50 protein-coding genes (1 of these 50 cut by a window edge) are annotated in these 46859 nt (G+C 68.1%); 34 read left to right on the top strand and 16 right to left on the bottom strand.

Annotated features, from left to right (window positions below; translation table 11 throughout):
• Positions 1 to 381: the 5' portion of a thioesterase family protein gene (locus JC881_RS27720; RefSeq protein WP_198788911.1), read on the bottom strand. Its footprint begins 42 nt before the window's first position; the window shows 381 of its 423 coding nt (coding positions 1-381); it begins with the start codon at positions 379 to 381; the stop codon falls past the left edge of the window.
• A 204-nt stretch (positions 382 to 585) separates the two neighbouring features.
• On the opposite strand from JC881_RS27720, the gene JC881_RS27725 reads away from it, so the two are divergent.
• Positions 586 to 1509 (top strand): transcriptional regulator GcvA, encoded by a 924-nt coding sequence (locus JC881_RS27725; protein ID WP_198788912.1) that lies wholly within the window; start codon positions 586 to 588, stop codon positions 1507 to 1509.
• Positions 1510 to 1522: 13 nt separating this feature from the next.
• On the opposite strand, the gene JC881_RS27730 is transcribed toward JC881_RS27725, so the two are convergent.
• From JC881_RS27730 to JC881_RS27745, 4 genes are read right to left on the bottom strand one after another with little or no spacing between them, the layout of a single operon-like run.
• Complete coding sequence (locus tag JC881_RS27730) at positions 1523 to 2449, bottom strand: amidohydrolase family protein (RefSeq protein WP_233102082.1); 927 nt, start codon at positions 2447 to 2449, stop codon at positions 1523 to 1525.
• Positions 2450 to 2466: 17 nt separating this feature from the next.
• Positions 2467 to 3480, bottom strand: coding sequence for a Bug family tripartite tricarboxylate transporter substrate binding protein (locus tag JC881_RS27735; protein ID WP_198788913.1), 1014 nt, complete (start codon positions 3478 to 3480; stop codon positions 2467 to 2469).
• A gap of 53 nt (positions 3481 to 3533) precedes the next feature.
• Positions 3534 to 4775 carry a CaiB/BaiF CoA transferase family protein gene (locus JC881_RS27740; RefSeq protein ID WP_332875302.1) on the bottom strand — a complete coding sequence of 414 codons (1242 nt, stop codon included), beginning with the start codon at positions 4773 to 4775 and terminating at the stop codon, positions 3534 to 3536.
• Positions 4776 to 4816: 41 nt separating this feature from the next.
• Positions 4817 to 5596 carry an enoyl-CoA hydratase-related protein gene (locus tag JC881_RS27745; protein WP_198788914.1) on the bottom strand — a complete coding sequence of 260 codons (780 nt, stop codon included), beginning with the start codon at positions 5594 to 5596 and terminating at the stop codon, positions 4817 to 4819.
• A gap of 276 nt (positions 5597 to 5872) precedes the next feature.
• On the opposite strand from JC881_RS27745, the gene JC881_RS27750 reads away from it, so the two are divergent.
• The 6 genes from JC881_RS27750 (at position 5873) to JC881_RS27775 (ending at position 11905) form a co-directional block, all read left to right on the top strand.
• Positions 5873 to 7012, top strand: a complete 1140-nt coding sequence (locus tag JC881_RS27750) for an iron-containing alcohol dehydrogenase (protein WP_198788915.1) — start codon at positions 5873 to 5875, stop codon at positions 7010 to 7012.
• A 61-nt stretch (positions 7013 to 7073) separates the two neighbouring features.
• Entirely contained in the window at positions 7074 to 8048 is a 975-nt protein-coding gene (locus JC881_RS27755) for a Bug family tripartite tricarboxylate transporter substrate binding protein (RefSeq protein ID WP_198788916.1), read from the top strand.
• 58 nt (positions 8049 to 8106) lie between these two features.
• Positions 8107 to 9108, top strand: a complete 1002-nt coding sequence (locus tag JC881_RS27760) for a TRAP transporter substrate-binding protein (protein ID WP_233102083.1) — start codon at positions 8107 to 8109, stop codon at positions 9106 to 9108.
• Positions 9109 to 9126: 18 nt separating this feature from the next.
• Positions 9127 to 10068, top strand: a complete 942-nt coding sequence (locus JC881_RS27765) for an amidohydrolase family protein (RefSeq protein WP_198788917.1) — start codon at positions 9127 to 9129, stop codon at positions 10066 to 10068.
• Positions 10069 to 10101: 33 nt separating this feature from the next.
• Positions 10102 to 10605, top strand: a complete 504-nt coding sequence (locus tag JC881_RS27770) for a TRAP transporter small permease (protein WP_198788918.1) — start codon at positions 10102 to 10104, stop codon at positions 10603 to 10605.
• Positions 10606 to 10627: 22 nt separating this feature from the next.
• On the top strand, positions 10628 to 11905 hold the full coding sequence (locus JC881_RS27775) for a TRAP transporter large permease subunit (protein WP_198788919.1): 1278 nt from the start codon (positions 10628 to 10630) through the stop codon (positions 11903 to 11905).
• Between the two features lie 5 nt (positions 11906 to 11910).
• Here the strand turns inward: JC881_RS27775 and JC881_RS27780 are convergent, their stop codons facing one another.
• The gene (locus JC881_RS27780; RefSeq protein WP_198788920.1) at positions 11911 to 12498 is read right to left on the bottom strand and encodes a GDP-mannose pyrophosphatase; all 588 of its coding nucleotides are present in this window, start codon (positions 12496 to 12498) and stop codon (positions 11911 to 11913) included.
• Positions 12499 to 12578: 80 nt separating this feature from the next.
• Here JC881_RS27780 and JC881_RS27785 point away from each other — a divergent pair, with 80 nt between their 5' ends.
• From JC881_RS27785 to pyrF, 5 genes are read left to right on the top strand one after another with little or no spacing between them, the layout of a single operon-like run.
• Entirely contained in the window at positions 12579 to 13352 is a 774-nt protein-coding gene (locus tag JC881_RS27785) for a DeoR/GlpR family DNA-binding transcription regulator (RefSeq protein WP_198788921.1), read from the top strand.
• A 48-nt stretch (positions 13353 to 13400) separates the two neighbouring features.
• Positions 13401 to 14135, top strand: a complete 735-nt coding sequence (tsaB, locus tag JC881_RS27790; RefSeq protein WP_198788922.1) for a tRNA (adenosine(37)-N6)-threonylcarbamoyltransferase complex dimerization subunit type 1 TsaB — start codon at positions 13401 to 13403, stop codon at positions 14133 to 14135.
• Complete coding sequence (rimI, locus tag JC881_RS27795) at positions 14132 to 14674, top strand: ribosomal protein S18-alanine N-acetyltransferase (protein ID WP_198788923.1); 543 nt, start codon at positions 14132 to 14134, stop codon at positions 14672 to 14674. The genes tsaB and rimI overlap by 4 nt, the downstream gene beginning before the upstream one ends.
• Positions 14674 to 15471 carry a uracil-DNA glycosylase family protein gene (locus tag JC881_RS27800; protein WP_198788924.1) on the top strand — a complete coding sequence of 266 codons (798 nt, stop codon included), beginning with the start codon at positions 14674 to 14676 and terminating at the stop codon, positions 15469 to 15471. Before rimI ends, JC881_RS27800 begins: the two co-directional genes overlap by 1 nt.
• 33 nt (positions 15472 to 15504) lie before the next feature.
• Positions 15505 to 16329 (top strand): orotidine-5'-phosphate decarboxylase, encoded by an 825-nt coding sequence (pyrF, locus tag JC881_RS27805; RefSeq protein ID WP_198788925.1) that lies wholly within the window; start codon positions 15505 to 15507, stop codon positions 16327 to 16329.
• A gap of 4 nt (positions 16330 to 16333) precedes the next feature.
• Here pyrF and JC881_RS27810 read toward each other — a convergent pair whose 3' ends face one another.
• On the bottom strand, positions 16334 to 17068 hold the full coding sequence (locus JC881_RS27810) for a helix-turn-helix domain-containing protein (protein WP_042577449.1): 735 nt from the start codon (positions 17066 to 17068) through the stop codon (positions 16334 to 16336).
• 139 nt (positions 17069 to 17207) lie between these two features.
• Here JC881_RS27810 and JC881_RS27815 point away from each other — a divergent pair, with 139 nt between their 5' ends.
• From JC881_RS27815 to JC881_RS27845, 7 genes are all read left to right on the top strand, one after another.
• The gene (locus tag JC881_RS27815) at positions 17208 to 18065 is read left to right on the top strand and encodes a hypothetical protein (RefSeq protein ID WP_198788926.1); all 858 of its coding nucleotides are present in this window, start codon (positions 17208 to 17210) and stop codon (positions 18063 to 18065) included.
• Between the two features lie 14 nt (positions 18066 to 18079).
• Positions 18080 to 20035, top strand: a complete 1956-nt coding sequence (locus tag JC881_RS27820) for an MFS transporter (RefSeq protein WP_198788927.1) — start codon at positions 18080 to 18082, stop codon at positions 20033 to 20035.
• A gap of 117 nt (positions 20036 to 20152) precedes the next feature.
• The gene (locus JC881_RS27825; RefSeq protein WP_198788928.1) at positions 20153 to 20656 is read left to right on the top strand and encodes a YiaA/YiaB family inner membrane protein; all 504 of its coding nucleotides are present in this window, start codon (positions 20153 to 20155) and stop codon (positions 20654 to 20656) included.
• A 44-nt stretch (positions 20657 to 20700) separates the two neighbouring features.
• Entirely contained in the window at positions 20701 to 21159 is a 459-nt protein-coding gene (locus tag JC881_RS27830; RefSeq protein ID WP_198788929.1) for a hypothetical protein, read from the top strand.
• Positions 21156 to 21941 carry a DUF2145 domain-containing protein gene (locus tag JC881_RS27835; RefSeq protein WP_198788930.1) on the top strand — a complete coding sequence of 262 codons (786 nt, stop codon included), beginning with the start codon at positions 21156 to 21158 and terminating at the stop codon, positions 21939 to 21941. Before JC881_RS27830 ends, JC881_RS27835 begins: the two co-directional genes overlap by 4 nt.
• A gap of 27 nt (positions 21942 to 21968) precedes the next feature.
• Positions 21969 to 23033 (top strand): serine endopeptidase, encoded by a 1065-nt coding sequence (locus JC881_RS27840; RefSeq protein WP_198788931.1) that lies wholly within the window; start codon positions 21969 to 21971, stop codon positions 23031 to 23033.
• A gap of 184 nt (positions 23034 to 23217) precedes the next feature.
• A complete protein-coding gene (locus tag JC881_RS27845; protein WP_198788932.1) occupies positions 23218 to 23595 on the top strand; it encodes a DUF3597 domain-containing protein in 378 nt (125 codons plus the stop codon).
• 102 nt (positions 23596 to 23697) lie between these two features.
• Here the strand turns inward: JC881_RS27845 and JC881_RS27850 are convergent, their stop codons facing one another.
• The 3 genes from JC881_RS27850 to JC881_RS27860 are packed head-to-tail and all read right to left on the bottom strand — an operon-like array spanning position 23698 to position 26599.
• Complete coding sequence (locus tag JC881_RS27850) at positions 23698 to 24636, bottom strand: DMT family transporter (protein ID WP_198788933.1); 939 nt, start codon at positions 24634 to 24636, stop codon at positions 23698 to 23700.
• The gene (locus tag JC881_RS27855; protein ID WP_198788934.1) at positions 24633 to 25388 is read right to left on the bottom strand and encodes a 2OG-Fe dioxygenase family protein; all 756 of its coding nucleotides are present in this window, start codon (positions 25386 to 25388) and stop codon (positions 24633 to 24635) included. The genes JC881_RS27850 and JC881_RS27855 overlap by 4 nt, the downstream gene beginning before the upstream one ends.
• A complete protein-coding gene (locus JC881_RS27860) occupies positions 25385 to 26599 on the bottom strand; it encodes an argininosuccinate synthase-related protein (RefSeq protein ID WP_332875303.1) in 1215 nt (404 codons plus the stop codon). The genes JC881_RS27855 and JC881_RS27860 overlap by 4 nt, the downstream gene beginning before the upstream one ends.
• 97 nt (positions 26600 to 26696) lie before the next feature.
• Between JC881_RS27860 and JC881_RS27865 the strand changes: the two genes are divergently transcribed.
• Positions 26697 to 27608, top strand: coding sequence for a LysR family transcriptional regulator (locus tag JC881_RS27865; protein WP_233102084.1), 912 nt, complete (start codon positions 26697 to 26699; stop codon positions 27606 to 27608).
• 61 nt (positions 27609 to 27669) lie between these two features.
• Here JC881_RS27865 and JC881_RS27870 read toward each other — a convergent pair whose 3' ends face one another.
• Entirely contained in the window at positions 27670 to 28455 is a 786-nt protein-coding gene (locus JC881_RS27870) for an SDR family NAD(P)-dependent oxidoreductase (RefSeq protein WP_198788937.1), read from the bottom strand.
• Between the two features lie 138 nt (positions 28456 to 28593).
• Between JC881_RS27870 and JC881_RS27875 the strand changes: the two genes are divergently transcribed.
• Entirely contained in the window at positions 28594 to 28965 is a 372-nt protein-coding gene (locus JC881_RS27875; protein WP_233102085.1) for a hypothetical protein, read from the top strand.
• A 33-nt stretch (positions 28966 to 28998) separates the two neighbouring features.
• Here the strand turns inward: JC881_RS27875 and tgt are convergent, their stop codons facing one another.
• Entirely contained in the window at positions 28999 to 30171 is a 1173-nt protein-coding gene (gene tgt, locus JC881_RS27880) for a tRNA guanosine(34) transglycosylase Tgt (protein WP_198788939.1), read from the bottom strand.
• An 8-nt stretch (positions 30172 to 30179) separates the two neighbouring features.
• A complete protein-coding gene (queA, locus tag JC881_RS27885; RefSeq protein WP_198788940.1) occupies positions 30180 to 31223 on the bottom strand; it encodes a tRNA preQ1(34) S-adenosylmethionine ribosyltransferase-isomerase QueA in 1044 nt (347 codons plus the stop codon).
• Positions 31224 to 31348: 125 nt separating this feature from the next.
• Here queA and JC881_RS27890 point away from each other — a divergent pair, with 125 nt between their 5' ends.
• The 3 genes from JC881_RS27890 to recG are packed head-to-tail and all read left to right on the top strand — an operon-like array spanning position 31349 to position 35657.
• Complete coding sequence (locus JC881_RS27890) at positions 31349 to 32020, top strand: DUF4166 domain-containing protein (protein ID WP_198788941.1); 672 nt, start codon at positions 31349 to 31351, stop codon at positions 32018 to 32020.
• The gene (locus tag JC881_RS27895; protein WP_198788942.1) at positions 32017 to 33513 is read left to right on the top strand and encodes a TIGR01777 family oxidoreductase; all 1497 of its coding nucleotides are present in this window, start codon (positions 32017 to 32019) and stop codon (positions 33511 to 33513) included. Before JC881_RS27890 ends, JC881_RS27895 begins: the two co-directional genes overlap by 4 nt.
• Before the next feature lie 11 nt (positions 33514 to 33524).
• On the top strand, positions 33525 to 35657 hold the full coding sequence (recG, locus tag JC881_RS27900; protein WP_198788943.1) for an ATP-dependent DNA helicase RecG: 2133 nt from the start codon (positions 33525 to 33527) through the stop codon (positions 35655 to 35657).
• A 15-nt stretch (positions 35658 to 35672) separates the two neighbouring features.
• On the opposite strand, the gene JC881_RS27905 is transcribed toward recG, so the two are convergent.
• Positions 35673 to 36305 (bottom strand): LysE family translocator, encoded by a 633-nt coding sequence (locus JC881_RS27905; RefSeq protein ID WP_198788944.1) that lies wholly within the window; start codon positions 36303 to 36305, stop codon positions 35673 to 35675.
• A 347-nt stretch (positions 36306 to 36652) separates the two neighbouring features.
• On the opposite strand from JC881_RS27905, the gene JC881_RS27910 reads away from it, so the two are divergent.
• From JC881_RS27910 to JC881_RS27930, 5 genes are all read left to right on the top strand, one after another.
• Positions 36653 to 39655 (top strand): autotransporter outer membrane beta-barrel domain-containing protein, encoded by a 3003-nt coding sequence (locus tag JC881_RS27910; protein WP_233102087.1) that lies wholly within the window; start codon positions 36653 to 36655, stop codon positions 39653 to 39655.
• 98 nt (positions 39656 to 39753) lie between these two features.
• Positions 39754 to 40719: a LysR substrate-binding domain-containing protein gene (locus JC881_RS27915; protein ID WP_198788945.1), complete on the top strand. Its 966-nt coding sequence runs from the start codon at positions 39754 to 39756 to the stop codon at positions 40717 to 40719.
• A gap of 143 nt (positions 40720 to 40862) precedes the next feature.
• Positions 40863 to 41444, top strand: a complete 582-nt coding sequence (locus JC881_RS27920) for a Dps family protein (RefSeq protein ID WP_042577470.1) — start codon at positions 40863 to 40865, stop codon at positions 41442 to 41444.
• A gap of 92 nt (positions 41445 to 41536) precedes the next feature.
• Complete coding sequence (gene ubiA / locus JC881_RS27925) at positions 41537 to 42397, top strand: 4-hydroxybenzoate octaprenyltransferase (RefSeq protein WP_198788956.1); 861 nt, start codon at positions 41537 to 41539, stop codon at positions 42395 to 42397.
• 10 nt (positions 42398 to 42407) lie between these two features.
• Entirely contained in the window at positions 42408 to 42875 is a 468-nt protein-coding gene (locus JC881_RS27930) for a MaoC/PaaZ C-terminal domain-containing protein (RefSeq protein WP_198788946.1), read from the top strand.
• 6 nt (positions 42876 to 42881) lie between these two features.
• Here the strand turns inward: JC881_RS27930 and proC are convergent, their stop codons facing one another.
• Together proC and JC881_RS27940 are read right to left on the bottom strand one after the other, a co-directional pair.
• Entirely contained in the window at positions 42882 to 43739 is an 858-nt protein-coding gene (gene proC / locus JC881_RS27935) for a pyrroline-5-carboxylate reductase (RefSeq protein WP_198788947.1), read from the bottom strand.
• Positions 43736 to 44905, bottom strand: coding sequence for an esterase-like activity of phytase family protein (locus JC881_RS27940; protein ID WP_332875304.1), 1170 nt, complete (start codon positions 44903 to 44905; stop codon positions 43736 to 43738). The genes proC and JC881_RS27940 overlap by 4 nt, the downstream gene beginning before the upstream one ends.
• Before the next feature lie 215 nt (positions 44906 to 45120).
• Here JC881_RS27940 and rplN point away from each other — a divergent pair, with 215 nt between their 5' ends.
• The 5 genes from rplN to rpsH all read left to right on the top strand — a co-directional run.
• Entirely contained in the window at positions 45121 to 45489 is a 369-nt protein-coding gene (gene rplN / locus JC881_RS27945; RefSeq protein ID WP_009124801.1) for a 50S ribosomal protein L14, read from the top strand.
• Positions 45490 to 45502: 13 nt separating this feature from the next.
• Positions 45503 to 45835: a 50S ribosomal protein L24 gene (gene rplX / locus JC881_RS27950; RefSeq protein ID WP_198788948.1), complete on the top strand. Its 333-nt coding sequence runs from the start codon at positions 45503 to 45505 to the stop codon at positions 45833 to 45835.
• 11 nt (positions 45836 to 45846) lie between these two features.
• Entirely contained in the window at positions 45847 to 46386 is a 540-nt protein-coding gene (gene rplE, locus JC881_RS27955) for a 50S ribosomal protein L5 (protein ID WP_013544114.1), read from the top strand.
• 8 nt (positions 46387 to 46394) lie between these two features.
• A complete protein-coding gene (gene rpsN, locus JC881_RS27960) occupies positions 46395 to 46700 on the top strand; it encodes a 30S ribosomal protein S14 (RefSeq protein WP_093436359.1) in 306 nt (101 codons plus the stop codon).
• A 20-nt stretch (positions 46701 to 46720) separates the two neighbouring features.
• Positions 46721 to 46859: 30S ribosomal protein S8 (gene rpsH / locus JC881_RS27965; RefSeq protein ID WP_198788949.1), on the top strand; the 139-nt coding region annotated here is incomplete at its 3' end.

Raw genomic sequence — 46859 nt, forward strand, 5'->3', positions numbered from 1 at the left:
CGCATGCACCTTGGCGCGCAGCCGCGCCACGTTCACGACGAAGCGGCTGTGCGTGCCGCTGGCAACTTCCTCGTCGCCTTCGTGCACGCTGAAGTCGAAGTCCACGCTGCGCCCGTCGACCGCGCGCACGCGCGCCTCGATGCGCACCGTCTGCCCGAGCAGGGTCGCGCCGACGTGCTTGAGCGCGATGGCTGTGCCGACCGAAGACTCGCCCTCGTCCGCGTGACCGAGCAGGAAGTCCAGGCACGCCTCTTCCACATCGCGCACCAGCTCGGGCGTTGCGTAGATGCGCAAATCCTCGCCCAGGAAGTCGACCGTGCGCGCGCGGTCCACCGCGAGTTCGCGTTGCAGCGTGGCGCCGGGGTGCAGTTCTTTTTTCATGCGATGTTCCGATGGAGCGGGGGCGTCAATTGACGTTGTCCCGACTGGTTGCGTGTCGTTCCGCGAGGCAGTCTAGGAACGTCGGCGCACCGCGGCAAACGAGTTTTTCTCGAACGATTGCCGAGAAAATATTGAAGCGCCGCCGCCCCTTCCAATTCGCGCTTTTATCCGCGCCTCATCCGCTCCCGAAAGAACCGCCCCACCATGTCGCGCCCCATCCCTCCGCTCAATCCGCTGCGGGCCTTCGAGGTCGCGGCGCGGCATCTGAGCTTCACGCGCGCGGCCGATGAACTCTTCGTGACGCCCTCGGCCGTGAGCCACCAGATCAAGACGCTGGAAGAAAACCTGGGCATCGCGCTGTTCGTGCGCGACACCAAGTCGCTCACGCTCACCGCCGCGGGCAAGGCGTACCTGCCGGGCATCCAGGAGGCCTTCAAGCAGGTCATCTACGCCACGCAGTTGCTGCGCCAGTCGCAGGGCTCGCCCTCGCTCAAGATCAACCTGCCGCCGACCTTCGCGGTGAAGTGGCTGATCCCGCGCATGCGCCGCTTCATGCAGGCGCACCCGGACATCGACCTGGAGATCTCGACCTCCAAGCACATGGTCGACTTCACCCGCGAAGACTTCGACATGACCGTGCGCTACGGCCGCGGCATCTACCCGGGCCTGCATTCGGAGCTGTGCCTGCCGGTGGAGGTGTTCCCGGTGTGCAGCCCCGCGTTGATGGAAGGCGCGCATCCGCTGAAGACGCCGGCCGACCTCAAGCACCACGTGCTGCTGCACGACCACAGCACCTACAGCGACGTGAGCAATCCCGACTGGGGCGTGTGGCTCGAGCACGCGGGCGTGACCGACGTGGACGCGACGCGCGGCCCTTCGTTCTGGCCCAGCCACCTCGTGATCAACGCCGCCGTCGACGGGCTGGGCGTCGCGCTGGTGAAGAAGAACTGGGTGATCAAGGACCTGGCCGACGGGCTGCTCGTGCGGCCCTTCGAGCTCGCGCTGCCGGTGGAGTTTTCCTACTTCATGGTCTACCCGCAGGACCGCCGCACCGACCCGCGCATCATGGCCTTCGTGGCCTGGGTGCACGAGGAAATCGCGCGCGACGCGGGCGTGGCGCCGGCCTGATGCGCCGCGCGCTTCAGGCGAGGCGGTAGAGGCGCACGGCGTTGTCGTGCAGCAGTTGGCGGCGCTGCGCCGCGGGGCGATCGGCGATGGCCGCCAGAAAGCCGCGCAGGATCGTCGCGTAGTCCGCCACCAGGCTGTCGACCGGGAAGTTGCTCGCGAACATGCAGCGATCGGCGCCGAAGATCGCGATCGCATCGCGAATCAGCGGCACGTTCGCCGCTTCGGTGCACGGCAGGCCGGGCCGGCCCAGCCCCGAGATCTTGATCGCGGTGTTCGGCTGCGCGGCCAGGCCTTCGAGCGCGCGGCGCCAGCCGGCGAGCCCTTCGTCGCTGCGGTCCGACGGAAGGCCGGTGTGGTTGAGCACGAGCAGCGTGTGCGGAAAGTCTCGGGCGAGCTGCGCGGCCTGGTCCAGGTTCCACCACGGCGCCTGCAGGTCGAACGACAGCCCGTGCGCGTGCAGCAGCGCATAGCCGCGGCGCCAGCGCGCGTCGTCCATCGAACCCGCGAGGCCCCGCCGGGCCGTTGCCGCCGAGGTGGCCGTCACCGGCTTGTGGCGGATGCCGCGCACCAGCGCGAAGCCGGCCTGCGCGGCGAGGATTTCGGGCGCGTCGTCGCGGTCCAGCGCCGCGTGCGCGACGATCGCCGAGGGGCGGCCTTCGGCCGCGGCCAGGGCCGTGAGCCACCGCGTCTCGGCCACCGGGTCGTTGCGCGCCCACTCGGCCTCGATGTGCACCGTCAGCGCCGGCGCATGGCCGCGCGTATCGCGCGCGAGGTCGGCGGGCAGGTAGTTGCGCCGCAGCGCCGAATAGTCGCCGTAGCGGAAGTTCGGCACCGTCTCGCCCTGCAGCCAGGGGTAGGGGTGCAGGTCGAGGTTCCAGAAGTGCTGGTGCGCATCGACGAAGGGCTCGTCGAACGTGAACACGTTGCCCATCGAATTCATCGCCCGATTTTCGGCGCTCAACTGGACAGGTTGATCTTGCCCGCGAGCGCCTTGAAGAAATCGCTCTCGCGCGCCATCACCGCTTCGAGCGCCACATCGTCGGCGTAGGTGTCGGTGCTGAAGTGCAGCTTGGCGAGCGCGTCGAGCCACACCGGCTCCTTCACCGCCCTGGCCGTCGCCGCCTTCAGCACCGCGACCACGTCGTCGGGCGTGGCGCGCGGTGCCGAGAGCCCGCGCCAGATGCCGATCGACAGGTCGATGCCGCGCTCCTTCAACGTGGGGATCTTCTCGAAGCCGTCGGCCACGCGCCGGTCGGCCATCACGGCCAGCGCCTTGAGCTTGCCGGCCGCCACGTAGCTGGACACCTCGGCCGTGCTCACCGTCACCGCATCGATGTGGCCGCCCAGCAGCGCGAGCACCGCGGGCGCGCCGCCCGCATAGGGAATGTGGTTGAACTTCGCGCCTGTCTTCTCGGCGAGCGCCGCGGCCGCCATGTGCCATGTGGAGCCGTGGCCGGCATTGCCCACGCGGATGTTCGCATCGGCCTCGCGCGCGGCCTCGACGAACTGCTCCAGCGTGGCATAGGGCGCGTCGGCGCGCACCACGACCGCGGCCGGGTCGGCGTTCAGCCGCGCGATGGGGCGCAGGTCCTTGTACGAAAACTTGGCCAGGCCCAGGTGGTTCAGGAAGGTGAGCTCGGTGGAGGACAGCACGATGCGGTAGCCGTCGGGCTTCGCATTCACCACGTCGCCCAGCCCCAGCACGCCGCTCGCCCCGGGCTTGTTGATGACCACGATGGGCTGCGGCAGGTACTTCGCGACGGCCGCGCCGAATGCGCGGCCCACCACGTCGGCGCCGCCGCCGGCCTGCCAGGGCACGACCAGCTCGATCGGCTTGTTCGGATAGGTGCCGCCCTGGGCGCGCGCGGCGCCGGTGAGCGCCGCGAGCGGCAGCCCGAGCGCAAAGGGCAGGGCCGAGGGAATGGCGCGCAGCAGCCGGCGGCGCGCGAGGTTTGTCGATGCGGTATTCATTTGTCTTTGTCTCCGTCGCGTGTTTTCTTGTGCGCTGTCCGGCTTGCGTGTCCTCAGTCCGCCGCCGCGTCGGCTTCGGCGGTGACCGCGGTCACGGCCCCGAAGGCGCCACTCTGGCGCAAGGCTTCGATCGCCGCTGGCGTCATGCCGATTTCCCCCAGCACCTGGTCGGTGTGCTGGCCCAGCAGCGGCGCGGGATGCCGCACCTGCTGCGGCGTGCCCCCGAGCTTGACCGGAAATCCGAGCGCGCGGGTCTCGCCCTCCACTGGGTGCTGGATCTTGAGCACCATCTCGCGCGCCACCGCCTGGTCGCTCGCCAGCGCTTCGGCGTAGTTGAGGATCGGCGCGGCCGGCACGCCAGCGGCCAGCAGCGCATCGACCCATTCATTGGCCGTGCGGCGCGCGAACTCGCGCTCCAGCTCCTCGATCAGCACCGCCCGGTTGCGGATGCGCAGCACGTTGTCGGTGAAGCGCGCGTCCTTGGTGAGGTCGTCGCGGCCGATCACCCTGCACAGCGCGGTCCACAGCTTCGGGTTGGCCGCGCCGATCACGAAGTGGCGGTCCGAGGCGCGCACCGCCTGGTAGGGCGCGCTCATGCGGTTGGCGCTGCCGATGGGCACCGGCACCTCGCCCGTGCCCCAGTACTCGGCCGACTCCCACACCGACAGGCTCATCGCCGTCTCGAAGAGCGAGGCGTCGACGAACTGGCCTTCGCCTGTAAGGCCGCGGCCGATCACCGCGCTCAGGATGCCGTAGGCCGCGAAGAGGCCCGCGCCCAGGTCGGCCAGCGGAATCGCCGACTTCACCGGCGCCTCGCCCGCATGGCCCATCACGCTCATGACGCCGGTCATCGCCTGCGCGATCAGGTCCAGCCCCGGGCGCTTGGCCCAGGGGCCGGTCTGGCCGAAGCCCGAGATGCTCGCGTACACCAGACGCGGGTTGAGCGCGCGCAGCGTGGGGTAGTCGATCTTCAGCCGCGCGGCCACGCCGGGGCGGTTGTTCTCCACCAGCACGTCGGCGTCTTTCACGAGCGCGTAGAAGGCTTCGAGGCCGGCCGGGTTCTTCAGGTCGATTTCCACGCTGCGCTTGTTGCGGTTGAGCGCGAGGAAGCCGCCGCTGTCGGCGCCCTTGAGGCGAAAGCCCATCGAGCGGCGCGTCTGGTCGCCGATGCCGGGCGTCTCGACCTTGATCACGTCCGCGCCCATGTCGCCGAGCAGCATGCAGCAGAAGGGGCCGGCCATGATCTGGCTGACGTCGAGGACCTTGATCCGGGAGAGAGGAAGAGGAAGGGACACGCGGGTGCTCCGTGGGTTGTGTGAGGGCGCGATCGAACGGCTCAGCGGCCGGTGAACACGGGCCTGGCCTTGGCCAGGAAGGCCTGGAAGCCGATCTGGAAGTCCTCGGTGTCGAAGCAGGCGTAAGCCTCGGCGTTCTCGGCGTCGGTCAGCGGCGCGGGCTCGGCCAGGCGGCGCACGAATTCCTTGTGCCAGCGCGCCACCAGCGGCGCGCCCGCGGCGATCCGCTTGGCCGCGGCATAGCCCTGTTCGAGCACCTCGGTGTCGTCCACCACGCGGTTGACCAGCCGTTTCTCGAACGCCTCCCTCGCATCGAAGACGCGGCCTTCGAGCACGATCTCCAGCGCGATCGCGCTGCCGACCAGGTTCACCAGGCCGCCCAGTTCGCCGAAGGACATCACCAGCCCCAGCTTGTTGACCGGCACGCCGAAGCGGCTGGAGTTGCCGCAGATGCGCATGTCGCACACCGAGGCGATCTCCAGCCCGCCGCCCACGCAGGCGCCCTCGATCACCGCGACAGTGGGGTGCTTGCTGTGCGCGATGGCATGCATCGCGCGGTGCGTGATCTCCCCGTAGGCCGCGGCCTGCGCCGCGTTGGCGCGGCTGGTGCGGAACTCCTCGATGTCGGCGCCCGCCGAGAAGGCCTTGCCGCCGGCGCCGCGCAGCACCACGCAGCGCAGGTCGTCGTCGGCCGAGAGCTCGGCGAACGCGTCCGCCAGGCCCTGCCACATGGACTTGTCCATGGCGTTCATCTTGTCGGGCTTGTTGAGGACGACGGTGGCGATGCGGTCGTCGCGCTCGACCTGGATCAGGGAAGTCATGCGGCTGTGTCTCTTTCGTTGGGGGCCTGCGGCAAGGAGGCCGGGTTGCGAATGCGGCGAAGTCTAGGGAGCGCGCGGAGCGCAGCCAAACGAAAAAAACTGGGGCAGCGTTCAAGAAAAACTCGCGCCATGACGGGCCTCTGGCCTTGTGAATTTTTCTCGGCCGCACTTCAAGTAATTCCACGTTGCCGCGCCACCGGGCCGTTCCTAGACTCGCGCCCCACAACGAACCCTCGAGCACATCGAGCACCTCGAACACAGCGAACCGGAGACCGCATGGCCCTCATCAACTACATCACCCAGATCCAGATCGACTTCGGCGCGGTGCAGCTGCTCGCGCAGGAGTGCGACCGCATCGGCATCCGCCGCCCGCTGGTCGTGACCGACGCCGGCGTGCGCGCCGCGGGCGTGCTCGACCGCGTCACCGCGCAGCTCGGCGCGGGCCGCGCGTTCGTGGTGTTCGACGGCACGCCGTCCAATCCCACCGAGGCCGCGATGCGCGCCGCCGTGGCGATGTATGCGGCACACGATTGCGACGGCATCGTCGCGGTCGGCGGCGGCTCGGCCATCGATCTGGCCAAGGGCGTGGCGGTGTGCGCCACGCACGAAGGGCCGCTCAAGTCATTCGCCGCGATCGAGGGCGGCGCCGCGCGCATCACCGCCGCCACCGCGCCGGTCATCGCGGTGCCCACCACCGCCGGCACGGGCAGCGAGGTCGGCCGCGGCGCGGTGCTGATCCTGGACGACGGCCGCAAGGTCGGCGTGCTGTCGCCGTACCTCGTGCCGCGCGTGGCGCTGTGCGACCCCGAGCTCACGCTCGGCCTGCCGCCGATGCTAACCGCGGCCACCGGCATGGATGCCATCGCGCACTGCATGGAGACCTTCATGGCGCCCGCCTTCAACCCGCCGGCCGACGGCATCGCGCTCGATGGCCTGCGCCGCGCGTGGCGCCACATCGAGCGCGCGACCGCCACGCCCGGCGACCGCGAGGCGCGGCTGAACATGATGAGCGCCTCGATGCAGGGCGCGCTCGCGTTCCAGAAGGGCCTGGGCTGCGTGCACAGCCTGAGCCATGCGATGGGCGGGCTGGTGCCGCGCCTGCACCACGGCACGCTCAACGCGATCCTGCTGCCCGCGGTGATCCGCTTCAACGCAGAAGCGCCTTCGATGCAGAAGGACGAACGCCTCGCGCGCATGGCGCAGGCCATGGACCTGGGCGGCGCCGACGAGGTGGCGCCCGCGGTCCACGCCATGAGCCAGCGGCTCGGCCTGCCGACCGGGCTCGCGGCGCTGGACGTTTCGCCCGGGATCTTTCCGCGCGTGATCGAAGGCGCGCTCAAGGACCACTGCCACAAGACCAACCCGCGCGAGGCGAGCCCCGCCGACTACGAGGCGATGCTGGCCGCGTCGATGTAGGGCGCGGGACCGGCACGCGGCCAACGGATTCATTTCTAAAAAAGACGGAGACAAACGCACCATGCAAAGACGCCACTTCATCGCTTCGGGCCTCGCGGCAACCGCCGCGGCGGCCGTTCCCTCTTTCGCCGCGGCATCGCCGCTGCCCACCGCGCCGGTGCGCATCGTCGTGGGCTTTCCGCCCGGCGGCGGCACCGACGTGATGGCGCGCGTGATGGCGCAGAAGCTCGCGACCGCCTGGGGCGTGCCGGTCACGGTCGAGAACAAGGCCGGCGCGGGCGGGGTGATCGCCGCGGAGTACGTCGCCAAGCAGCCGGCGAACGGCACCGTGCTGCTGATGACCAACATCAGCAACCACGCGATCGCGCCCGCGCTCTACCCCACGCTGGGCTACGTGGTGGAGCGCGACTTCACGCCGCTGGTGCTGGTGGGCGTCACGCCCAACCTGCTCATCTGCAACCCGAGCCAGCCGGCGCGCACGGTGAAGGACCTCGTGGCGCTGTGCCGCGCCAAGCCCGGTACGGTGACCTTCGGCTCCTCGGGCACGGGCGCCTCGCAGCACATGGCGATCGAGCTCTTCAAGCTGCGCGCGGGGGTCGATGCGCTGCATGTGCCGTACCGCGGCTCGGGGCCGATGCTCACCGACCTCATCGGCGGGCAGATCGACTACAGCTTCGAGACCATGACCTCGGCCACGCCGCATGTGGCCAGCGGCAAGCTCGTGGCGCTCGCGCAGACGCGCCTGCAGCGCTCGCCCGCGCACCCGCAGGTGCCCACGGTGGCCGAGCTGGGCTACCCCGGCTTCGATGCGAGCACCTGGTACGGCCTCGTCGGCCCGGCGCAGATGCCGCCCGAGATGGTGCAGCGCATGAACGAGGACTTCAACCGCGTGCTCGCGATGCCCGACGTGGCCGCCAAGCTCGCGAGCTATGGCGCGGAAGACGGCGGCGGCACGGCCGCGAAGTTCACGGCGTTCATCGCGACCGAGAAAGACAAGTGGGCGCAGGTGGTGAAGGAAGCCAAGGTCACGGTCTGACGTGCCCTGACGCGCCGTGATGCGCGCCCGCAGATTTCAACGACAGGAGACAAGAGACATGAACAAGAAATTCAAGGCGCTTTCATCGGTGCTGATGGCGGCGGCGATGGCCTTTGCTGCAGGTGCCGCAAGCACTGCAACCGCGCAGTCGCCCGTGAAGCTGCGCTTCAGCCACACGGTTCCCGAGACCGATTCGCAGCACAAGGCCGCGCTCGAATTCGCGAAGCGTGTGAAAGAGCGCACGCAGGGCGGCGTGGAGATCCAGGTCTTCGCCAACAGCCAGCTGGGCAACGACGTGACGCTGGTGACCGGCGTGCGCAGCGGCACCATCGACATCGGCGCGACCGGCAATCCGTTCGTCACGGGCCTGGCGCCGCGGCTCAACGCGCTCGACCTGCCCTATCAGTTCGCCGATGCGCAGCAGGCCTACCGCACGCTCGACGGGCCGGTGGGCCGGTCGCTGCTCGACGAACTCGCGGCGCACCAGATCAAGGGGCTGGCGTTCTGGGAGATCGGTTTTCGCAGCCTCGGCAATAACAAGCGGCCGATCAACAACGCGGCCGACATCAAGGGCCTGAAGATCCGCACCACGCCGAATCCGTCGCACCTCAAGGCCTTCCAGCTGCTGGGCGCCAACCCGCAGCCGATGCCGTTCGCCGAAGTGTTCGGCGCGCTCGAGTCGGGCGCGGTCGATGGGCAGGAGAACCCGCCCACGCTGATGCTCTCCTCCAAGATGTACGAGGTGCAGAAGTACCTCTCGCTCACGCGCCATGCCTACACGCCGCTGGTGGTGATCATGAACAAGGCGCGCTTCGACGGGCTCAAGCCCGAGTTCCAGAAGATCGTGCTGGAGGAGGCCGCGAGCGCCGCGAACTTCCAGCGCAAGCTCAACAACGACGGCGAGAAGGAGGCCATCGCCCAGCTGCGCGCCAAGGGCATGCAGATCAACGAGACCCCCGACGTCGCGAGCATCCGCCAGGTGGTGCGCGACGAGACGCGCAAGCTCTACATCGAGAAGAACGGCGATGCGGTGCTCAAGGCCATGGATGCGCAACCCTGACGCGAGGCGCAACACGTCATGAGCACGCTGCCCCGCGCCGTCGTCGACGCGCACCACCATCTCTGGCACCTGTCCGAAGGCCACTTCCCGTGGCTGCAGGAGGGCTACGACGCCGATGCGTTCTTCCTCGGCGACTACGCCGTGCTGCGGCGCGACTTCGGCGTGGACGACTACCGCGCGGCCGTCGAAGACCTGCCGATCGTGGCGACCGTGCACGTCGAGGCCGAGCGCTCGCGCGCCGAATCGCTGGCCGAGACGCGCTGGCTGCACGCCGTGCATGCGTCGCACGGCTTTCCGAATGCGGTGATCGCGAACGTCGAGTTCCTCGCGCCCGATGCCGATGCGCAGATGCGCCAGCACAAGGACTGGCCGCTGGTGCGCGGCGTGCGCTGCAAGCCGCGCATCTCGCGCGCACCCGACCACAGCGTGCGCGGCGAGCCGGGCACGCTGCAGGACGAACGCTGGCTCGCCGGCCTCGGCCTCCTGCGCGATCACGACCTGCTGTGGGATGTGCGCGTGCCGTACTGGCATCTCGAAGAAGCGGCCGAGGCCATCGCGCGTTTTCCCGGCTTGCGCGTGGCGGTCGAGCACGCCGGCCTGCCGTGGGACCGCAGCGATGCGGGCCTGGCGATCTGGCGGCGCGGCATGACCGCGCTGGCGGCGCTGCCCGAGGTCTACGTGAAGCTCTCGGAGTTCGGCCTGCCCGATGCGCCGTGGGACGCTGCGAGCACGGTGCGCGTGGTGCGCGAGACCGTCGAAATCTTCGGCGCGGGGCGCTGCATGTTCGCGAGCAACCTGCCGGTGTCGGGGCTGCGCGCGCCGATGGCCGAGGTGGTGCGCACCGTGGCCGAAGGTCTCGAAGCCCTCGATGAGGACGCGCGCGATGCGGTCTGGCGCGGCAATGCGATGCGCTTCTACCGCATCGATCCGGCCGAGGCCATCGGCCTTCGCGGCCGCTGACAGAACAACGACAACAACCGGAGATACCCCACCATGCTTTCCCGCCTCTTCGAGCGCGGCGCCAACTTCCTGATGATCGCGATGATGGCCGTCATGGTCGCCCTCGTGTTCGGCAACGTCGTGCTGCGCTACGCCTTCAACTCGGGCATCGTCTTTTCCGAGGAAGCCTCGCGATTCGTCTTCATGTGGCTCACGCTGATCGGCGCGCTGCTGGTGATGAAGGACAACGCGCACCTGGGCATGTCCACCATCGTCGCGCGGCTGGGAGAGCGCGGCCAGCGCGTGTGCCGCGGCGTGGCCGACCTCGGCGCGCTTGGCTGCTGCCTGCTGCTGGTGCACGGCAGCTGGAAGCTGGTGGTCATCGGCATGGACGACCGCGCGCCGGTCACCGGCGTGCCGATCGGCCTCGTATATGCGTGCCTCCTGGTGAGCAGCGCAGGCATGGCGCTGATCCTGGCGGGATCGCTCTGGCGGCTCTTCACCGGGCGCATGACGCGCGCAGAGCTGGTGAACGACACCGCCAGCGCGGGCGAATGAACGAGGCCGCGAGACACCCGCCATGACCATCTTCGTCTTCATCACCTCGCTGCTGGGGGCCATGGCCTTCGGCATGCCCATCGCGTTCGCGCTGCTCGTGTGCGGCGTGGCGCTCATGGTGCACCTGGGCAGCTTCGACACGCAGATCCTCGCGCAGAACATGCTCGAGGGCGTCAACAACTACCCGCTGATGGCGGTGCCCTTCTTCATGCTTGCGGGCGAACTCATGAATGCGGGCGGCCTGTCGTCGCGCATCGTGAAGGTGGCCGACGCGATGGTGGGCCATGTGCGCGGGGGCCTGGGGTACGTGGCCATCATCGCGGCCACGGTGGTCGCGAGCATCTCGGGCTCGGCGGTGGCCGACACCGCGGCGGTCGCGGCGCTCCTGATCCCGATGATGCGCAACGCGGGCTACAACGTGCCGCGCGCGGCCGGGCTCATTGCCGCGGGCGGCATCATCGCGCCGGTGATTCCGCCCTCGATCGCCATCGTGGTGTTCGGCGTGGTCGCGCAGGTGTCGATCACCAAGCTGTTCCTGGCGGGCCTGTTCCCCGGGATCATGATGGCGCTGACGCTCACGGCCACCTGGTGGCTCTGCGCGAAGAAGGAAAAGAACGTGGCGGTGCGCCGCTTCGATGCGCGGGAGCTGGGGCGCTGCCTGCTCGACGGCATCTGGGCGCTGGTGCTGCCCATCGTGATCATCGGCGGCATGAAGTTCGGCGTGTTCACGCCGACCGAGGCCGCGGTGGTGGCGGTGGTCTACGCCTTCGTGGTGGGCCGCTTCGTCTACGGCGAGCTGGAATTCAAGCGCATGCCCGAGCTGGTGTTGAGCGCCGCCAAGACGTCGAGCACGGTGCTGTTCCTGGTGGCCTGCGCGCTGGTGTCGGCCTGGCTCATCACCATCGCCAACATCCCGGCGCAGGTGACCGAGCTGCTGGAACCCTTCGTGGACAACAAGATCCTCTTGATGTTCGTGATCATGGTGCTGGTGATCGTCGTGGGCACCGCGCTCGACCTGATGCCCACGGTGCTGATCATGACGCCCATCCTGATGCCGGTGATCACCAAGGCGGGCATCGATCCGGTGTACTTCGGCGTGATGTTCATCATGAACAACGCCATCGGCCTGCTGACGCCGCCGGTGGGCACCGTGCTCAATGTCGTGGCCGGCACGGCGCGCGTGAGCCTCGACAGCGTGATCCAGGGCGTGTGGCCCTTCCTGCTGTCGCTCACGGCGCTGATGTTTCTCTTCGTGCTGTTTCCGCAGCTGATCCTGGTGCCCGCGGGCTGGCTGCGCTGAGGCCGTTACGCTGGCGCGAAGACGTGCAGCTTCGCGTGGTACAGCAGCATCACCGTCTTGGCATCGGCGATGCGGCCGTCGGCCACCATCGCGAGCGCCTCGTCGATGCCCACTTCGAGCACCTCGATGTCCTCGCCCTCCTCGGCCAGCCCGCCGCCGCTGCCGATGCGCATCGAGGGCTCGTAGGGCGCGACGAAGAAGTGCAGCTTCTCGGTCACCGAGCCGGGGCTCATGAAGGCCTCGAAGATCTTCTGCACGGTGCCGAGCCGGTAGCCCAACTCTTCTTCGACCTCGGCGCGGATGCGCTCCTCGGGCGCCGCGTTGTCCAGCAGGCCCGCCGCCGCTTCGATCAGCAGATCGTCGTGGCCGTTGACGAAGGCCGGGTAGCGGAACTGGCGCGTGAGCAGCACCGTGCGCTGCGCGAGGTTGTAGGGCAGGAGCGTCGCGCCGTTGCCGCGGTCGTAGGTCTCGCGGTCCATGCGCTGCCACTGGCCGTCGTTGCGCCGCCACTCGAAGCGGGTGGTCTTGAGCACGTACCAGTTGTCGGAAAGGAGGGTGGTTTCGTGCACCCGGACGCGGTCTTGGAGGGTCATGGGCGGCGAGCATAGGCGCGAATTCGTGCAATAACAAGAAAATTCGTGCAGAAAACGTGCAACCCCGCTACCATCGGCCGATGCTCACCCGCCAGCGCAAGCAACACATCCTCTCGGTCCTGCAGCGCGACGGCAACGTCGTGGCCAAGTCGCTCAGCGAGGAGCTCGCGCTCTCCGAAGACACCATCCGCCGCGACCTGCGCGAGCTGGCGGCCGAAGGCCTGTTGCAGCGCGTGCACGGCGGCGCGCTGCCCATGGCGCCGGCCGACACCGATTTCGCGAGCCGCCAGCAGCTCGCGCCCGAGGAAAAAGTGGCCATCGGCCGCGCCGCCGCGCGCCTCGTGAAGCCGGGGCAGGTGGTGTTCATCGACGGCGGCACCACGGCCGTGCAGCTCGCGCGCCACCTGCCGAAGAACCTGAAAGCCACGGTGGTGACGCACAGCCCCTCGGTGGCGATCGAGCTGGTGGCGCACACGCAGCTGGAGGTGGTGTTGATCGGCGGGCGCCTCTTCAAGCATTCGCTGGTGGCGGTGGGCGCCGCGGCCATGGGCGCCATCGCGCGGGTCCATGCGGACACTTTTTTCATGGGTGTCGCGGGCGTGCACGCCGAGGCGGGGCTGACCACCGGCGACATCGAGGAGGCCGAGATCAAGCGCGCGCTGATGGCCGCGTCGGCCGAAACGGTGGTGCTGGCCTCGTCCGAGAAGCTGGGCGTGGCGTCGGCCTGGGTGATCAACCCGGTCGGCGCGGCGACGAGCCTGCTGGTATCGCCGGACGCGCCGCCCAAGGCGCTGGCGCCGCTGCGCCACGCGGGGCTCGCCATCCTGCGCAGCGACGACCCCGGCGCCGGCTGATTTACCCCAACCTGGGCGCGCCCACGGGGTGCCCTCGATAATCGGGGGATGCCCATCGCGCCCCGCTTCCTCGCCTTCGACACCAGCACCGAGCACCTGTCGGTGGCGGTGCAGAACGGCGAGCAGCTGTTTGCGCACAGCGGCGCGGGCGGCGCGCAGGCCTCCACCACGCTGCTGCCGCTGATCCAGCAGCTGCTGGCCGACGCGGGATTGAAGCTGGCCGAGCTCGACGCGATCGTCTTCGGCCGCGGGCCTGGATCTTTCACGGGCCTGCGCACGGCCTGCTCGGTGGCCCAGGGCCTGGCCTTCGGGGCCAACGTGCCGCTGCTGCCGGTCGACACCCTGCTGGCCGTGGCCGAGGAGGCGCGCCATGCCTTCGGCGCCCGGCAGGTCGTCGCCGTGCTCGACGCGCGCATGGACCAGCTCTATGCCGCCCGCTACGACTTCGATGCCGCCGGCCCGCTCGGCGGCAGCGGCGGTGACAGTGAACCGCTGCTGCTCTCGCCCGAAGCGCTCGAGGTGCCCGCCGGCTGGTCGCTCGCCGGCAACGCCTTCGCTGCCTACGGCCCCCGTCTCGCGCCCGCCACTGCCCGCCACGAGGTGCTGCCCACCGCCACCGCGATGCTGCGGCTGGCACCCGCGCTGCTCGCGGCAGGGCGGAGTGTTCCGGCAGACCATGCCTGGCCGCTCTACGTTCGCGATAAAGTGGCGCAAACCACCGAGGAGCGCGCCGCCATCAAGGCGGCCGCTGCCGCAGCAGTCACGCCACCCACCACCGCATGAGCGCCGTCCTCCAGCCCGTCGAAGCCCGCCTCGAGCCGCTCACCGTCGAGCGGATCGACGCTGTCTGCGCGGTCGAGTTGACGGCCTACACGCACCCCTGGACGCGCGCGAACTTCACCGATTCGATGGCTGTCGGCTACCACTGCCAGTGCCTGCTGGCGCCCGGGCTGGCGAAGGGCGTGAGCTCGCCGGTCACGGGCCTGGGCGAAACGCTCATCGGCTATTTCGTCGCCATGAAGGGGGTGGACGAGGTGCACCTCCTCAACATCACCGTGGCGCCGGCTTTCCAGCGCCAGGGCTGGGCGCCGCTGATGCTGGAGGCGCTTTCCGGCTGGTCGCGCGCCGAGGGTGCGCAGTGGCTCTGGCTGGAGGTGCGCGAGAGCAACCGGCGCGCACTGGAGATCTATGCGCGCCAGGGCTTTCGCAGCGTCGGCGTGCGCAAGGGCTACTACCCGGCGTTCGAAGGCAAGCGCGAAGACGCGGTCGTGATGAGTTTGCGTTTGAACGAAACAGGCTCCGCCTGGGGAGCCCTGAAGTGATGAGTGCGGTGCAGACATTGAAGCTCGATGCGCGCCAGCGCGCGATGCTCGACGAGATGGGCGTGAAGGTCTGGTGGCCGGTGCCCGAGGCGGCCGAAGTGGTCGAGGCCGCGCCCGGGGTGGATGACGCGGTCGAGGTGGCGCCGGAACCGGTCGCCGAGCGTCATGTGCCGCAAGCGCCGGTCGCCGCGCCGGCGCCTGTGGCGAGGCCCGCGGCGGCACCCGCACCGGTCGCGCGCCCGGCCGCGACGCCGACGCCCGCCACGCACGGCGCCGAAGTGCTCGTCGAAGCGCCCTGCCGCCTTTATGCCGATGCCGCCGAAGCCCCCACCTCCCCGCAAGGCGGCTGGCTCGTCGTCGCCGACATGCCCCCCGAGGCCGATGGCCGCCATGGCGAGCCTTTCTCGGGCGATGCCGGCCGCCTGCTCGACAACATGCTGCGGGCCCTCAAGCTGCACGACGGCAAGACGCCGGTTCACCTGATGCGCACGCACCGCGGCGTGGCCGCCGGCCAGCCCGGTAGTCCGCGCCAGATGGCCGAAGCCTTCGGGGAATACGCCGCCGCGCTCGCGCCCGGCGTCGTGCTGGCGATGGGCCCGCTGGCCGCGCAAAGCCTGATGCAGAGCGGCGATCCGCTGGGCAAGCTGCGCGGCCGCGCGGTGCCGCTGGCCTCGGCCGACGGCGTGCCGGTGGTGGCGACCTACCACCCGGCCTACCTGCTGCGAAACCCCGCCGACAAGGCGCGCGCCTGGGCCGATCTGTGCCTCGCGGCGGAGCAACAAACGCCGTCGGCGTAGGACTGCCGAATGGGATCCTTAAAATCGGCCCCCATGACTTTTCTCGACAAGCTGGCCGCCGCACAGCAAAAAAACGGTTCGTTGCTCTGCGTGGGGCTCGATCCCGAGCCGGCCAGGTTTCCCGGGGGATACAAGGGCGACGCCGCCAGCATCTACGACTTCTGCGCGCGCATCGTCGATGCGACGGCCGACCTGGTCATCGCGTTCAAGCCGCAGATCGCCTACTTCGCCGCGCACCGCGCCGAAGCCCAGCTCGAAAAGCTGATGGAGCACATGCGCCGCAACGCCCCCCACGTGCCCGTGATCCTGGACGCCAAGCGCGGCGACATCGGCTCGACCGCCGAGCAGTACGCCATCGAAGCCTTCGAGCGCTACGGCGCCGACGCGGTGACGCTCTCGCCCTTCATGGGCTTCGACTCGGTGGCCCCGTACCTCAAGCACGAAGGCAAGGGCGCCTTCCTGCTGTGCCGCACCAGCAACCCCGGCGGCGCCGACCTGCAGGGCCAGCGGCTGGCGGACATCGAGGGCCAGCCTTTCCTCTACGAGCACGTCGCCAAGCTGGCGCAGGGCCCGTGGAACCTCAACGGCCAGCTCGGCCTCGTGGTGGGCGCGACCTATCCGGCGGAAATCGAGCGGGTGCGCGCACTCGCGCCGACGGTGCCGCTGCTGATTCCGGGCGTCGGCGCCCAGGGCGGCGATGCGGTCGCCACCGTGCGCGCCGGCTGGCGGGCCGATGCGCCGATCATCGTGAACTCGTCGCGGGCGATCATCTACGCCTCGTCGGGCGAAGACTTCGCCGATGCGGCCAAGAATGCGGCCCGCACCACGCGAGACGCCCTGGAAGCCGCCAAGGCCTGAGCCGTCAGGCTCTGCGGAGCCGGGTGAAGAGCTCGAACTCCCAGTTGCGCATCCCCAGCAGCAGCGTGTAGCCCTCGCGGTCCTTGGCCGACAGCTTCTGGTCGGTCTGGTGCTGCTGCGCGAAGTCTTGCGCCACGCGCTGCAGGCGTTCCAGAAAGGCGGGCGCCAGCGAGCGGCTGATCGAGCCGTGCACCAGCAGCAGGCCCTCGGCCGGGCCGTCGAAGCCGCCGCGGTAGTAGTCCAGCACCACGTTCTCGCGGAAGAACTCCATCACCGGGCCGTGCGGCCGCCAGCGGAAGGTCTTGGCGAGCTTCAGGCGATACCGGTTGAGCGGGCGCAGCTCGATGATGCCGATGCGGTCCAGCTGCGCGAGGCAGCCGATGCACTCGGCCTCGCTGATGCGGTAGGCGGTCACGATCTGCTCCAGCGTCCACTGGCTCAGCACGCTGATGGCCACCAGGAGCAGCTTCTTGTCCTTGACCACCGCCTTTTCCTGCTCGTGCGTGAGCTCCTTGAGCAGCGGCTGGGCGTCGGCCACGCGGCGGGCGAGCTCGGCGAAATCGATCTTCAGGGCCCGGCAGATGGCGTCCACGCGCGACAGCGGCATGTCGCTCTTGGCCAGCATCCGCTTGACGCTGGATTCGGCCATGTCGAGCGACCGGGCCAGGTCGGCGTAGGTCATGCGGGCGCTTTTGAGTTCGTTCTTGAGGGCGAGTACGAGGTCGACGGTGGTGCTCATGAAGGGTGTGTGGCGCTGGGCGGGTATTAGAAAAAGATACCGTTGGGTGTGAAATAGTGCCTCGTATCGATTCTCGATGCCTGCAGAGCGACTGGCAACTAAATTCCGCGGCTCGTTACCCACCCAACCGAGGTCCGCCATGCTCCTGCCCACTTTCAGCCGCCGTGAACGCGCACTGTTCTTCACCTTCGCGCTGCTCACGCTCGTCGCCTTCTTCGGCCCGGCGCTGCCGGCCGCCGACGTGGCGTTCGCCGCGGTCTTTGCCGACGACCGGGGCTGGCATGGCCTGCCGAACGCGATGGACGTGCTGAGCAACCTGCCGTTCGTGGTGATCGGCTTCCTCGGGCTGTACCGCCTGAACCGCATCGACCGCTCGCACCAGGAAGCGCTGTCCGAATTTCCGCTCGCCCCGCCCGCCAGCGACCCGCCGGACAACACGCTGGACTGCGCCTGGCTCTTCTTCGCCGGCCTCATCGCCACCGCCGCCGGCTCGGCGTTCTATCACCTGATGCCCGACGCCCCCCGGCTCGCCGCGGACCGCGCCGGCATGGCGGTGGCCTTCGCGGGGCTGATCGGCATCGCGGTGTGCGAGCGGGTGAGCCAGCGCGCCGGCTGGCCGGCGGCGTGGTTCATCCTGACGGCGGGGCTGCTGGCGGCCGAGGTGGCGCAGGAAAGCGGCAACGTCATGCCCTGGGCGCTGGTGCAGTTCGGCGGCATGGCGCTGGTGCTCACCCTGGCGCTGGCCGTGCCGATGCGCGGCGCGGTCGGGCTCAAGCTGGGCTGGGTGATCTTTTTCTACGCGCTGGCCAAGGCCTTCGAGCTGGGCGACCGGCAGATCTACGAGGCGACGCATCACCTGGTCTCCGGCCACACGCTCAAGCACCTGACGGCGGCGCTGGCGGGCCTGCCGGTGCTGCTGGCGCTGCGCACGCTGGAGAAGGGCTGGGAAGCCAGGCTGCTGCGGCACAATCCCGACGCAGCCGCACTGACGGCCTGAGGAGAATTCTTCGAATGACAACCCCCGCCGCTGCCGCCACCCCCGTGGCGCCTCACGAAGCGAACGCCCACGCCAACCAGTTCGCCTTGCTCAAGCAGCGGCGCTTCGCGCCTTTCTTCTGGACGCAGTTCGCGGGCGCGGCGAACGACAACCTCTTCAAGTTCGCCTTCACCGTCATGGTGACCTACCAGCTGCAACTGAGCTGGATGCCGCCGGCCATGGCGGGCCTGGCGATCGGCGCGCTCTTCATCCTGCCCTTTTTGCTGTTCTCGGCCACGGCCGGCCAGCTCACCGACAAGTTCGACAAGACGAAGATGATCCGCTTCGTCAAGAACCTGGAGATCGCGATCATGCTGATCGCGGCTTGGGGCTTCATCACCGCCAATGCGGTGGTGTTGCTGGGCTGCGTGTTCTTGATGGGGCTGCACTCCACGCTGTTCGGGCCGGTCAAGTTCGCCTACCTGCCGCAGGTGCTCGATTCGCGCGAGCTCACCGGCGGCAACGGCATGGTCGAGATGGGCACCTTCGTCGCGATTCTTCTGGGCCAGGTGGCGGGCGGTCTCCTGGTGGCGGTGCCGCAGATCGGCCACACGAGCGTGGCCGTGGCCTGCGTGCTGCTCGCGCTGGTCGGGCGCGGCGTGGCGCAGGCGATTCCGCAGGCGCCGGCCACCGACCCGGGGCTGGTCATCAACTGGAACCCCTTCAGCGAAACCTGGCGCAACCTGAAGCTCGCGCACGGCAACGTGGTGGTGTTCCGGTCGCTGCTGGGCATTTCGTGGATGTGGTTCTTCGGCGCGGTGTTCCTGAGCCAGTTCCCCAGCTTCGCCAAGGAAGTGCTGCACGGCGACGAGCAGGTGGCCTCGCTGCTGCTGGTGGTGTTCTCGATCGGCATCGGCGTCGGCTCGCTCCTGTGCGAGACGCTCAGCCGCCGGCAGGTGGAAATCGGCCTCGTGCCGCTGGGCGCGATCGGCATGAGCGTGTTCGCGATCGACCTGTACTTCGCCTCGCGCGCGTTGCCGCCGGTGGCCGAGATGGGCCTGGGCGCCTTCGTGCACCAGGCGGCGCACTGGCGCGTGATGGCCGACCTGGGGCTGCTCTCGCTCTTCGCGGGGCTCTACAGCGTGCCGATGTACGCGCTCATCCAGCTGCGCAGCCAGCCCACGCACCGGGCGCGGATCATCGCGGCGAACAACATCCTCAATGCGCTCTTCATGATCGGCAGCTCGGTCATCGCGGGCGCGCTGCTGGGCGCGGGCTTCACGATTCCGCAGATCTTTCTTTTCACCGGCATCGCCAACGCGGTGGTGGCGTTCTACATCTTCATGCTCGTGCCCGAGTACCTGCTGCGCTTCGTGGCCTGGGTGCTGTCGCGCTTCGTCTACCGCTTCGAGATCAAGGGCGACGAGCACATTCCCACCGAGGGCGCGGCCGTGCTGGTGTGCAACCACGTGAGCTTCATCGACGCGGTGCTGCTGATGGCGGCGAGCCCGCGGCCCATCCGCTTCATCATGGACCATCGCATCTTCAAGGTGCCGGTGCTCGGCTGGCTGTTCAAGCTGGCCAAGGCGATTCCGATCGCGCCGCAGAAGGAAGACCCCGCGGCCTACGAAGCGGCCTTCGCCAAGGCGCTGGCCGTGCTGCGCGAGGGCGATCTGCTCGCGATCTTCCCCGAGGGCGCGATCACCCGCGACGGCACGCTGCAGCCCTTCAAGGGCGGCGTGATGAAGATCGTGGAGAGCGCGCGCGCCGAGGGCATCGAGCCGCCGGTGATCCCGATGGCGCTGACCAACCTCTGGGGCTCGTACTTCAGCCGCATCGAGCTGCGCGGCGGCCAGCAGGTCGCGATGGCCAAGCCCTTCCGCCGCGGCTTCTACAGCCGTGTGGGCCTGAACGTCGGCCAGGTCGTGCCGCCATCCGAAGTGCAGCCCGAGGCGCTGCAGCGGCGCGTGAACGGGTTGCTGGCGGCCTGAAAAGTATCCCTCGGAGATACCAGTAGCGGCTCAAACCGGAACTGGTCGAAGCATTCGAGTCCCGCGGTGCGGTGGCGAACCATCATTCGCCCACCTTCACAACGCCGCGAGGCACTCATGCAACCCTTCTCATCCACCACCGTTTCGATCCAGCGCGACACGCGGGCCTGGCAGTTCCAGGTCTGGGCTTCTTTCGCAGTCGCCGTCTTCCTCTGCGCCACCGGCTTGAGCTGGCTGCCGGGCGAGGCGCTGGACCGGGCGTTCATGGTGATGGGCTACGTGTTCTGCCTGAGCACCGCCTTCATGCTGGCCAAGTTCATCCGCGACAGCCAGCAGGCCGAAGCCAGCAGCAGCGCCGGCCGCGACGTGCCGATGTGGCGCCTCGTGGTCTGGGGCAGCTTCTTCACCGCCATGGGCCTCACGGGCTGGGGCCTCGTGCGCATGGAGATCAACGACGCCTACAAGGCCTTCCTGGGCGTGAGCTGGCTGTTCCTCATCAGCTCGGCCTTCACGCTGGCCAAGACGCTGCGCGACCGCCACGAAGCCGACCTGATCGACGCCCGCCTGCAAGGCCGCCGCGCCGCTCGCCAGGAAGCCGCGGCTTCCGCCTCGGCCGAATGAGCGCCGCTGTTTTTCAACCCATCGTCAACCAACGAAAGAACGTCATGAAAAAGTCGATTGCCACGCTTGCTCTCGCTGTCTGCACCGCGTTCGCGGGTATCGCGGCGCCACTTCATGCACAGGCCCAGAGCGAGGCTTCGGCCGCGCTTTCGCTGATGCCCGTCGCTTCGGTGATCGGCGCGGCGTCCGTTGTCGGCGCATCGGCCACGGCGGTGGTCGCGGTGCCCGCGGCCCTGTCGGTGGGCGGCTCGACGCTCGCGGTGGTCGCCGTCGAGGCGTCGGCCGATGGCACGGTCTATGTGCTGGAGCGCGCGTCGGACGGCGCACGCGCCAGCGTCAAGGTGATGGGGCGCGCGGCCAACGGCGCGGCCGCCTCGGTGGGCACAGCCGTCTTGGTCAGCGTGATCGGCAGCGGCATCGTGCTCTCTGCCGCGGGCGAGGTGCTGGCCTTCGTGCCGAACGCCATCGGGCGCGCGCTGTTGCACAACGAGAGGCTGTCGTGAAGCGCGCGCTCGCGGTGTGCCTGCTCGCGCTCGTGGCGCTGCAGGCGCAGGCCGGGCGCTCTTGCGAGCAGGTCAAGCCGAGCCCGGCGCTCATCGTCAAAGGCATGCAGCTGGCCGAGCGCACCTCGCAGCAGCTCGATGCGAGCGGCGCCCGCGTCGTGCTGCTGGCACGCGCCGGGCAGGACCTGAGCAAGTACGGCCTGCGCTACTCGCACCTGGGCATCGCCTACAAGACCGACGAAGGCCCGTGGCGCGTTGTGCACAAGCTCAACCAGTGCGGCACCGCGGTGGCCGCGGTCTACCGGCAGGGGCTGGGCGAATTTTTCCTCGACGACCTGTGGCGCTACGAGGCCGCCTGGGTCGTGCCCACGCCGCAAGTGCAGGCGCAACTGCTGGCCGCGCTCGCCGAGTCGCCCTCGCGCATCGTGCGGCTGAACGTGGCGCCCTACAGCATCGTGAGCTACGCGTGGGGGCAGAAGTACCAGCAGTCGAACCAGTGGGCCATCGAGACGCTGGCCGCGGCCATGGAGCCCGCCACCATCCACAGCCGCGCGCAGGCGCAGGCGTGGATGCAGTTCAAGGGCTACGAGCCGACCACGCTCAAGCTCGGCCCGCTCACGCGGCTGGGCGGGCGTGTGGGCTCGGCCAACATCGCCTTCGACGACCATCCGAACGAGAAGCGGTTTTCGGACCGCATCGAGACTGTGACGGTCGATTCGGTCTTCGCGTGGATGCCGCGCGCGGGGCTGGGCGGGGCGCCGGTAGCGTTCAAGCTGCAATAAGAAAAGAAACTCTGGAGAAGAAACGAAATGAGCAAGTCATTGCGCCTGTCCGAAAAATGGTTCCGCCGCGGCCTCTGGCTCGTGGCGCTGGTGTTCGCGAGCTTCCTGATCGGCCTGGGCAGCACGGTCGTGGGCGACCTGCCGCAGGTCGAGCGCGTGCGCGGCATCGACGACTTCATCGACCTGCGCGCGGCCGAGCCGCTGCGGAACACCATCAAGGCCTCCGAAGCCACGGAGTTGCAGGCCGCGCGCGACCTCGACCAGATCCGCCTGCAGCTGGCCGCCGCGCAGCAGGGCAGCGCCAATGCGCGCGAGACCTTCGGCAACTGGATCGCCACCCGCCGCGCCACCGCGCAGCCCGACCAGGACACCGAGCTCATTGCGCGCACCAAGGCGCTCGATGCGTTCAAGCAGAAGGAGGACGCCGTCCAGCGCCAGGTCAACGCGCAGCAGAAGATCACGCTCGATGCGCGCCAGGCCGAGCAGCGCGCCCGCACGGCGCTCGCCGAGCTGGAGCGCGATGCGCAGGTGAAGCTCGATGCCGAATACCGCCGCATCGAGCTGCGCGTGTTCGCGTACCGCCTGGCGCTCACGCTGCCGCTGCTGGTGGTGGCCGGCTGGCTCTTCGCCAGGAAGCGCAAGAGCACCTACTGGCCGTTCGTCTGGGGCTTCATCTTCTTCGCGCTGTTCGCGTTCTTCGTGGAGCTGGTGCCGTACCTGCCGAGCTACGGCGGCTATGTGCGCTACGTGGTGGGCATCGTGCTCACGGTGCTGGTGGGGCGCTATGCCATCGTCGCGCTCAACGCGTACCTGGTGCGCCAGAAGCTCGCCGAGCAGCAGCCCGACCAGGTGCGCCGCGAAGAGCTGAGCTACGACGTCGCGCTCGCACGGCTGGGCAAGGGCGTGTGCCCCGGCTGCGAGCGGCCGGTGGACCTGAAGAACGGCGAGATCGATTTCTGCCCGCACTGCGGCATCGGCCTGTTCGACCACTGCGGTGTGTGCGAGGCGCGCAAGAGCGCGTTCTCCAAGTTCTGCCACGCGTGCGGCACCTCGGCCCATGCGGGGCCCGGTGGCGACACAGCGCCGGCCTGAGGGCCGCGCGGAGGCGCTGCATCTTTCCATTGCAAGCGGGTATTCCGCACGCTGCGTGGCCGATTTTGGCGAAGCTGTCGCCGCAAGGTGTTAGAACCTTGGCCTGCGCTGCATTTCGCACGCAGCCGGCGTTCACTTTCATGCGTCGCCCGGCCTCTACCACGCACGACGAGGACCTCCTACCATGAGCTTTTTCGGCAAGATTTTTTCCAAGATTTTTCCGTCGGCCAACGCCGCTGAAGTCGTCGCCGCACCGCCGGCGGCTGCATCGGGCGCACCGGCCGCTGCGGCACCACCGCCCTCGATCCCGCTGGGCGACGTGCCCGCCATCCTGGACGCGATGCCTGGTGCCGCCGGCCTGAACTGGCGCACCTCGATCGTCGACCTGCTCAAGTTGCTGGGCCTGGACAGCAGCCTTGCCGCGCGCAAGGAACTGGCCAGCGAAATTCTCTACAGCGACGGCGAGCCGGGTTCGGCCGAATGGAACATCGGCCTGCACAAGCAGGTGATGAGCCGCATCGCAGCCAATGGCGGCACGCTGCCGGCCGAACTGCGCGACTGATCTTCGCGATCGGTCAACAAAAGCCCGGCAATGCCGGGCTTTTTCTATGGGGGGAGCGCTGGATTGGCATGGCTGGCGCGAACGTCGTCGCTCGGAGGCGACTCAAGAGCCAGGTGCGCGCCGTGTGACCCACCAAGCCGACAGCACGATCAACCCTCCACCCACCCAGCCTTGAACCGTCACCGTCTCCTGCATCCAGAGGACCGCGGCCAAGGCGCCCCACAGGGGCTCGCTTCCCATCAACAATGCCACGCGGCTGGGGCTGGTTCGCGATGCCGCATAGTTCTGGACGAAGAACGCGAGCACGGTGCACATCAGAACCAGGAATGCCATCGCGCTCCAGAAAGAAGCGCTGACCGGCAACGAATGGAAAGCGCGGCCTCGCACCAGCAACAACGCGAGAAGAATTCCCAAGGTCATCACCCCCATCTGGATGGCCGTCAGGGTCAGTGCAGGCAGCCGATGCGATTGCCCGTATTTCCGGGTCATGCACACCATCACGCCGCGAAGAAATGCGGCAAACACCATGAGGCCATCGCCCCAAGCCAGCATGGGGCCGCCACCATGCTGAAAGGCCAGCAGTCCAGCACCGATCATGGACAGGGCGGCGGCGCCAAACACGGTCGCTGTGGGTTTCTGCTTGAGCAGCCACCACTCGCAAAAAGGCGTCATGGCGACGCACAGGCTGATCAGGAAAGCCGCATTGGACGCCGTGGTGAGGGAGACCCCGAAGGTTTCGCAGACAAAGATGGCCAGGAGGTTCACGCCCAGCATCAAGGCGCCACCCAAGGCGCCGCGCCAGGGCATGCGTACCAGTGGCCACAAGGCGGGCGACAGGATCACGAACGTCAGCCCGAAGCGCAGAAGCAGGAACTCGAGCACGGGCAGTTGCTGGGTCGCCAGCTTGGCCGCGGCGTAGCTTCCGCCCCAGACGGCCGCCACCAGCAACAGCAGCAGTTCGATGTGTCCGAACTTGAGGACACGCCAAAGCCGCTTGCCGACAGATGCTGGGGCACCGAGCCCGACGGCAGAGTTGCTCATGTCGGCATCTGGGTGAACGCGACGACAAGCACATCGCGGTATGCCACGTTGCTCCCGGGAACGGCCGTGAGTGCAGACACCGCATGCATGGTTTCGTGATCGTTTCCGACGATGACATCGAATGGGTACATCAGGGTCTTCTGCCAGAGCACCTGTCCAAGATGATTGGTCACGGTGGTTTCGGCTCCCCGCACGTTTCGGCGGGACATCAACAAGCTCGCGACGTAGTCCACGCCGTCGCGATGCAGGCCCTCCGGCGTCGGCTGTCCATGCTGGCTTTCGCTGGCGAAGATGCGGTAGGGATGCAGCCGGATGTTCCAGCGGCATGCCCTCCCTTCGCAGTGATTGAACATTGCCGTCAGCGCATCGAGCAAAGCGGCGAGCACCACATGGCCGACGAAGCAGGGTTCAAGCGGATCGAACAACCGCGCGATGCCGCCATTGAGTGCGTTGATGTACTTCGGCTGTTCGTACGGCCCGTGGGGCAACTGAGTTCGAAGGCCCTCTGCGGACGATTCGAATTCGCCATATCGGCGATACCGGTAGTTGCCGCCATCGCCCATGTGTCGGTCCAGCGTCAAGCTGTCCCAATGCGCGCCGAAGCTTTCCGTCTGACCGGCCGAGAGGTCCAACAGGTACGACACCGCGTTTCCCGGAATGAAGACGAAGTTGTCGCTTTCAAGCTTTCGAGCGAAGGGCTCGACATGGATGCTCCCTTGCGCAGGGATCTGCGCCTTGGACGGGCCCGTCATGTGCATGCCCCTTCCCGGGTGGTCCGCTCGCCCGACGTGATCGGGCTGAACGTGCGCTGCGCGGAATTCCTCTCCCACGCGTCACGATCGGTGAGGTACAGGGGGTTCTCCGCACGTATCGCGCGCACATCCATCGCGCCTTGGCGCAGCGCGTAGCCCACGGAGCCCGAGACCTTGCTCGCCGATGTGCGAATGAAGGCATCCGCGCTCTCGCGCAGCATCCCGTACCAGCGCCCTTCCACGGCTTCGCGTGTCCAGATCTGCTCGACGGACCGCTTCTCGCGCAGCAGTTCCGCATCGAGAACGGCCGTTTCCAGATGGCGGTAGGCATCCATCAAGATGGTGGCGGCCGGCGCTTCGCGCAGTTCCAGCACCTTCTGGCCACCCTCCAGATGCTCCAGCCCGCTGTATCTGCCGATGGCGAAAGCGCCCACACGCCGATTGAGCTGTGCGATCAGGTCCACCAGCGATAACGATTGCCCGTCGACTGCGACCGGCACGCCGCTCTCGAAGCGAAGGAAAATGTCCTCGGGAACAGGGGCTCGTTCAGGTTCGCGCGTCCATTCAAACAGGCTGGGCGGGACCCAGAAGCTTTCGGGATTGTCGATCGAGCCGGACTCGAATTCCCTGCACCACAAATTGGCATCGCCACTGATGCCTCTGGCCTGAAAGCGAGTGAGCCCCACTTGCTGCAATGCGGCGATCTTTTCCTCGCGGCTCAGAATCGAGCGCTCGTAAGGTGTGCCATAACAGCCGGTGTAGCCCAACTGGTCGATCGCGCCATTCAACCGTCTCAGGCTGTTCTGCGAGGTGTTGGCGGTGTGCACGATGGCGCCGCAGCCAAGGCGTGCGGCTGCCTGAACGGCCGAGCGCGCCAGGATGGGGCTAGACAACGATGAGCTGACGGGATACATGCCCAGGTACAACGCCTGCGCGCGAATGGCCGGAGCCACGGCCTCGTTGGCAAATTCCTCCCTGGCATCCACGATCACCAGGTCGACGCCAAAGAACTGTGTGATTTCTTTCAGGTCGTGAAGGTCGCACCCCTCGCCAACGTCGATCGAGAGAGCCGTTGTTCGCAACCCTCGATCTGCCAGTTCCTTGAGTATGTAGCTGCTGTCCAGCCCCCCGCTGAAAAGCGTGAGCACATGATCGACCTGTCCCACCATCGCATCGAGGTCATCGAAGCTCCCAATCCTTCTTTTTTTCACGCCGCTTCCTCCTGAATTTTTTTGACGTGGCGCATTGTTCAGGGGGCACTTGCGCAAGACTAGACCCACCACAGAACAGGATATGTGCCCAGTGAGAATGAATGACTTCATCGGTTTCATGCACGAGATGGTGGCCTTCGTGCTGGTTGCGGAATCCGGCAGTTTTTCGAAGGCGGCACAGCAGCTCGCGATGACGCCATCGGCCGTGAGCCGACAGATATCCCGTCTGGAGAAGGCCATGGGCGTGAAGCTCATGCACCGAACCACGCGACAACTGCGTCTGACGGAAGCGGGGCTGGATGTGCTGGAGCGCGGACGTGAAATGGTGGACGCTGCCAAAGCCACCATGCAGGCGGCGGAGGAGCACATGCGCGCACCCAAGGGGCTGGTGCGGTTGAGCGCACCCAAGGCGTTTGCGCGCCATATGCTTCAGCGCTGCCTGCTGTCGTTTCTCGCGCGCTACCCGGACGTCGATGTCCACGTGATGGTGGTCGATCGTCCCGTCGACGGCCTGCGGGAGAACGTGGATCTCGTGATCCGGCTGACAGACGATCCGCCGCAGGGCATGGTGGCGCGCAGCCTGATGCCGGTGCAGCAATGGGTGGTTGCCAGTCCGGGCTACCTGTCGGCGCACGATGCCATCGGGCGGCCGGAGGACCTCGTCAATCACAGTTGCCTGTCGTTGGGCGAGCAGGACCGGGACAACCGATGGTGTTTCTCTCGGGATGACGAAACCCGCGAGGTGCTGGTTCGAGGGCGCTTCACCATCAACCACAGCGAGATGCGGCTGGATGCCGTCTCGGCAGGTTTCGGCGTTGGCTGCGTGCCCGACTTCGTGGCCCGGGATGCGGTTGAGCAGGGCCGTGTTGTCCGTGTGCTGCCGGATTGGACCTTCCAGGCCAGCTACCAGGGCACCGCGTATCTACTCTATGCCGCGGCGCGCTACACCACCCCGAAGGTGCGCGTTCTCATCGAACATCTGATGGACGCGCTGTCGACGTCTCGTTGAGCCGGATCCCGGAGGGTTCCTTCGGGGAATCAATAGCGCACGCAGATCGAGAACGAAGGCTTCAGGTCCAACCCGCATCCACCACATAGTCCTGCGCGGTGCACATCTTCGAATCGTCAGCGGCCAGGAACAGCGCCATCGCCGCAATGTCCTCGGCCATCACGCGCCCCGGCAGGCATTGCGCGGCATCGATCTCTGCAGCGGACTCGGGCTTGACCCACAGCTTGATCTGCCGCTCGGTCATCACCCACCCCGGCACGATCGAGTTGACGCGGATGTTCTGCTTGCCCAGGTCGCGCGCCAGCGAGCGCGTGAGGCCGCGCGCCGCCGCCTTGCAGGCCTGGTAGACCGGGTAGCCCTTGCCCTTGATCATCCAGCTGATCGAGCCGAAGTTGATGATCGAGCCGCCGCCCAGCGCGCGCATGTCGTCGGCCACCGCCTGCGCGGCGAAGAACTGGTGCTTGAAGTTGACGGCCACGAGGCGATCGAAGTCGTCGCTGGTGACATCGGCCATCTCGTGGCGCCTGTCGTTGGCGGCGTTGTTCAGCAGCACGCCGATCGGGCCGAAGCGCTCTCGCACAGCAGCGATGGTGGCAGTGAGCGCGGCGGTATCGGTCACGTCGCAGGCGCTGAACAGCACGGGCGACTCGCCCTGCAGCTGGGCCGCGAGCGCCGTGCCGGCGGCCGTGTCGAGGTCGCAGAAGCCGACCTTCGCGCCCTGCGCATGGAAGGCCCGCACCAGCGCCTCGCCGATGCCGCTGGCACCGCCCGAGATGAAGACGGTGCGCCCGGCGAGCGACGGATAGCGGGCGGTGTAGGGGGAGGTTGGAGAGGAGGCTGTGGTCATGGGGGATGAAGACGACGGCGGTGGAAACAGGCCACGAGCGTACCGGATGCGGCCGCCATGGTGGAAACGCGGGCTTCCGCCCGGCGTATGGCTTCCGGCCTGTGGGCAGGATGGTCTCGCGTGGATAGGCTTGCGGACATGAACTCGTTCCATCGCCGCGCCCTCGTGAGCTTCGCGCTTCTCCCGGCCCTCATCGTGGCGCGGCAGGTGCGCGCCCAGGCGGCGGCGCCCATCCTGCTCTTCAAGGTGGTCTCGCCGCGCGACGACGTCGTCGTGGGCATCGAGGCCGCGCAACTCGGCGCCGGCGCGGCGCCGCCCGTGCAGCGCCTGGCCGCGATGCTGGCCGACAAGGGCCAGCTCACGCTCTGGCAATACGCCTCGCAGCATGGCGAGGGCGGCGCGCTGGTGCAGGCGCCGCTGCGGCAGATCGTCGTCTTCAAGAACGACCTGCTGCGCATCGAGCCGTACAGCACACCGCTCGCGATCAAGGCGCCGGGCGCCTCGAAGTAAATAAAGCGCGAAGTTGGACGTGCAGGCCGCCGGCTAGACGCCGCGCGCCCGTTCGGCCTTGAACCGTGCGCGGAATTCCGTGAACGTGCCCGCGTCGAGCGCCGCGCGAATCTCGGTCATCAGGTTCAGGTAGTAGTGCAGGTTGTGGATGGTGCACAGCATCGGCCCGAGCATTTCGCCGCAGCGGTCCAGGTGGTGCAGGTAGGCGCGGCTGAAGCCTTCGCGGCCACCGTCGTTCCACGACACGCCCGACGTGCCCGCGCAGGCATGGCAGGTGCAGCTCGGGTCCACCGGCTGCGGGTCGCTCTTGTGGCGGGCGTTGCGCATCTTCAGGTCGCCGAAGCGCGTGAACATCGTGCCGTTGCGCGCATTGCGGGTCGGCATCACGCAGTCGAACATGTCCACGCCGTCGGCCACGCCCTGCACCAGGTCCTCGGGCGTGCCCACGCCCATCAGGTAGCGCGGCTTGTCGGCCGGCAGCCGGTGCGGCGTGTGGCCCATGATGTGCAGCATCTCCTCCTTGGGCTCGCCCACGCTCACGCCGCCGATGGCGTAGCCGGGAAAGTCCATGTCCACGAGCGCCGCGAGCGATTCCTCCCGCAGGTTCTCGAACATGCCGCCCTGCACGATGCCGAAGAGCGCGTTGGGGTTCTCCAGCCGCGTGAATTCGCCCTGGCAGCGCTTGGCCCAGCGCAGGCTCAGTTCCATCGAGATGCGCGCCTCGGCCTCGGTCGTGATGTGGCCCTTGGTGTCGTAGGGCGTGCACTCGTCGAACTGCATCACGATGTCGCTGTTCAGGATGGTCTGGATCTGCATCGAGACCTCGGGCGTGAGGAACAGCTTGTCGCCGTTGACGGGCGATGCGAACTTCACGCCCTCCTCGCTGATCTTGCGCATCGCGCCCAGCGACCACACCTGAAAGCCCCCCGAGTCGGTGAGGATGGGCTTGTTCCATTTCTCGAACTGGTGCAGCCCGCCGAAGCTGGCCATCACGTCCAGGCCCGGACGCATCCACAAGTGGAAGGTGTTGCCCAGGATGATCTGCGCGCCCATCTCTTCCAGACTGCGCGGCATCACGCCCTTGACGGTGCCGTAGGTGCCCACGGGCATGAAGATCGGCGTCTGCACCTTGCCGTGGTTGAGGGTGAGCGTGGCGCGGCGCGCGTGGCTCGCGGGGTCGGTCTTGAGGAGTTCGAAGTTCAGCATGGTCGTCTTCAATCTTTTTGTCGTGCCAGCAGCATGGCGTCGCCATAGCTGAAGAAGCGGTAGCGGTTGGCGATGGCGTGGGCGTACAGCGCCATCACCCGCTCGTACCCCGCAAGGGCCGAGACCAGCATCATCAGCGTGCTCTTGGGCAGATGGAAGTTGGTGACCAGCACATCGACGTGCGCGAACGCGAATCCCGGCGTGATGAAGATGCGCGTGTCGCCCGTCGCCTCGCCGCTTTGGGCCCACGACTCGAGCGTGCGCACGGTGGTCGTGCCCACCGCGACGACGCGGCCGCCGCGCGCCTTGCATTCGGCGATCGCGCGCTGCGTGGCCTCGGGCACTTCGTAGCGCTCGGCATGCATCGTGTGCTCGGCGATGTTCTCGGTCTTCACCGGCTGGAAGGTGCCGGCACCCACATGCAGCGTGACGTTGGCGCGCTGCACGCCGCGGGCTTCGAGCGCGGCCAGCAGGCCTTCGTCGAAGTGCAGAGCGGCCGTGGGCGCGGCCACCGCGCCGGGCACGCGCGCGAACACGGTCTGGTAGCGGCTCTCGTCATCGGCCGAATCGGTGTGCGTGATGTAGGGCGGCAGCGGCACATGGCCGCAGCGGGCCATCAGCGCATACGGGTCTTCGCCCGCATCGCTCTCGAAGCCGAAGCGGAACAGCGCGCCGTCTTCCTCGGGCCAGCGGCCCAGGAGCGTCGCGCGAAAGCCGCCGACCATCTCCAGCGTGGTGCCCACGGGCGGCTTCTTGCTGACCTTCATGTGCGCGACCACCTCGTGGCCCTGCAGCACGCGCTCAACGAGCAGCTCCAGCTTGCCCCCGGTCGGCTTCTCGCCGAAGAGGCGCGCCTTGACCACGCGCGTGTCGTTGAAGACCAGCAGGTCGCCCGCGCGCAGCAGCGAGGGCAGGTCCTTGAAGATGCGGTCGGCCGGCGCGTCCCCCGTGCCGTCGAGGAGACGGGAGGAGGTGCGTTCGGAGGCCGGGTGTTGCGCCACCAGTTCGGGCGGCAGGTCGAAATCGAAATCGGAGAGCGTGAAGGCGCGCATGGTGCTTGAGGGCCGGACGGGCCCGTGCCAAGGAGGCATGGAAGAAAGAAAACCGGGGGAAGGGGCGATTGTCCCATGCCCGCAATCGGGGGCCCGGCGCGGGGTTGCCGAGGCAGAATCGACGGATGGTCGATTCATCCGTCGCGCGCGTCCCGCTGGCGCCTCCTCCCTCCGAAGGCGAGCTCTTCAAGAAGATCCTTGCAAACGCCTGGCAGGGCCTGCACCCGGACATCCGCCGGCGCTTCGACAAGAACCCCTCGCCGGGCAAGGCGCTGCATTACCTGGGCGCGTTGAGCGAGCTGCGCTGCTCGCGCTTCGGCAAGCTGCTGGGGCACCTGACGCAGCCGCTGATCCAGGGCGCGCTGATCCCCTACAGCGACACGAATTTCCCGGTCGAGATCCAGGTCTACGCCAAGCCCGACGATCCGGCCATCTACAAGCAGCGCATCTACCGCCTGCACGGCCGTAAGCCCATCCAGTTCACCAGCTTCATGCGCGAGAGCGCGCGCGGCGAGGTGCTGGAGTACGTGGGCATGGGCCTCGGAATGAAGCTGGTGCTGAGCGTGGAGAACGGCAGCCTGCATTTCCAGAGCGACGGCTATTTCTGGGACGTGTTCGGCTGGCGCATTCCGCTGCCCGGCGTCTTCACGCCCGGCAAGACCTTTCTCTGGCACCACAACGAAACGCCCGAGCGCTTCAACATCCGCATCGAGATCCGGCACTGGCTCATGGGCACGACCTTCACGCAGGTCGGCGTGTTCGAGGAAGTGGCCGACCCGGGGGCAGCCGCCGCATGATCGACACGCACCTGCTGGCGCTGCAGCTCATGGCCGCGCAGGGGCTGATGGGCGCGTTCGACACGCTCTATCACCACGAGGGCACCGAGGCGCTCGCCCAGCGCAACACGGCGCGGCGCGAGCTGGCGATCCATGCTGTGCGTTCGTCGATCTACTGCGCGATGTTCATCGGGCTGTCGTCGTGGGCCTGGCATGGCGCGTGGGCGTGGGTGCTGCTGGCGGTGTTCGGCGTGGAGATCGTGCTCACGCTGTGGGACTTCGTGGTCGAAGACGGCAGCCGCCTCTTGCCGCCGACCGAGCGCGTCACGCACACGGTGCTGGCCATCAACGCGGGCGCGTTCATCGCGCTCCTGGCGATGAATGCGGGGGACTGGGCCGCGCGGCCGACGGCGTTGGCGTGGCAACCGCAAGGCTGGCTGGGCGCCTTCCTGGCGCTGTGCGGCGTGGGCGTCGGCCTCTCGGGGCTGCGCGACGGGCTCGCGGCGCGTGCGTTGTTTCGCCGCACGGCGCAAGAAGCGGCGCGGGCCGTGCAGGCGCCGGTGCACTTCGGCACGAAGCCCCAGCGCGTGCTGGTGACCGGCGGCACCGGCTTCATCGGCCAGACGCTGGTGCGCCACCTGCTGGCCGACGGCCATGCCGTGACCGTGTGGACGCGCGACGCGCGCTCGGCCGCATGGAACTTCGGCGGCGCGGTGCGCTGCGTGCAGCGGCTCGACCAGATTCCCGAGACCGATCCATGCGACGTGGTGATCAACCTGGCGGGCGCACGCATCCTCGGCCAACGCTGGAGCGAGCGGCGCCAGCGGCAGTTGCTGCAAAGCCGCGAGGGGCTCACCACCGCGCTGGTCGCATGGATTGCCACGCGTCCGCGCAAGCCCTGGCTGCTGCTGTCGGGCTCGGCCATCGGCTGCTACGGCGTGCAGCCGCAAGGCGATGCCACCGAACTGGCCGAAGACGCGCCGCCGCAGGACATCTTCATGTCGACGCTGTGCCAGCGGTGGGAGAAAGCGGCAGAGGCCGCGACGGCGCATGGCGTGCACGTGGCCTGCATGCGTTTCGGTTTCGTGCTCGGCCACCAGGGTTCGCTGCCGCAACTGCTGCTGCCCGTCGCGCTGGGCATGGGCGGCCGGCTGGGGAGCGGGCGGCAGTGGCTGTCGTGGGTGCATGTGCACGACGTCATCCGTGCCATGGCCCATGTGTGGAGCGCCGCCGAGCAGGCGGGAAGCGACAGCGCTGCGACCGCGCAGGCCTTCAACTTCACTGCACCCGGCGCGCTCAGCCAGGAAGAATTCACCCGCGTGGCCGCAAGCGTGATGCATCGGCCGTTCTGGATGCCGACGCCCGCCGCGCCCGTCAAGCTCTTGCTGGGCGAACAGGCCGACCTCCTGCTCGAAGGCCAGCGCGTAGTGCCCGCCCGGTTGCTGCAGACGGGATTCCGCTTCGCGTTTCCCGAGGCCCGCGATGCCTTGACGGACCTTTGCCGGCCGCGATAGAAGCCTTGCCCGTGCCCGCCAAGAAAGCCCCCTCCACGCCCGCAGACGCCGCCACCGCGCCGTCGCCATCACCGCCGCAGCCGCCCGGCACCGGCCTGAGCCTCGTGCAGCGCGCCCTGCGCAAGCTCGGCCTCGTGCGCGACATCGACTTCGCGCTCTACCTGCCGATGCGCTACGAAGACGAAACGCGCATCGTCAAGCTTGCCGACACGCGCGACGGCGACATGGCGCAGGTCGAGGGCGTGGTCACCGAATGCGAGGTGGTGTTCCGCCCGCGCCGCCAGCTGATCGCCACCCTCGACGACGGCAGCGACACCTGCCAGCTGCGCTTCTTCAACTTCTATCCCTCGCAGCAAAAACAGCTCGCGGTCGGTGCGCGGGTGCGCGTGCGCGGCGAGATGCGCGGCGGCTTCGTGGGGCGGCAGATCATGCATCCCACGGTCAAGGCCGCGGGCACCTCGCTGCCGGAGGCGCTCACGCCGGTCTACTCGACCGTCGCGGGCCTGGCGCAACCGGTGCTGCGGCGCGAAGTGCGCTCGGGCCTGGCGCGCGCCGTGCTCGACGAGACGATTCCCGTGCAGATCGGCCTGCGCGGCGCGTGGGATCTGCGCAGCGCGCTCACCTTCCTGCACTACCCCACGCCTGACGTGGCGATGGCGACGCTCGAAGACCACAGCCACCCGGCGTGGCAGCGCATCAAGGCCGAGGAGTTGCTCGCGCAGCAACTCTCGCAACTGCAGGCCCGACTGGAGCGCGCGGCGCAGCGTGCGCCTCTGCTGCCTTCGTCGCCGGAACCTGTGGCGACGTCGCTGCATGCGCAACTGCTCGCGGTGCTGCCCTTCGGCCTGACCGGCGCGCAGCAGCGCGTGGGCGAGGAGATCACGCGCGACCTCGGCCGCGAGATTCCGATGCACCGGCTGCTGCAGGGCGACGTGGGTTCGGGCAAGACGGTGGTAGCGGCGCTCGCGGCGGCGCGCGCCATCGACGCGGGCTTCCAGTGCGCGCTGATGGCGCCGACCGAGATCCTCGCGGCCCAGCACTTCGGCAAGCTCGTGGGCTGGCTCGATCCGCTCCTGGCCGCGCGCGGCCTGCGCGTGGCCTGGCTCACCGGCAGCCAGAAGAAAAAGGAGCGCGACGCGATGTCGGCCGCCGTCGAGAGCGGCGAGGCCGCGCTGGTCATCGGCACGCACGCCGTCATCTCGGAGAAGGTGCGCTTCAAGAACCTCGCGCTCGCGATCATCGACGAGCAGCACCGCTTCGGCGTGGCACAGCGGCTCGCGCTGCGCGGCAAGGCCGTGGGCCACCTCGAGCCGCACCTCTTGATGATGAGTGCCACGCCGATCCCGCGCACGCTCGCGATGAGCTACTACGCCGACCTGGACGTCTCCACGCTCGACGAGCTGCCGCCCGGCCGCACGCCCATCGTGACCAAGCTGGTGGCCGACCACCGGCGCGACGAGGTGATCGACCGCATCCAGGCGCAGATCGCGCAGGGCCGGCAGGTCTACTGGGTGTGCCCGCTGATCGAGGAGAGCGAGGCGGTCGACCTGCGCAACGCCACCGAGACGCGCGACGAACTGGCCGAGACGCTCGGCGAGGCCATCCACGTCGGCCTGCTGCATTCGCGCATGCCGACGGCCGAAAAGCAGGCGGTGATGGCGGCCTTCACCGCCAACGAGATCCAGGTGCTGGTGAGCACGACGGTGATCGAAGTGGGTGTCGATGTGCCGAACGCCTCGTTGATGGTGATCGAGCACGCGGAGCGCTTCGGGCTCTCGCAGCTTCATCAATTGCGTGGCCGCGTGGGTCGCGGCGCGGCGGCCTCGGCCTGCGTGCTGCTCTACGCGCCAGGCGACAGCGGGCGCGTGGGCGAGGCGGCGCGCGCGCGTTTGAAGGCGATGGCCGAGACGGGCGACGGCTTCGAGATCGCGCGGCGCGACCTGGAGATCCGCGGCCCCGGCGAATTCCTGGGCGCGCGCCAGTCGGGCGCGCCGCTGCTGCGCTTCGCCGACTTGACCACCGACACGCTGTTGCTCGATTGGGCGCGCGAGCTCGCACCGGTGATGCTCGAGAAGCACGCCGAGCTGGCCCAGCGCCACATCGACCGCTGGCTCGGCACCAAGGCCGAATACCTGAAAGCCTGAGCGGCCTCGCGCTGTTTACGCCGAGGGCCGGCGCGTGAAGGCGAGGATCAACCCGAAGCCGACCATCATGCTGCCGCTCACCTTGTTGAACCAGCGCATCGCGCGGCTGCCGTTCGCGAGCCGGCGCATGCGCGCGCCCAGCAGCGCATAGAGCGCGATCGCGACCAGCTCGAACACCAGGAAGGTCGCCCCCAGCAGCAGGTAGCTGGAGGCGTAGGCGCCGGGCACCACGAACTGCGGGAAGAACGCGGTGAACACCAGGATGGCCTTCGGATTGCCGGCCGCCACGGTGAACTCCTGCCGCGCCAGCGCGCGCAGCGAAGGCGGTGCGGCGGTGCCCTGCGATTGCACATCGGCCGTGGGCGCCGGTGCGCGCAAGAGGCGGATGCCGATCCACACCAGGTACGCCGCGCCGATGTACTTGATGACATCGAAGGCCAGCTCCGAGGCCACCAGCACCGCGCCCATGCCCAGGCCCGCGACGGCAATCATGAGCGCGAAGGCCACGAGGCGGCCGCTGGCCGCGATCACCGCGGGCGACACGCCGTGCCGCGCACCGTTGGTGACCGACAGCAGGTTGTTGGGGCCGAAGGCCATGTTGATGGCAAAGCAGGCCGGAAGAAACAACAGATAGGTGGAGAGGCTCATGGTTGCATCCTGCTACGCAGATAACTGCGATGACGAAGGTTCGCCATTATCCGCAGCCTCCGCGATGTGTACGACGAAAGCCTGCAGATGCAACAACGCTGCATTAGCGCCATGGTGTTTACGCGGGGTTCTTGCCGCGCGACTTGTTTTCTAGACTGCGCCGCGATGCGTTTTTGCACGGTGTTCGAGGGCTGTGCGATGCCGCGTTTTTCTTCGGACTTTTTCGCTACTGGTCCGCGTCTTGCACGCGTTTCGAAAGGCGGATCGCACGCCGAATATTCGAACAACACACTGCACGGAGGAAAGTCGCAATGACTTCGAAGAGGATGAACAGACTCGCGATCGCCATGGCCCTCGCTGGCCTCGCATCGCACCAGGCATGGGCTCTCCAGACCTATGCCGGAGACCCGGGAATGATCGGTGCGCCGGCCAGCTGGCGCACGGCCGAGTTCATGCGCGACTGGGGCCTGATTGCGATGGGCACCGAATACGCCTACGCGGCGGGCGTGAGCGGCGCGGGCATCAAGATCGGCGAGGTCGATTCGGGCTACGACGCATCGCACCCCGAGTTCCCGGCCTCGCGCTATCACGGCGTGCCGGTGGGCGCGATTCCCGGCGCCTACGACGGTGCGTACAACGACCGCCATGGCACGCACGTGGGCGGCACCATCGCCGCGAACCGCGACGGCGGCGCGGCCACGGCGAACATGCACGGCGTGGCCTTCAACGCGGACCTCTTCGTGGCCAACACGGCCAAGACCGACGGCGCCAATTTCGGGCGGCCGCTGCCCGGCGATTCGCCGGTCATCACGGTGGACAACCAGCACATTGCCGATGCCTACCGCGCGGCCAACGCGCAGGGCGTGCGCATCATCAGCACGAGCTGGGGCAGTCCGCCGACCGGCGAGCAGTACAACACCCTCGCGCAGCTGCACACGGCCAACGGCTACTACGTGGCCAACAACACCTGGATCCAGGGCGCGTTCGACGCGGCGAAGACGGGCACGCTGATGGTGTTCAGCGCGGGCAACGGCGGCTGGCTCAACCCCAGCCCGCGCGCGGCCGCGCCGTACTTCAACCCCGAGCTCGAAACGAACTGGCTCGCGGTCTCCGCGCTGAGCACGATCGGGCAGACCTTCAATGCCGACGGCTCCGTCAACGTGCCGGGCACGCAGCGCTACAACAAGTGCGGCGTGGCGAAGTGGACCTGCGTCACGGCGCCGGGCTTCCAGATCAACGGCACCGTGCTGGCTGGCGGCTACGCGTCGCTGTCGGGCACGTCGATGGCCGCGCCGCACGCCTCGGGCGCGCTCGCGCTGATCATGGAGCGCTTCGGCTACATGACCAACGAGCAGGTGCTCACCGTGCTGAAGACCACCGCGACGCAGAACGCGACGATCGTGGATGCGGCCGGCACCGGCACGATGGCCAACCCCGAGGCGGGCCAGCAGGTGAAGGTGCCCGATGTGGTGAACGGATGGGGCACGCCGAGCCTGCGGCGCGCGATGAACGGGCCGGGGCAGTTCATCGGGCCGTTCGCGGTCGATACGCGAGGACAGAACGACACGTGGTCGAACGACATCTCCGACGTCGCGATCCGCGCACGCCGCGCGGAAGATGCCGCCGAAGCCACCGCCTGGGAAACGACCCGGCAGACGCGCGGCTGGACCGCGGGCCTGCCCGGCGGCGCGAGCGATGCGGACCGCAGCGAATACGCCACCGGCGTGGCCCGCGAGGCCGCGCGCGCCACGCGGGTCTACGAAGGCAGCCTCGAGAAGCTCGGCGCCGGCACGCTGACCCTGAGCGGCCAGAACAGCTACACGGGCAGTACCGCGGTGAACGGCGGCACGCTCAAGGCGGGGGCGGTCAACGCCTTCAGCGGCGCATCGGCGCACAGCGTGGGCGCGGGCGGCATGCTCGATCTCGCGGGCTTCAGCCAGAGGCTGCCGTCGTTGGCGAACGGCGGCGTGGTCTCGCTGGTCGGCGCCGCGCCGGGCACGACCCTCACCATCACCGGCGCCTATGTGGGCAACAACGGCACGCTGCGGCTGGGCACCGCGCTGGGCGACAGCAGCAGCGCGAGTGACCGGCTGGTGCTCGACGGCGCGGGTGCCAGCGCCAGCGGCCGCACCACGGTGCAGGTCACGAACCTCGGCGGCCTCGGCGCGCTGACGAGCGGCAACGGCATCGAACTGGTCAGCGCGCTCAACGGCGCGAAGACCACCGCGCAAAGCACCAAGGACGCGTTCTCGCTCGCGAACGGCCACGTCGACGCGGGCGCCTACGAATACCGGCTGCATGCGGCCGATGCCGGCGGCGCCGGCGAGAACTGGTACCTGCGGTCCACGGTCCCCGCGACGCAGGTCCCGACTTACCGCACGGAGGTGCCGATGCTCGCCGCGCTGCCCGAGCAACTGCGCCAGGGCAACCTCGCCATGCTGGGCAGTTCGCGCGTGCGCATGGGCGACGACGACGCCCGGGCCGGCCGCAACGATGCGGGCGACGAGACTGGCACGCCGCTGCGCAGCGCCTGGGGCCGCGTCATCAGCACGAACCTGAACATCAGCCAGCAGGGCACCGTGAGCCCGCGGAGCGAGGGGCGACTGACGGGCCTGCAGGCCGGCACCGACCTGTGGGCCGGCCGCAACTGGCGCGCCGGCGTGTACGTCGGCCGGCTCGAAGGCGATGCCCGCACCCGCGGCTTCGCGCGCGGCGTGTTCGACCTTGCCGTCGGCAGCAACGACCTGCGCAGCGACTACCTGGGCCTGTACGGCAACTTCACGAGCGACGCGGGCTTCTACGCCGATGCGGTGCTGCAGGGCGGCCGCCACCGCTACACGACGGGCCCCTTCGACAGTTCGCCGTCGGCTTCCGGCAAGGGCAGGAGCACGCTGCTGTCGCTGGAGGTGGGCCAGAGCTTCGCGCTCGGCAGCAACTGGAACATCGAGCCGCAATTGCAGCTCGTGCACCAGCGCGTGAACATCGACGACGTGAGTCTCTTCGGCGCCCGCGTCTCGCAGGACACCGACAGCGGCTGGACGGTTCGCGCGGGCGTGCGGCTCAAGGGCCAGATCGCCACCGGCGCCGGCGTGCTGCAGCCGTATGCGCGGCTGAACGTCTACCGCACCTCCAGCGGCTCGGACGTGGCGCGCTTCATAGGCCCCGCCGGCTGGACCGACATCGGCACCCGCACCGGTGGCACCAGCACCGAACTCGCGGCCGGCGCCGCCCTGGCCGTCGGCGAGCGCACCAGCCTGTACGCGGAAGCGGGCAAGCTGTTCGCCTCGGGCGGCGCCGCGCGGGTGAAGAGCGGCATCAATGCGAGCCTGGGCATGCGCGTGAAGTGGTGAGGGGGCGGTCCAGGGCGATCGGTCGTGGGCAGGAGGACGGCCGCATCGACCCCTGACAACGCCGGGTCACGGAGGCTTGCGCATAATTGACGCAAGCTATGACTCTCACCGAACTCAAATACATCGTCGCAGTAGCCCGCGAACGGCACTTCGGCAAGGCGGCCGAGGCCTGCTACGTCTCCCAACCGACCCTCTCGGTGGCCATCAAGAAGCTCGAAGACGAGCTCGAGGTCAAGCTCTTCGAGCGCAGCGCCGGCGAAGTGACCGTCACGCCGCTGGGCGAGCAGATCGTGCAGCAGGCCCAGAGCGTGCTCGACCAGGCTGCCAGCATCAAGGAAATCGCCAAGCGCGGCAAAGACCCGCTGGCCGGCCCGCTGAACCTGGGCGTGATCTACACCATCGGCCCCTACCTCCTGCCCGACCTGGTGCGCCAGGTGATCGCGCGCACGCCGCAGATGCCGCTGGTGCTGCAGGAGAACTTCACCGCCAAGCTGCTGGAGATGCTGCGCGCCGGCGAGATCGACTGCGCCGTGATGGCCGAGCCTTTCCCGGACACGGGCCTGGCGATGGCGCCGCTGTACGACGAGCCCTTCATGGCCGCGCTGCCGGTCAATCACAAGTTCGCCAGCCGCGAATCGATCACCTCGGAAGAACTGCAGAACGAGACCATGCTGCTGCTGGGCACCGGCCATTGCTTTCGCGACCACGTGCTCGAGGTGTGCCCCGAGTTCGCGCGCTTCTCCAGCAATGCCGAAGGCATCCGCAAGAGCTTCGAGGGCTCGTCTCTCGAGACCATCAAGCACATGGTGGCCTCGGGCATGGGCGTGACGCTGGTGCCGCGCCTGTCGGTGCCGGCCGAGGCGCTCAAGCCCAAGGCCAAGGGCAGGAAGGACTCCGAGCAGATGGTGCGCTACCTGCCGGTGCGCGACGCGCACGACCGCGACCCGCCCACGCGCCGCGTGGTGCTCGCATGGCGCCGCACCTTCACGCGCTACGAGGCGATCGCGGCGCTGCGCAATGCGATCTATGCGTGCGAGCTGCCGGGCGTCAAGCGCCTCTCCTGAAAGGGCGCGCGATTGGCGGCCTTGGCCTACGCGGGGGCTGTTTTGAATCCTTCATCGCTGGGATAGAGTGACGCTGTTGCGAAGCCGCGCGCCGGCTTCGAGAATCGACATGTTCCTCTCAACTTGAAGAAAGACCACTCGCCATGGCCAAAGCTCCAAAGAAAACCAAGCCAGCGTCCACCCCCTCCTCGGGCAAGGTGCCCAAGAAGGGCGGCGCCATCGTCGCGCAGGAGTCCGGCAGCCGCAACGCGCCGATCATCAACATCGGCATCGAGCGCCAGGACCGCGCTGCCATCGCCGAGGGTCTCAGCCGCGTGCTGGCCGACACCTACACGCTCTACCTCACGACGCACAACTTCCACTGGAACGTGACCGGTCCGCACTTCAACTCGCTGCACGCGATGTTCATGGGCCAGTACACCGAGCTGTGGGGCGCGACCGACGTGCTCGCCGAACGCATCCGGGCCCTCGGCCACTACGCGCCGGGCTCGTACGCCGAGTTCAGCAAGATCGCCACCGTGCCCGACGTGCCCCAGAACCCGCCCAAGGCGATGGAGATGGTGCGCATCCTGGTCAAGGGCCACGAAACCGTTTCGCGCATCGCGCGTGAATTCATCCCCGTGGCGGAAGAGGCCGGCGACGATCCGACCGCCGACATGCTGACCGCGCGCTGCACGGTGCACGACCAGACCGCCTGGATGCTGCGCTCGCTGCTGGAAGACTGAGTTCGCGGGCAGCCCGGAATCCGGGCAGCGAAACCGAGAGCGGCACAATGGCCGCTCTTTTTTCGTCCGCCTTTCTCTCCGATCTTTTCTGCATGCTCGCACGCCGTCTCGCGCTCTACCTCGACCTGATCCGCTGGAACCGCCCTGCCGGCTGGCTGTTGCTGCTCTGGCCCACGCTGGGCGCGCTCTGGTTCGCGGCCGACGGCTGGCCGGGCTGGCAGCTGGTCGTGGTGTTCACGCTCGGCACCTTCCTCATGCGCAGCGCGGGCTGCTGCGTCAACGACGTGGCCGATCGCGACTTCGACCGCCACGTCAAGCGCACCGCCCAGCGGCCCGTGACCAGCGGCGCCATCTCGGTCAAGGAAGCGCTCGCGCTCGGCGCCGTGCTGGCGCTCGCGGCCTTCGGGCTGGTGCTCACCACCAACCGGGTGACGGTGCTGTGGTCGTTCGCCGCGCTGGCCATCACGCTGGTCTATCCGTTCGCCAAGCGCTTCGTGTCGATCCCGCAGGCGGTGCTGGGCATCGCCTTCAGCTTCGGCATTCCGATGGCCTTTGCGGCGGTGCAGTCCACCGTGCCCGTGTTCGCCGCGTGGCTGCTGGTCGGCAACCTGTTCTGGGTGCTGGCCTACGACACCGAGTACGCGATGGTCGACCGCGACGACGACCTGAAGATCGGCATGAAGACATCGGCGATCACCTTCGGCCGCTTCGACGTTGCGGCCGTGATGCTGAGTTACGCGATCTTCCTGGCGGTCTGGGCGTGGGCGGGTGCCAGCCGGTCGCTGGGCGTGCTGTTCTTCGCGGGGATCGCCATTGCCGCGGGGCAGGCGCTCTGGCACTGGCGGTTGATCCGCGAGCGCACGCGCGACGGCTGCTTCAAGGCCTTCCGGCTGAACCACTGGCTGGGCTTCACGGTGTTTGCCGGCGTCGTGGCCGGCTATTTCGTTCGCTGAAGGAGAGCTCATGCTCGACCGCCTGACGCAGAAGATCGGCCACGAAGGGCTGTCCGAATGGCACGTCATCACTCAGGAGATGGTCGACCGGTACGCGGTGCTGTCGGGCGATGGCGAAGGCGAGTGGATTCACCTCGACCCGGAGCGCGCGGCCCGCGAGGCGGACTATGGCGGCACGATCGTGCCGGGCTTCTTCCAGGTCTCGCACCTGATCCGGCTGACCGGCGAGGCGATGCGCACGCTGCTGCCCTTCGATGCGAACCACGCGCTGAACTATGGCTTCGACCGCCTGCGCTTCGTGAGGCCGATGCCGGTGGGCGCGCGCTTCAGGGCGCGGGTGCGCATCCTCGGCGCGACGCCCAAGGGCGACGATGGTTTCCTGCTGAAAGAAGAAGTGCTGCTCGAACTGGAGGACGGCACCGTCACGCTGGCGGCCGAGTGGCTGTTCTTCCTCGGGCCGCGCGCGCTGGCGGGCTGACCAGCTTCAACCGCGCCCGAATTCCTCGCCCAGTTCGGCCGCGCGCTTCTGCGCGGCGCGGATGGCGATCTTGAACTGCGCCTTGATGTCCGCGCCTTCCAGCGACGTGATCGCCGCGTAGGTCGTGCCGCCCTTGGAGGTCACGCGCTCGCGCAGCACCGAGGGTGGCTCGGTCGCGCTGTGCGCCAGCGCCGAGGCGCCGGTGAAGGTGCCGATGGCCAGGCGCTGGGCCTGGTCGGGCGTGAGGCCCATCTCGACGCCGGCCTCGGTCATCGCCTCGATGAAATAGAACACATAGGCCGGGCCCGAGCCGGACATGGCGGTGACTGCATCGAGCGCCGGTTCGGCATCGACCCAGAGCAGTTCGCCCGTGGGCGTCAGCAGCTGGCTGACGAGTGCGCGGTCGGCGCTGGTGACGTCCGGCCGCGCGAACAGGCCGGTCATGCCCTGGCCGACCAGCGCGGGCGTGTTGGGCATGGCGCGCACCACGCGCTCGGTGCCGACCCAGCGGGCGATGCTGTCGGACGGAATGCCCGCGGCCACGCTCAGGTGCAGTGCGTCCCCGGCGAATGCGCGCACCGGCTTGGCGGCCTCGGCGAAGGCCTGCGGCTTGACCGCCCACACCACGACGCCGCAGCGCGAAAGCGCTTCGCTCGCCTCGGCCTGCGCCGTGATGCCGAAGGACTGCGCAAGCTTCGTGCGCGCCGCCTCGAAGGGCTCGACCACCTCGAACGCGGCGGCCGGGGTGCCTTGCTGGATCAGTCCGCCGATGATGGCGCTGGCCATGTTGCCCCCGCCGATGAAGGCGATGGGCGGCAGCGGCGCGGGGGCGGTGCGGGGCAGGAAGGTCACGGCGATGGTCATGGTCGGTCGATGTATTCGAAGGCGGCGAACTGGGTCACTTGCAGCGGATTGAAATTGTCGTCGCTCACAACCACCAGCAGGCGGTTGCCGTTGGCCAGCGACGGTCCCCAGCACATGCCCTCGGTGTTGTCCAGGCGCGAGAGGCCGAGCGCGGCGAAGTCGGCCACCAGGGTTTTGGCGACGGGCTGGTGATTGCCCGGCGCCAGCGCATCGATGGCGAGCACGTCGCCGGCGGCGCGGGTGTCGATCTCGTAGAGGCGCAGCGAATTGCCCCTGCCCGCGGCATACGCGCGCTCCAGCACCAGCATGCGGTGCGCATCGAGCATCAGCACCTCGCTCACGCCGTTGTCGGCGTAGCTGCCGGGGATGAGGGGCCGCAGGGGGATGGCGTCGGGGACGTAGGCGATCTGGCGGGTGGCATGGCCGGTCTCCAGGTCGACCTGGGTGAAGCGGCAGGGGCCGCCGGGCGCGCGCGTGGTGGGGATGGGGCCGTCCTGGATCAGGGCGTTTTCCATCGAAACCCAGGCGAAACGGCCGTCGGGCGTGAGGGCGATGCCCTCGAACGTCAGGTTGTCGCGCGGGCCGCGGCGCTGGGCCGGATCGGGCGTGAACATCGCGGGCAGGGCGAATTCGCGCAGAAAGCGGCCGTCACGCGCCGATTCATACAGCGCGGGGCCGAACCCGCGGGCGATGTCGCCTTCGCTGGTCCAGAGCAGGGTGCCGGTGGATGGGCGCAGGCGGAGGGCTTCGGGGTCGGGAACCGGGAGCCCGTCGACCGCGTGGCGACGGTCGGGCCAAGGGCCGCCACCGGGGCGTTGCAGTCGAACAACGCCCGTCGGCTCCGGCGGGGCGGCCTGCGGTTGGGGCCAGCGCGCCGTGTAAAAGCGAACAGGCGCCAGATCTGATCGGTCGTCACTGATAAGCAGGTACTCACCTCGTGCGGCGTCGTAGTCGATGCCGGAGAGGCCGCCGGCCGTGGTGTCTTCTATATGCAGCCTGTGCGCCCAGCGCGCCTCGGCGATGCGACGCAGCCGCCCGGTGCCCGGAGTCGGCGTTGCGCTCCCGCAGCCGGCGAGACCCAGCGCCAGCGCGGCAGCCGCGCCTCCCAGCAGGCTGCGGCGGGTGGGGAGCGGGGGCGAAAGATGGGTTCTGGCAGTGGCGCGCACGCCTCGGAGTCTAGTGCCAGCACGTGATGGTGTAATGAGTCGGTTGACATCGGCACAAGTGCCTGCAATAATCGCGGGCTTCGCTTCCAAAAGGCGAAGCTTTCAGCCCAAAGCGGAAGTGCCTCGAGTGGTTCGAGGCATGGACGACGGGCCCAAGACTGACCGCGGTGTCTCCCTCCTGGAGGCTCATCGGTACAAGTTGGGAATATCAAGAAATGATCCAAACTGAATCCCGGCTCGAAGTGGCCGACAACACGGGCGCGAAATCCGTCCTGTGTATCAAGGTGCTCGGTGGCTCCAAGCGGCGTTATGCCAGCGTGGGCGACGTCATCAAGGTCAGCATCAAGGAAGCCGCTCCGCGTGGTCGCGTCAAGAAGGGCGAGATCTACAGCGCAGTGGTGGTCCGCACCGCCAAGGGCATCCGTCGCGCCGACGGTTCGCTCGTCAAGTTCGACGGCAACGCAGCAGTGTTGCTCAACGCCAAGCTGGAGCCTATCGGCACCCGCATCTTCGGACCGGTGACGCGCGAGCTGCGCACCGAGAAGTTCATGAAGATCGTGTCGCTGGCACCCGAAGTTCTCTAAGGACAACAACGCCATGAACAAGATTCGCAAAGGCGACCAGGTCATCGTGTTGGCCGGTCGTGACAAGGGCAAGCGCGGTACCGTGTCGCTCCGCAAGGACGACTCGCACATCGTCATCGAAGGCCTGAACCTCGTGAAGAAGCACACCAAGCCGAACCCGCTCAAGGGTACGACCGGTGGCATCGTCGAGAAGTCCATGCCCATTCACCAATCCAACGTGGCGATCTTCAATGCCGCGACCGGCAAGGCCGATCGCGTGGGCATCAAGATCTCCCAGGGTGCTGACGGCAAGCGCGTGGCTGTTCGCGTCTTCAAGTCCAGCGGCGACGAAATCAAGTTCGCCTAAGAGGTACTCACATGGCACGTCTCCAACAACACTATCGCGAAAAGATCGCGAAAGACCTGACGGAAAAGTTCGGCTACAAGTCGCCGATGCAGGTCCCCCGCCTCACCAAGATCACCCTGAACATGGGTGTGGGTGAAGCAGTCGCCGACAAGAAGGTTCTCGACAACGCTGTCGCCGACCTCACCAAGATCGCCGGCCAGAAGCCCGTGGTCACCAAGTCGAAGAAGGCTATCGCCGGTTTCAAGATCCGCGAAAACCAGCCCATCGGCTGCATGGTCACGCTGCGCGGCGTGCAGATGTATGAGTTCCTGGACCGTTTCGTGACCATCGCGCTGCCGCGTGTTCGCGACTTCCGCGGCATCTCCGGCCGTGCGTTCGACGGCCGTGGCAACTACAACATCGGCGTCAAGGAACAGATCATTTTCCCTGAGATCGAGTACGACAAGGTCGATGCCCTGCGCGGTCTCAATATCAGCATCACGACGACGGCCAAGACCGATGAAGAAGCCAAGGCGCTTCTTGCTGGTTTCCGTTTCCCGTTCAAGAACTGAGGCGAACCATGGCTAAACAATCTTTGATCCAGCGCGAACTCAAGCGCGACAAGCTGGTTGCCAAGTTCGCTGCGAAGCACGCAGAACTGAAGGCGGCTTCCAACGACCTGAAGAAGAGCGACGAAGAACGCGCAGCTGCCCGCCTGGGCCTGCAAAAGCTTCCGCGCAACGCGAACCCGACCCGTCAGCGCAACCGTTGCGCCATCACCGGTCGTCCGCGTGGCACCTTCCGTCAATTCGGTCTGGCCCGCGCCAAGATCCGTGAACTGGCTTTCGCTGGCGACATCCCCGGTGTCACCAAGGCCAGCTGGTAAGCCAGGCAGGAGCAAACAACATGAGCATGAGTGATCCCATTGCCGACCTGCTGACGCGTATCCGTAACGCGCAGATGGTGGCGAAGCCCACTGTGTCGATCCCGTCTTCCAAGGTGAAGGCCGCGATTGCACAGGTCCTGAAGGACGAAGGCTACATCG

The organism is Variovorax sp. IB41 (genome assembly GCF_016405905.1).
In the GTDB taxonomy this organism is placed as follows: domain Bacteria; phylum Pseudomonadota; class Gammaproteobacteria; order Burkholderiales; family Burkholderiaceae_C; genus Variovorax.

Bases quoted from the DNA above. Each gene is read 5' to 3' on its own strand.
- JC881_RS27910 (WP_233102087.1), top strand. From the start codon at position 36,653: ATGGCCCTCGCTGGCCTCGCATCGCACCAGGCATGGGCTCTCCAGACC.
- tsaB (WP_198788922.1), top strand. From the start codon at position 13,401: ATGCCCATCGCGCCCCGCTTCCTCGCCTTCGACACCAGCACCGAGCAC.
- ubiA (WP_198788956.1), top strand. From the start codon at position 41,537: ATGCTCGCACGCCGTCTCGCGCTCTACCTCGACCTGATCCGCTGGAAC.
- JC881_RS27820 (WP_198788927.1), top strand. From the start codon at position 18,080: ATGACAACCCCCGCCGCTGCCGCCACCCCCGTGGCGCCTCACGAAGCG.
- JC881_RS27865 (WP_233102084.1), top strand. From the start codon at position 26,697: ATGAATGACTTCATCGGTTTCATGCACGAGATGGTGGCCTTCGTGCTG.
- rimI (WP_198788923.1), top strand. From the start codon at position 14,132: ATGAGCGCCGTCCTCCAGCCCGTCGAAGCCCGCCTCGAGCCGCTCACC.
- rplE (WP_013544114.1), top strand. From the start codon at position 45,847: ATGGCACGTCTCCAACAACACTATCGCGAAAAGATCGCGAAAGACCTG.
- proC (WP_198788947.1), bottom strand. From the start codon at position 43,739: ATGACCATCGCCGTGACCTTCCTGCCCCGCACCGCCCCCGCGCCGCTG.
- JC881_RS27810 (WP_042577449.1), bottom strand. From the start codon at position 17,068: ATGAGCACCACCGTCGACCTCGTACTCGCCCTCAAGAACGAACTCAAA.
- JC881_RS27890 (WP_198788941.1), top strand. From the start codon at position 31,349: ATGGTCGATTCATCCGTCGCGCGCGTCCCGCTGGCGCCTCCTCCCTCC.
- tgt (WP_198788939.1), bottom strand. From the start codon at position 30,171: ATGCTGAACTTCGAACTCCTCAAGACCGACCCCGCGAGCCACGCGCGC.
- JC881_RS27870 (WP_198788937.1), bottom strand. From the start codon at position 28,455: ATGACCACAGCCTCCTCTCCAACCTCCCCCTACACCGCCCGCTATCCG.
- rplN (WP_009124801.1), top strand. From the start codon at position 45,121: ATGATCCAAACTGAATCCCGGCTCGAAGTGGCCGACAACACGGGCGCG.
- JC881_RS27915 (WP_198788945.1), top strand. From the start codon at position 39,754: ATGACTCTCACCGAACTCAAATACATCGTCGCAGTAGCCCGCGAACGG.
- JC881_RS27775 (WP_198788919.1), top strand. From the start codon at position 10,628: ATGACCATCTTCGTCTTCATCACCTCGCTGCTGGGGGCCATGGCCTTC.
- JC881_RS27815 (WP_198788926.1), top strand. From the start codon at position 17,208: ATGCTCCTGCCCACTTTCAGCCGCCGTGAACGCGCACTGTTCTTCACC.
- JC881_RS27735 (WP_198788913.1), bottom strand. From the start codon at position 3,480: ATGAATACCGCATCGACAAACCTCGCGCGCCGCCGGCTGCTGCGCGCC.
- JC881_RS27830 (WP_198788929.1), top strand. From the start codon at position 20,701: ATGAAAAAGTCGATTGCCACGCTTGCTCTCGCTGTCTGCACCGCGTTC.
- JC881_RS27840 (WP_198788931.1), top strand. From the start codon at position 21,969: ATGAGCAAGTCATTGCGCCTGTCCGAAAAATGGTTCCGCCGCGGCCTC.
- rpsN (WP_093436359.1), top strand. From the start codon at position 46,395: ATGGCTAAACAATCTTTGATCCAGCGCGAACTCAAGCGCGACAAGCTG.
- JC881_RS27905 (WP_198788944.1), bottom strand. From the start codon at position 36,305: ATGAGCCTCTCCACCTATCTGTTGTTTCTTCCGGCCTGCTTTGCCATC.
- JC881_RS27750 (WP_198788915.1), top strand. From the start codon at position 5,873: ATGGCCCTCATCAACTACATCACCCAGATCCAGATCGACTTCGGCGCG.
- JC881_RS27895 (WP_198788942.1), top strand. From the start codon at position 32,017: ATGATCGACACGCACCTGCTGGCGCTGCAGCTCATGGCCGCGCAGGGG.
- JC881_RS27765 (WP_198788917.1), top strand. From the start codon at position 9,127: ATGAGCACGCTGCCCCGCGCCGTCGTCGACGCGCACCACCATCTCTGG.
- JC881_RS27755 (WP_198788916.1), top strand. From the start codon at position 7,074: ATGCAAAGACGCCACTTCATCGCTTCGGGCCTCGCGGCAACCGCCGCG.
- JC881_RS27920 (WP_042577470.1), top strand. From the start codon at position 40,863: ATGGCCAAAGCTCCAAAGAAAACCAAGCCAGCGTCCACCCCCTCCTCG.
- JC881_RS27770 (WP_198788918.1), top strand. From the start codon at position 10,102: ATGCTTTCCCGCCTCTTCGAGCGCGGCGCCAACTTCCTGATGATCGCG.
- JC881_RS27825 (WP_198788928.1), top strand. From the start codon at position 20,153: ATGCAACCCTTCTCATCCACCACCGTTTCGATCCAGCGCGACACGCGG.
- rplX (WP_198788948.1), top strand. From the start codon at position 45,503: ATGAACAAGATTCGCAAAGGCGACCAGGTCATCGTGTTGGCCGGTCGT.
- pyrF (WP_198788925.1), top strand. From the start codon at position 15,505: ATGACTTTTCTCGACAAGCTGGCCGCCGCACAGCAAAAAAACGGTTCG.
- JC881_RS27930 (WP_198788946.1), top strand. From the start codon at position 42,408: ATGCTCGACCGCCTGACGCAGAAGATCGGCCACGAAGGGCTGTCCGAA.
- JC881_RS27745 (WP_198788914.1), bottom strand. From the start codon at position 5,596: ATGACTTCCCTGATCCAGGTCGAGCGCGACGACCGCATCGCCACCGTC.
- JC881_RS27785 (WP_198788921.1), top strand. From the start codon at position 12,579: ATGCTCACCCGCCAGCGCAAGCAACACATCCTCTCGGTCCTGCAGCGC.
- queA (WP_198788940.1), bottom strand. From the start codon at position 31,223: ATGCGCGCCTTCACGCTCTCCGATTTCGATTTCGACCTGCCGCCCGAA.
- JC881_RS27850 (WP_198788933.1), bottom strand. From the start codon at position 24,636: ATGAGCAACTCTGCCGTCGGGCTCGGTGCCCCAGCATCTGTCGGCAAG.
- JC881_RS27875 (WP_233102085.1), top strand. From the start codon at position 28,594: ATGAACTCGTTCCATCGCCGCGCCCTCGTGAGCTTCGCGCTTCTCCCG.
- JC881_RS27855 (WP_198788934.1), bottom strand. From the start codon at position 25,388: ATGACGGGCCCGTCCAAGGCGCAGATCCCTGCGCAAGGGAGCATCCAT.
- JC881_RS27725 (WP_198788912.1), top strand. From the start codon at position 586: ATGTCGCGCCCCATCCCTCCGCTCAATCCGCTGCGGGCCTTCGAGGTC.
- JC881_RS27730 (WP_233102082.1), bottom strand. From the start codon at position 2,449: ATGAATTCGATGGGCAACGTGTTCACGTTCGACGAGCCCTTCGTCGAT.
- JC881_RS27760 (WP_233102083.1), top strand. From the start codon at position 8,107: ATGAACAAGAAATTCAAGGCGCTTTCATCGGTGCTGATGGCGGCGGCG.
- JC881_RS27800 (WP_198788924.1), top strand. From the start codon at position 14,674: ATGAGTGCGGTGCAGACATTGAAGCTCGATGCGCGCCAGCGCGCGATG.
- JC881_RS27780 (WP_198788920.1), bottom strand. From the start codon at position 12,498: ATGACCCTCCAAGACCGCGTCCGGGTGCACGAAACCACCCTCCTTTCC.
- JC881_RS27845 (WP_198788932.1), top strand. From the start codon at position 23,218: ATGAGCTTTTTCGGCAAGATTTTTTCCAAGATTTTTCCGTCGGCCAAC.